Annotated in this window: 63 protein-coding genes and 1 pseudogene (1 of these 64 only partly in view); 19 read left to right on the top strand and 45 right to left on the bottom strand. The window is 70.5% G+C overall.

Annotated elements, in window-relative coordinates; genetic code table 11:
- A protein-coding gene (locus ACYVMZ_RS25320; protein ID WP_461083416.1) for an acetyl-CoA C-acetyltransferase crosses the window boundary here: on the bottom strand, positions 1-546 show its beginning. Its footprint begins 756 nt before the window's first position; 546 of the gene's 1302 nt are visible here — the first part of the coding sequence; the start codon lies at positions 544-546; the stop codon falls past the left edge of the window.
- A gap of 95 nt (positions 547-641) precedes the next feature.
- On the opposite strand from ACYVMZ_RS25320, the gene ACYVMZ_RS25315 reads away from it, so the two are divergent.
- Both ACYVMZ_RS25315 and ACYVMZ_RS25310 read left to right on the top strand, forming a co-directional pair.
- Positions 642-1943 carry a 3-oxoacyl-ACP reductase gene (locus ACYVMZ_RS25315; protein ID WP_461083611.1) on the top strand — a complete coding sequence of 434 codons (1302 nt, stop codon included), beginning with the start codon at positions 642-644 and terminating at the stop codon, positions 1941-1943.
- Positions 1916-2788, top strand: a complete 873-nt coding sequence (locus ACYVMZ_RS25310) for a MaoC/PaaZ C-terminal domain-containing protein (RefSeq protein ID WP_461083414.1) — start codon at positions 1916-1918, stop codon at positions 2786-2788. Before ACYVMZ_RS25315 ends, ACYVMZ_RS25310 begins: the two co-directional genes overlap by 28 nt.
- On the opposite strand, the gene ACYVMZ_RS25305 is transcribed toward ACYVMZ_RS25310, so the two are convergent.
- The 9 genes from ACYVMZ_RS25305 to ACYVMZ_RS25265 all read right to left on the bottom strand — a co-directional run bounded on the left by ACYVMZ_RS25305 (position 2776) and on the right by ACYVMZ_RS25265 (position 9273).
- Positions 2776-3441, bottom strand: a complete 666-nt coding sequence (locus tag ACYVMZ_RS25305) for a TetR/AcrR family transcriptional regulator (RefSeq protein WP_461083412.1) — start codon at positions 3439-3441, stop codon at positions 2776-2778. The two genes, ACYVMZ_RS25310 and ACYVMZ_RS25305, sit on opposite strands and share 13 nt — an antisense overlap.
- 106 nt (positions 3442-3547) lie before the next feature.
- On the bottom strand, positions 3548-4870 hold the full coding sequence (locus ACYVMZ_RS25300) for a dicarboxylate/amino acid:cation symporter (RefSeq protein ID WP_461083410.1): 1323 nt from the start codon (positions 4868-4870) through the stop codon (positions 3548-3550).
- Between the two features lie 49 nt (positions 4871-4919).
- A complete protein-coding gene (locus tag ACYVMZ_RS25295) occupies positions 4920-4997 on the bottom strand; it encodes a putative leader peptide (RefSeq protein WP_461083609.1) in 78 nt (25 codons plus the stop codon).
- Between the two features lie 118 nt (positions 4998-5115).
- Positions 5116-5415: a DUF4229 domain-containing protein gene (locus tag ACYVMZ_RS25290; protein ID WP_461083607.1), complete on the bottom strand. Its 300-nt coding sequence runs from the start codon at positions 5413-5415 to the stop codon at positions 5116-5118.
- Between the two features lie 147 nt (positions 5416-5562).
- Entirely contained in the window at positions 5563-6087 is a 525-nt protein-coding gene (locus ACYVMZ_RS25285) for a GNAT family N-acetyltransferase (RefSeq protein ID WP_461083408.1), read from the bottom strand.
- 16 nt (positions 6088-6103) lie between these two features.
- Positions 6104-6754: a UdgX family uracil-DNA binding protein gene (locus ACYVMZ_RS25280; RefSeq protein WP_461083406.1), complete on the bottom strand. Its 651-nt coding sequence runs from the start codon at positions 6752-6754 to the stop codon at positions 6104-6106.
- 53 nt (positions 6755-6807) lie between these two features.
- The gene (gene mqnE / locus ACYVMZ_RS25275) at positions 6808-7971 is read right to left on the bottom strand and encodes an aminofutalosine synthase MqnE (RefSeq protein ID WP_461083404.1); all 1164 of its coding nucleotides are present in this window, start codon (positions 7969-7971) and stop codon (positions 6808-6810) included.
- Positions 7972-8056: 85 nt separating this feature from the next.
- Positions 8057-8512, bottom strand: coding sequence for an Lrp/AsnC family transcriptional regulator (locus ACYVMZ_RS25270; protein ID WP_461083402.1), 456 nt, complete (start codon positions 8510-8512; stop codon positions 8057-8059).
- 77 nt (positions 8513-8589) lie between these two features.
- Positions 8590-9273 (bottom strand): UbiX family flavin prenyltransferase, encoded by a 684-nt coding sequence (locus tag ACYVMZ_RS25265; protein WP_461083400.1) that lies wholly within the window; start codon positions 9271-9273, stop codon positions 8590-8592.
- A 98-nt stretch (positions 9274-9371) separates the two neighbouring features.
- On the opposite strand from ACYVMZ_RS25265, the gene ACYVMZ_RS25260 reads away from it, so the two are divergent.
- A complete protein-coding gene (locus ACYVMZ_RS25260; RefSeq protein WP_461083398.1) occupies positions 9372-10013 on the top strand; it encodes a rhomboid family intramembrane serine protease in 642 nt (213 codons plus the stop codon).
- Here the strand turns inward: ACYVMZ_RS25260 and ACYVMZ_RS25255 are convergent.
- From ACYVMZ_RS25255 to ACYVMZ_RS25245, 3 genes are read right to left on the bottom strand one after another with little or no spacing between them, the layout of a single operon-like run.
- Complete coding sequence (locus ACYVMZ_RS25255; RefSeq protein WP_461083396.1) at positions 9958-10452, bottom strand: Uma2 family endonuclease; 495 nt, start codon at positions 10450-10452, stop codon at positions 9958-9960. The two genes, ACYVMZ_RS25260 and ACYVMZ_RS25255, sit on opposite strands and share 56 nt — an antisense overlap.
- A 44-nt stretch (positions 10453-10496) precedes the next feature.
- A complete protein-coding gene (gene mqnP, locus ACYVMZ_RS25250) occupies positions 10497-11399 on the bottom strand; it encodes a menaquinone biosynthesis prenyltransferase MqnP (RefSeq protein ID WP_461083394.1) in 903 nt (300 codons plus the stop codon).
- Positions 11396-12847, bottom strand: coding sequence for a menaquinone biosynthesis decarboxylase (locus ACYVMZ_RS25245; protein WP_461083392.1), 1452 nt, complete (start codon positions 12845-12847; stop codon positions 11396-11398). Before ACYVMZ_RS25245 ends, mqnP begins: the two co-directional genes overlap by 4 nt.
- 66 nt (positions 12848-12913) lie before the next feature.
- Here ACYVMZ_RS25245 and ACYVMZ_RS25240 point away from each other — a divergent pair, with 66 nt between their 5' ends.
- Positions 12914-13234: a PLD nuclease N-terminal domain-containing protein gene (locus ACYVMZ_RS25240; RefSeq protein WP_461083390.1), complete on the top strand. Its 321-nt coding sequence runs from the start codon at positions 12914-12916 to the stop codon at positions 13232-13234.
- Between the two features lie 29 nt (positions 13235-13263).
- Here ACYVMZ_RS25240 and ACYVMZ_RS25235 read toward each other — a convergent pair whose 3' ends face one another.
- The 3 genes from ACYVMZ_RS25235 to ACYVMZ_RS25225 form a co-directional block, all read right to left on the bottom strand.
- Positions 13264-13458, bottom strand: a complete 195-nt coding sequence (locus ACYVMZ_RS25235; protein ID WP_461083388.1) for a DUF397 domain-containing protein — start codon at positions 13456-13458, stop codon at positions 13264-13266.
- 199 nt (positions 13459-13657) lie between these two features.
- On the bottom strand, positions 13658-13852 hold the full coding sequence (locus tag ACYVMZ_RS25230; RefSeq protein WP_461083386.1) for a DUF397 domain-containing protein: 195 nt from the start codon (positions 13850-13852) through the stop codon (positions 13658-13660).
- Between the two features lie 30 nt (positions 13853-13882).
- Positions 13883-14680 (bottom strand): helix-turn-helix domain-containing protein, encoded by a 798-nt coding sequence (locus ACYVMZ_RS25225; protein WP_461083384.1) that lies wholly within the window; start codon positions 14678-14680, stop codon positions 13883-13885.
- 115 nt (positions 14681-14795) lie between these two features.
- Between ACYVMZ_RS25225 and ACYVMZ_RS25220 the strand changes: the two genes are divergently transcribed.
- Positions 14796-15440 carry a DUF7848 domain-containing protein gene (locus ACYVMZ_RS25220; RefSeq protein ID WP_461083382.1) on the top strand — a complete coding sequence of 215 codons (645 nt, stop codon included), beginning with the start codon at positions 14796-14798 and terminating at the stop codon, positions 15438-15440.
- A gap of 11 nt (positions 15441-15451) precedes the next feature.
- On the opposite strand, the gene ACYVMZ_RS25215 is transcribed toward ACYVMZ_RS25220, so the two are convergent.
- Together ACYVMZ_RS25215 and uvrA are read right to left on the bottom strand one after the other, a co-directional pair.
- The gene (locus ACYVMZ_RS25215) at positions 15452-15868 is read right to left on the bottom strand and encodes a DUF6281 family protein (RefSeq protein WP_461083380.1); all 417 of its coding nucleotides are present in this window, start codon (positions 15866-15868) and stop codon (positions 15452-15454) included.
- Positions 15869-15930: 62 nt separating this feature from the next.
- Positions 15931-18378 carry an excinuclease ABC subunit UvrA gene (gene uvrA / locus ACYVMZ_RS25210; RefSeq protein ID WP_461083378.1) on the bottom strand — a complete coding sequence of 816 codons (2448 nt, stop codon included), beginning with the start codon at positions 18376-18378 and terminating at the stop codon, positions 15931-15933.
- A gap of 82 nt (positions 18379-18460) precedes the next feature.
- Here uvrA and ACYVMZ_RS25205 point away from each other — a divergent pair, with 82 nt between their 5' ends.
- Positions 18461-19225: a MerR family transcriptional regulator gene (locus ACYVMZ_RS25205; protein WP_461083376.1), complete on the top strand. Its 765-nt coding sequence runs from the start codon at positions 18461-18463 to the stop codon at positions 19223-19225.
- Here the strand turns inward: ACYVMZ_RS25205 and ACYVMZ_RS25200 are convergent.
- From ACYVMZ_RS25200 to hemL, 11 genes are all read right to left on the bottom strand, one after another.
- Positions 19164-19931: a CDP-alcohol phosphatidyltransferase family protein gene (locus tag ACYVMZ_RS25200; protein WP_461083374.1), complete on the bottom strand. Its 768-nt coding sequence runs from the start codon at positions 19929-19931 to the stop codon at positions 19164-19166. The genes ACYVMZ_RS25205 and ACYVMZ_RS25200 overlap by 62 nt on opposite strands.
- A 140-nt stretch (positions 19932-20071) precedes the next feature.
- Positions 20072-20476: an SRPBCC family protein gene (locus tag ACYVMZ_RS25195; RefSeq protein ID WP_461083372.1), complete on the bottom strand. Its 405-nt coding sequence runs from the start codon at positions 20474-20476 to the stop codon at positions 20072-20074.
- 39 nt (positions 20477-20515) lie between these two features.
- Positions 20516-21424, bottom strand: coding sequence for a CU044_5270 family protein (locus ACYVMZ_RS25190; RefSeq protein ID WP_461083370.1), 909 nt, complete (start codon positions 21422-21424; stop codon positions 20516-20518).
- The gene (locus ACYVMZ_RS25185) at positions 21421-22035 is read right to left on the bottom strand and encodes an RNA polymerase sigma factor (protein ID WP_461083368.1); all 615 of its coding nucleotides are present in this window, start codon (positions 22033-22035) and stop codon (positions 21421-21423) included. The genes ACYVMZ_RS25190 and ACYVMZ_RS25185 overlap by 4 nt, the downstream gene beginning before the upstream one ends.
- Before the next feature lie 92 nt (positions 22036-22127).
- Positions 22128-23210: a c-type cytochrome biogenesis protein CcsB gene (gene ccsB, locus ACYVMZ_RS25180; RefSeq protein WP_461083366.1), complete on the bottom strand. Its 1083-nt coding sequence runs from the start codon at positions 23208-23210 to the stop codon at positions 22128-22130.
- Positions 23207-24943, bottom strand: a complete 1737-nt coding sequence (gene resB / locus ACYVMZ_RS25175) for a cytochrome c biogenesis protein ResB (protein WP_461083364.1) — start codon at positions 24941-24943, stop codon at positions 23207-23209. The genes ccsB and resB overlap by 4 nt, the downstream gene beginning before the upstream one ends.
- A 3-nt stretch (positions 24944-24946) precedes the next feature.
- Positions 24947-25720, bottom strand: a complete 774-nt coding sequence (locus tag ACYVMZ_RS25170; protein WP_461083362.1) for a cytochrome c biogenesis CcdA family protein — start codon at positions 25718-25720, stop codon at positions 24947-24949.
- A gap of 1 nt (position 25721) precedes the next feature.
- A complete protein-coding gene (locus ACYVMZ_RS25165) occupies positions 25722-26414 on the bottom strand; it encodes a TlpA family protein disulfide reductase (protein ID WP_461083360.1) in 693 nt (230 codons plus the stop codon).
- Positions 26415-26481: 67 nt separating this feature from the next.
- Positions 26482-27771 (bottom strand): polysaccharide deacetylase family protein, encoded by a 1290-nt coding sequence (locus ACYVMZ_RS25160; RefSeq protein ID WP_461083358.1) that lies wholly within the window; start codon positions 27769-27771, stop codon positions 26482-26484.
- A gap of 149 nt (positions 27772-27920) precedes the next feature.
- Positions 27921-28604, bottom strand: coding sequence for a histidine phosphatase family protein (locus ACYVMZ_RS25155; RefSeq protein WP_461083356.1), 684 nt, complete (start codon positions 28602-28604; stop codon positions 27921-27923).
- Positions 28601-29920, bottom strand: coding sequence for a glutamate-1-semialdehyde 2,1-aminomutase (gene hemL / locus ACYVMZ_RS25150; protein ID WP_461083354.1), 1320 nt, complete (start codon positions 29918-29920; stop codon positions 28601-28603). The genes ACYVMZ_RS25155 and hemL overlap by 4 nt, the downstream gene beginning before the upstream one ends.
- 608 nt (positions 29921-30528) lie before the next feature.
- Here hemL and ACYVMZ_RS25145 point away from each other — a divergent pair.
- The gene (locus ACYVMZ_RS25145) at positions 30529-30966 is read left to right on the top strand and encodes a hypothetical protein (RefSeq protein ID WP_003974483.1); all 438 of its coding nucleotides are present in this window, start codon (positions 30529-30531) and stop codon (positions 30964-30966) included.
- A 67-nt stretch (positions 30967-31033) separates the two neighbouring features.
- Here ACYVMZ_RS25145 and ACYVMZ_RS25140 read toward each other — a convergent pair.
- Positions 31034-31204, bottom strand: a pseudogene (locus ACYVMZ_RS25140) (site-specific integrase); the annotation flags it as partial.
- Between ACYVMZ_RS25140 and ACYVMZ_RS25135 the strand changes: the two are divergent.
- From ACYVMZ_RS25135 to ACYVMZ_RS25100, 8 genes are all read left to right on the top strand, one after another.
- The gene (locus ACYVMZ_RS25135; protein ID WP_461083623.1) at positions 31175-31519 is read left to right on the top strand and encodes a hypothetical protein; all 345 of its coding nucleotides are present in this window, start codon (positions 31175-31177) and stop codon (positions 31517-31519) included. The pseudogene ACYVMZ_RS25140 and the gene ACYVMZ_RS25135 sit on opposite strands and share 30 nt — an antisense overlap.
- A gap of 216 nt (positions 31520-31735) precedes the next feature.
- Positions 31736-32407, top strand: a complete 672-nt coding sequence (locus ACYVMZ_RS25130) for a hypothetical protein (RefSeq protein WP_461083352.1) — start codon at positions 31736-31738, stop codon at positions 32405-32407.
- The gene (locus tag ACYVMZ_RS25125) at positions 32404-33489 is read left to right on the top strand and encodes a hypothetical protein (RefSeq protein ID WP_461083350.1); all 1086 of its coding nucleotides are present in this window, start codon (positions 32404-32406) and stop codon (positions 33487-33489) included. The genes ACYVMZ_RS25130 and ACYVMZ_RS25125 overlap by 4 nt, the downstream gene beginning before the upstream one ends.
- Positions 33490-33529: 40 nt before the next feature.
- The gene (locus tag ACYVMZ_RS25120) at positions 33530-33829 is read left to right on the top strand and encodes a hypothetical protein (protein WP_461083348.1); all 300 of its coding nucleotides are present in this window, start codon (positions 33530-33532) and stop codon (positions 33827-33829) included.
- Positions 33826-35175 carry a hypothetical protein gene (locus ACYVMZ_RS25115; protein WP_461083346.1) on the top strand — a complete coding sequence of 450 codons (1350 nt, stop codon included), beginning with the start codon at positions 33826-33828 and terminating at the stop codon, positions 35173-35175. The genes ACYVMZ_RS25120 and ACYVMZ_RS25115 overlap by 4 nt, the downstream gene beginning before the upstream one ends.
- Before the next feature lie 9 nt (positions 35176-35184).
- Entirely contained in the window at positions 35185-35598 is a 414-nt protein-coding gene (locus tag ACYVMZ_RS25110) for a hypothetical protein (protein ID WP_461083344.1), read from the top strand.
- Positions 35585-36217 carry a hypothetical protein gene (locus ACYVMZ_RS25105; protein WP_461083342.1) on the top strand — a complete coding sequence of 211 codons (633 nt, stop codon included), beginning with the start codon at positions 35585-35587 and terminating at the stop codon, positions 36215-36217. Before ACYVMZ_RS25110 ends, ACYVMZ_RS25105 begins: the two co-directional genes overlap by 14 nt.
- Positions 36218-36258: 41 nt before the next feature.
- On the top strand, positions 36259-36900 hold the full coding sequence (locus ACYVMZ_RS25100) for a hypothetical protein (RefSeq protein WP_461083340.1): 642 nt from the start codon (positions 36259-36261) through the stop codon (positions 36898-36900).
- 328 nt (positions 36901-37228) lie between these two features.
- On the opposite strand, the gene ACYVMZ_RS25095 is transcribed toward ACYVMZ_RS25100, so the two are convergent.
- The 3 genes from ACYVMZ_RS25095 to ACYVMZ_RS25085 form a co-directional block, all read right to left on the bottom strand.
- Entirely contained in the window at positions 37229-37549 is a 321-nt protein-coding gene (locus ACYVMZ_RS25095; RefSeq protein ID WP_461083338.1) for an antibiotic biosynthesis monooxygenase family protein, read from the bottom strand.
- A gap of 208 nt (positions 37550-37757) precedes the next feature.
- Positions 37758-38426, bottom strand: coding sequence for an NAD(P)-dependent oxidoreductase (locus tag ACYVMZ_RS25090; RefSeq protein WP_461083605.1), 669 nt, complete (start codon positions 38424-38426; stop codon positions 37758-37760).
- A gap of 8 nt (positions 38427-38434) precedes the next feature.
- A complete protein-coding gene (locus tag ACYVMZ_RS25085) occupies positions 38435-39376 on the bottom strand; it encodes an EamA family transporter (RefSeq protein WP_461083336.1) in 942 nt (313 codons plus the stop codon).
- A 78-nt stretch (positions 39377-39454) separates the two neighbouring features.
- Here ACYVMZ_RS25085 and ACYVMZ_RS25080 point away from each other — a divergent pair, with 78 nt between their 5' ends.
- Positions 39455-40345 (top strand): LysR family transcriptional regulator, encoded by an 891-nt coding sequence (locus ACYVMZ_RS25080; RefSeq protein WP_461083603.1) that lies wholly within the window; start codon positions 39455-39457, stop codon positions 40343-40345.
- Between the two features lie 110 nt (positions 40346-40455).
- Here ACYVMZ_RS25080 and ACYVMZ_RS25075 read toward each other — a convergent pair whose 3' ends face one another.
- Positions 40456-41829 carry an FAD-dependent oxidoreductase gene (locus ACYVMZ_RS25075; protein WP_461083334.1) on the bottom strand — a complete coding sequence of 458 codons (1374 nt, stop codon included), beginning with the start codon at positions 41827-41829 and terminating at the stop codon, positions 40456-40458.
- A 160-nt stretch (positions 41830-41989) separates the two neighbouring features.
- Here ACYVMZ_RS25075 and ACYVMZ_RS25070 point away from each other — a divergent pair, with 160 nt between their 5' ends.
- On the top strand, positions 41990-42367 hold the full coding sequence (locus ACYVMZ_RS25070; protein ID WP_461083332.1) for an ArsR/SmtB family transcription factor: 378 nt from the start codon (positions 41990-41992) through the stop codon (positions 42365-42367).
- Between the two features lie 34 nt (positions 42368-42401).
- Here ACYVMZ_RS25070 and arsB read toward each other — a convergent pair whose 3' ends face one another.
- On the bottom strand, positions 42402-43529 hold the full coding sequence (gene arsB / locus ACYVMZ_RS25065; RefSeq protein WP_461083330.1) for an ACR3 family arsenite efflux transporter: 1128 nt from the start codon (positions 43527-43529) through the stop codon (positions 42402-42404).
- On the bottom strand, positions 43526-43834 hold the full coding sequence (locus ACYVMZ_RS25060) for an ArsR/SmtB family transcription factor (protein WP_461083328.1): 309 nt from the start codon (positions 43832-43834) through the stop codon (positions 43526-43528). Before ACYVMZ_RS25060 ends, arsB begins: the two co-directional genes overlap by 4 nt.
- A 132-nt stretch (positions 43835-43966) precedes the next feature.
- Here ACYVMZ_RS25060 and ACYVMZ_RS25055 point away from each other — a divergent pair, with 132 nt between their 5' ends.
- Positions 43967-44386 (top strand): arsenate reductase ArsC, encoded by a 420-nt coding sequence (locus ACYVMZ_RS25055; protein WP_461083326.1) that lies wholly within the window; start codon positions 43967-43969, stop codon positions 44384-44386.
- Between the two features lie 38 nt (positions 44387-44424).
- Here ACYVMZ_RS25055 and ACYVMZ_RS25050 read toward each other — a convergent pair whose 3' ends face one another.
- From ACYVMZ_RS25050 to ACYVMZ_RS25015, 8 genes are all read right to left on the bottom strand, one after another.
- A complete protein-coding gene (locus ACYVMZ_RS25050; protein ID WP_461083324.1) occupies positions 44425-45135 on the bottom strand; it encodes a cation transporter in 711 nt (236 codons plus the stop codon).
- Positions 45135-45485 carry an ArsR/SmtB family transcription factor gene (locus ACYVMZ_RS25045; RefSeq protein ID WP_461083322.1) on the bottom strand — a complete coding sequence of 117 codons (351 nt, stop codon included), beginning with the start codon at positions 45483-45485 and terminating at the stop codon, positions 45135-45137. Before ACYVMZ_RS25045 ends, ACYVMZ_RS25050 begins: the two co-directional genes overlap by 1 nt.
- A gap of 133 nt (positions 45486-45618) precedes the next feature.
- Positions 45619-46914, bottom strand: a complete 1296-nt coding sequence (locus ACYVMZ_RS25040; protein WP_461083320.1) for an ArgE/DapE family deacylase — start codon at positions 46912-46914, stop codon at positions 45619-45621.
- A 313-nt stretch (positions 46915-47227) separates the two neighbouring features.
- Positions 47228-48640 carry a HAMP domain-containing sensor histidine kinase gene (locus ACYVMZ_RS25035; RefSeq protein WP_461083601.1) on the bottom strand — a complete coding sequence of 471 codons (1413 nt, stop codon included), beginning with the start codon at positions 48638-48640 and terminating at the stop codon, positions 47228-47230.
- A 6-nt stretch (positions 48641-48646) separates the two neighbouring features.
- Positions 48647-49348 (bottom strand): response regulator transcription factor, encoded by a 702-nt coding sequence (locus ACYVMZ_RS25030; RefSeq protein ID WP_461083599.1) that lies wholly within the window; start codon positions 49346-49348, stop codon positions 48647-48649.
- A gap of 128 nt (positions 49349-49476) precedes the next feature.
- Positions 49477-50553 (bottom strand): LLM class flavin-dependent oxidoreductase, encoded by a 1077-nt coding sequence (locus ACYVMZ_RS25025; RefSeq protein WP_461083318.1) that lies wholly within the window; start codon positions 50551-50553, stop codon positions 49477-49479.
- 288 nt (positions 50554-50841) lie between these two features.
- A complete protein-coding gene (locus ACYVMZ_RS25020; RefSeq protein WP_461083316.1) occupies positions 50842-51315 on the bottom strand; it encodes a MarR family winged helix-turn-helix transcriptional regulator in 474 nt (157 codons plus the stop codon).
- Between the two features lie 138 nt (positions 51316-51453).
- The gene (locus tag ACYVMZ_RS25015; RefSeq protein WP_461083314.1) at positions 51454-51954 is read right to left on the bottom strand and encodes a hypothetical protein; all 501 of its coding nucleotides are present in this window, start codon (positions 51952-51954) and stop codon (positions 51454-51456) included.
- Positions 51955-52082: 128 nt separating this feature from the next.
- On the opposite strand from ACYVMZ_RS25015, the gene ACYVMZ_RS25010 reads away from it, so the two are divergent.
- Entirely contained in the window at positions 52083-52418 is a 336-nt protein-coding gene (locus tag ACYVMZ_RS25010; protein ID WP_461083312.1) for a YnfA family protein, read from the top strand.
- Between the two features lie 63 nt (positions 52419-52481).
- Here ACYVMZ_RS25010 and ACYVMZ_RS25005 read toward each other — a convergent pair whose 3' ends face one another.
- Positions 52482-52916, bottom strand: a complete 435-nt coding sequence (locus tag ACYVMZ_RS25005) for an ester cyclase (protein ID WP_461083310.1) — start codon at positions 52914-52916, stop codon at positions 52482-52484.
- Positions 52917-53160 lie beyond the last annotated feature (244 nt).

Genomic DNA, 53160 nt, shown 5'->3' with positions numbered 1-53160 from the left:
GCGCGGCTCGGCGTTGCGCGGGATGTCGGGGACCAGATGCGAGGGGCGCACCTTCGCCAGCGCCTTCAGCCGTCCGCCCAGGGACTTCGCCCGCCTGGCCTCCAGCAGAACGCGCCGCAGTCCGTCGTTCACCCCCAGGGGCGCGTCGCTCGCCGTGTCCGCGCCGCCCGCGACGGCCGACTCCGTCTGCCCGAGGGCGATCTTGTTGGCGGCGGCGATGACGGCCTGGAGGCCGGTGCCGCAGGCCTGCTGGATGTCGTAGGCCGGGGTGCGCGGGTCCAGCCGGGAGCCGAGGACCGTCTCGCGGGCGAGGTTGAAGTCGCGGCTGTGCTTGAGGACGGCCCCCGCGACGAACTCCCCCACGGCGCCCGGCTCCTGGAGCCCGTAGCGCTCGACGAGGCCGTTCACCGCCGCCGTGAGCATCTCCTGGTTCGAGGCGGTGGCGTACGGCCCGTCGGAGCGGGCGAACGGGATGCGGGTGCCGCCGACGATCGCGACGCGGCGTGCCTGCGGCGGCTGCGCGGGGCCTGACTTGCGGGGGCTCATCTCGACCTGCTCCTCACCCGTGACATACCCTTACCTCCGGTAACCTTACTCCAGAGTAAGCACGAGTGAGCCTCTTCGGCAGCTGGGAGACGCACATGGCCGACCGCTATCTGAGCTTCACCGGCACGGCGCCCGGCCGCTTCCTGACCCGCCGCCTGGGCCTTCCGCAGCCCGCGGTGCTGCGGCGCTGGTCGCCCGAGCGGCCCGTGCTGGACGGCGGCCTCCTCCACGTCACCGCCGGCAAGTCCGGCCTGGACCTCGCGCCCGTCCTCATCCGTACGGGACTCGGGGCCGACTCGGGCCGGCCCGCCGCCGTCGTCCTGGACGCCACCGGCGTACGGGACGCCGAAGGGCTGGGCGAGGTCCATGCGGTGCTGCACCCCGTCGTACGGTCGGTCGCGACCAGCGGCCGCGTGGTCGTCCTGGGCGCCCCGCTCGATGCCGCCGACCACCATCAGGCCGCCGCCCAGCAGGCCCTGGAGGGCCTCACCCGCTCCCTCGGCAAGGAGATCGGCCGGGGCAGGACCGTGAACCTGGTCCGCCTCACCGACGCGCCCGCCGCCGAGTCCACCCTGCGTTTCCTGCTCTCGCCCAAGTCGGCCTACGTCAGCGGCCAGGTGATCCACGTCGGCTCCGGCGAGGTGGAGGCGCCCGCCGACGGGGACCGCCCCCTCGCCGGCCGCACCGCCCTGGTCACCGGCGCCGCGCGCGGCATCGGCGAGGCCGTCGCCGAGACGCTGGCCAGGGACGGTGCCCGGGTCGTCGTCCTCGACGTGCCGCAGGCCGAGCGGGACGCCCGGCGCGTCGCCGACCGGCTCGGCGGCACCGCGCTCCCCCTCGACATCACGGCCGCCGACGCGGGCGAGCGGATCGCCGCGGCCCTCCCGGACGGCCTGGACATCCTGGTCCACAACGCGGGCATCACCCGCGACCGGCGGCTGGTCAACATGCCCGCCGAACGCTGGAGTCAGGTCCTCGACGTCAATCTCGCGAGTGTGCTGCGCACCACCGACGCGCTGCTCGCGACCGGCACGATCAAGCCCCGGGGTCGGATCGTGGCGACGGCGTCCATCGCGGGCCTGGCCGGGAACGCGGGCCAGACGAACTACGCGGCGAGCAAGGCCGGCATCGTCGGCCTGGTCCGCTCCCTGGCGCCGCGCGCCCTGGTAGAGCACGGGGTCACGGTCAACGCGGTCGCGCCGGGCTTCATCGAGACGAAGATGACCGCCGCCGTCCCCCTGCTCATCCGCGAGGCGGGCCGTCGTATGAACTCCCTCGCCCAGGGCGGACTGCCCGTGGACGTCGCCGAGACCACCGCCTGGCTGGCCCATCCGGGCTCGGGCGCGGTCAACGGGCAGGTCGTCCGCGTATGCGGCCAGAGCCTGCTGGGGGCGTAGTGACCATCACCCTGACCACGGCTCCCTCCCTGCCGCCGCTCCTCGCCCGCGGCGCCCTGCTGTCCCCCTTCAAACGGCCCGGCCCCGACGCCGAGTTCCCGCGCGGCGAACTCGTGCTGCCCGGCGTGCGCGTCGACCTGGCGCGGCTGGCCGCGTACGAGCGGGTGTGCGGGTTCCCGACCGGGGAGGACGCCCTGCCGGTGACCTATCCGCATGTGCTCGGCTTCCCGCTGGCCATGCGGCTGATGAGCGGCCGGGATTTCCCGCTGCCGCTGCTGGGCCTGGTCCACACCTCGGTCTCGATCACCCGCTACCGGAGGCTCGCGGCCACCGGGGAGTACGAACTCACCGTGTACGTCGAGGGGTTGGCGCCCCACCGGCGCGGCACGCAGGCGGCGGTGGTCACCGAGACGCGGGCCGGCGGCGAGCTGGTGTGGGAGTCGCGCAGCACCTACCTGGCCCGGCACCGCACGCGACACCGGGCCGCCGAGCCCGCCGAGCCCGCCGGGATGGAGCGCGAGCGGCTGCCGGTCGTCGCCGAGTGGCGGCTCGCCGGGGATGTCGGGCGGCGCTACGGTGCCGCGTCCGGGGACCGCAACCCGATCCACCTGCACCCGCTCGGCGCCCGGCTGTTCGGCTTCCCCCGGGCCATCGCGCACGGCATGTGGACCGTGGCCCGCTGCCTGGCCGCACACGGCACACCGGACGCGGCCGTCGTACGGGCGGATTTCCGGGCTCCGGTGCTGCTGCCGGGGACCGTGACGTACGCGGCGCAGGGCGGCCGCTTCGAACTGCGCGGCGGGAACGACCGGCTCCACCTGACCGGCGAGGTCTACCCCGCCTGACGGGGGTCCGGCTCGTCCGGCGGCGACCAAGGGCGCCCCGCCATGAGGTCGCCCAGGCCCGCCCACGCGAAGTTCATCAGGGTGGCCGCCGCCTGCTTGGCGGTGACACCGGGGGTGGCGTTCGCCCAGGCGGCGAGGGACTCGGCGGCGCCGACCAGGGCCTCGGCGAGGCCGGCGACCTCGCGCTCCGGCAGGTCCGGGTCGCGGTGGGCCTCGCGCGCGGCGGCGAGGATCAGCTGGGTCACGAACGCGACGATCTCCTCGCGCATCGCGGTGACTTCGGCGGCGAAGGGCTCGCCGTGGGTGCGGGCCTGGAGGTGCAGCACCGCCCAGCCGTCCGGGTTCTGCGCGGTGTGCGTGAAGAACGCCCGCAGCCCGTCCCAGAGTTGGCGGTCGGCGGGGAGGTCGGGGCGGACGCCCGCGCGGACCGCCGCCGTGAGCGCGGCGGCCTCGCGACGGATGCAGGCCGTGAAGAGGTCTTCCTTCGAGTTCAGGTACAGGTACACCAACGGCTTGGAGACGCCCGCGAGTTCGGCTATCTCGTCCATCGAGGCGGCCATGTACCCGCGTTGCCCGAAGGTCCGTACGGCGGCGTCCAGCATCTGCTGCTCACGGACCGCACGCGGCATCCGCTTGCTCTTCACGGCACCCATGCGGATCAGCGTACGGTCCGAGGCGTCCGGCCAGGTCTCCTTCAGGCCGCGCCGGGCCCCCGTCCGGGTCCCCGGCAGGGCCCCGCCGGAGACCGGTCAGGTCCCGTCAGGCCGTGGCCGGCACCTGCCGCGGCTCGTCCGCGGGCTCCGCCGGACCGGCCGGCTCGTCCACCGGGGAGGCGCCGACGCTGCCGTACGCGTCCCGGTCGAGCAGGCCCTCGCGGGCCGAGACGACCACCGGCACCAGGGCCTGCCCGGCGACGTTGGTCGCGGTGCGGATCATGTCGAGGATCGGGTCGATCGCGAGGAGCAGGCCCACACCCTCCATGGGGAGGCCGAGCGTGGACAGGGTCAGGGTCAGCATGACCGTCGCGCCGGTGAGCCCGGCCGTGGCGGCGGAGCCGACCACCGACACGAACGCGATCAGCAGGTAGTCGCCGATTCCGAGCTGGATGTCGAAGATCTGGGCGACGAAGATCGCGGCGATGGCCGGGTAGATGGCGGCGCAGCCGTCCATCTTCGTCGTGGCGCCGAAGGGCACCGCGAAGGAGGCGTACTCGCGCGGCACGCCGAGCCGCTCGGTGACCTTCTGGGTCAGCGGCATGGTGCCCACCGACGAGCGGGACACGAAGGCCAGCTGGATCGCGGGCCAGGCGCCCTTGAAGAACTGGATCGGGTTGGCCTTGGCGACGGTGGCGAGCAGCACCGGGTAGACCACGAACAGCACGATGAGGCAGCCGACGTAGATGTCGGCGGTGAAGGTGGCGTACTTGCCGATCAGGTCCCAGCCGTAGGTGGCGATGGCGTTGCCGATGAGGCCGACCGTGCCGAGCGGAGCGAGCCGGATGACCCACCACAGGGCCTTCTGCAGCAGTTCGAGGACGGACTCGCTCAGGGTGAGGATCGGCTGGGCCTTCTCGCCGAGCTGGAGGGCGGCGATACCGGCGACGGCGGCCATGAAGACGATCTGGAGCACGTTCAGCTCGGTGAACGGCGTGATCACGTCGGGCGGGATGATGCCGGTGAGGAAGTCGAGCCAGGAGCCGGTGGTCTCGGGCTTCGCCCCGTCCCTCGGGGTGAGGCCGGTACCGGCACCGGGGTTGGTGACCAGGCCGATGACGAGGCCGATGCTGACCGCGATCAGCGACGTGATCATGAACCAGAGGAGGGTGCGCGAGGCCAGGCGGGCCGCGTTGTTGACCTTCCGCAGGCTGGTGATCGAGACGAGGATCGCGAAGAAGACGAGCGGGGCGACGGCGAGCTTCAGCAGGCCGACGAAGGTGTCGCCGATCTTCTCCAGGGTCGTCACGAGCCAGGACAGGTCCTGGCTGCGGGCCAACCAGCCGAGCAGGACGCCCAGGACGAGGCCGGCGAGTATCTGGGCCCAGAAGGGCACCTTGAAGGACTTCGTGTGCGTGGACACGGACATGCTCCGTTGGGGACGCGTAGGGACTGACGTGGATGACGGTGGAGGAACGTCAGGGACGACAGGTCGCCGACGCGCACCGGCACAGGTCCACGTGCAGACGCGCCACGAGCGGAACGCTCCGGGGCATGGGGGACGCGGCTGCGGGCTTCATACGAAGACCTTAACACCTGAACTTTGAGAGCCTCAAAGCCTGGCTTTGAGAGGCGGGTAGCCGCAATCGCCCATAGAACGCAAAGGGAGATTTTTCAGGAAGTCTGGCCCTGGGTCCGGGCGGCGTCGTCGGCCACGTCCTCCTGGCTGCGGTTGGCCTCCAGGTTGGCCTTCACCCGGTCCACCTTCTGAACGATCTGCATGGAGGCGCGGTCCCGCTCCTTGCGCAGCACCACGAAGCTGATCGGGGCCGAGATCACCAGGGAGAGCAGGATGATCCACATGCCGTTCGACGAGCCGAGGCCACGCGGGAAGACCCCGGCGTAGACGAGGCCCCAGACGACCACGAGGCAGCCCACGAAGATCCCGAGGCGCATCAGCGTGTAGCGGAGCATCTCAATCCACTCTTCCGTTTCCGGCACAAACAGGCACCGTCCAGTGAAGCACGCCGGGGTGCGGATCTCGCAGGGGGGTACGAGCAGCAGATACGAGCAGCAGGTACCGCGGGGGGACAGGCAGGGGACGGGCAGGACGTACGAGGCTCAGGTCAGCGGCAGGAGCATGATGATGTCCTCGCGGTCGTCGCCCGGGGCGACGCGGATCGCGCCGGGGATCCGGCCGACCTCCTTGTAGCCGCAGGACGCGTAGAAGCGCTCCAGGCCGAGGCCGCCCCGGCAGGTGAGCCGGATCGCCTCGATGCCGTCGAAGGTGCGGGCCGCGTCGGTGGCCGCCGCCAGCAGGTCACGGCCGTAACCCCTGCCCTGGTGCCGGGGGTGCACCATCACCGTGTACAGCCACACCCAGTGCGTCTGCAGCCGGTGGGTGTTGTGGTGGAAGAAGGCGGTGGCGGCCACCCGGCCCTCCTCGTCGTGTCCCACGAGCAGCCGGGCCCGTCCCTCCGCCATGGCCACGAAGTGCTTCACCAGCTCGGGCCGGATCGCCTCCCGTTCCACCGGCGGCACGAAGCCGACGGCTCCGCCCGCGTTGGAGACGTCGGCCCACAGGTCGAGGATGCCGTCGCGCAACTCGGGGGTGACGGCGGGATCGAGCGTGAAGGTAAGGGGCATGCGGGGATCGTAGCCGTTACGAAAGTACGCGCGCCGCCACCTTCAGATCTTCCAGCAGCCCTCGGTACGCCGCCTCCCGGTCGTCCGCCCGCAGCACCGAGGACGGGTGCACCGTCGGCACGAGCAGCTCGCGCCGCCCGTGGATCTCCTCCTCCAGCACCGTCCCGCGCACCTGCGTGACCCGGAACGACGAGCCGAGCAGGGCCTTGCCGGCGGTGGCGCCCAGGACCACGATCAGCTCGGGCTCGACGATCGCCAGCTCGGCGGCCAGCCACGGCCCGCACGCGGTCATCTCGCGCAGCGTCGGCGCCTTGTGGATGCGCCGCTTGCGGGGCTCGGCCTGGGTGAACTTGAAGTGCTTGACCGCGTTGGTCACGTACGTCTCGCCGGGGTCGATGCCGGCTTCTGCGAGGGCTCGGTCGAGGAGTTTTCCGGCGGGGCCCACGAACGGTGTGCCCTGGCGGTCCTCCTGGTCGCCGGGCTGCTCGCCGACGAGCATGACGCGGGCGTGGGTGTTTCCGGTGCCGAAGACCGTCTGGGTGGCGTCCCTGTGCAGGGGGCAGCCCCGGCAGCCGGCGGCTGCCTGACGCAGCTCGTCGAGTCCTGCCCCTTCGGGGACGAAGGGCTCGGCTGTGTAGGCGTCCTCGGGAGCCTTCGTGGTGGGCATGCCGGACGGGTACCCCTTGGTGCGGGCGCCGAACGAAGGGGCCCCCGTCGGCCTCACACCCGCATCGGCTGCGGCGACTCCCTGCGCGCCGGGTCGGGACCGTCGTACTCCCGGATGATCTCGTAGCGCGTGTTGCGCTCCACCGGGCGGAAGCCCGCGTCGCGGATCAGGTCCAGCAGGTCGTCGCGGGTGAGCTTGTTCGGCGTGCCGAAGTTGTCCGCGTCGTGCGTGATCTTGTACTCGACGACCGAGCCGTCCATGTCGTCCGCGCCGAACTGCAGGGCGAGCTGGGCGGTGTTGACGCCGTGCATCACCCAGAAGACCTTGACGTGCGGCACGTTGTCGAAGAGCAGCCGGGAGACGGCGAAGGTCTTCAGGGCTTCCGCGCCGGTCGCCATCTGCGTCCGGGCCTGGAGGCGGTTGCGTACCTTGCCGTCCTTCATGTCGACGAAGTCGTGCTGGTAGCGCAGCGGGATGAAGACCTGGAACCCGCCGGTCTCGTCCTGGAGTTCACGCAGCCGCAGCACGTGGTCGACGCGGTGGTGGGGCTCCTCGATGTGGCCGTACAGCATGGTGCACGGGGTCTTCAGCCCCTTCTCGTGCGCCAGCCGGTGGATGCGCGACCAGTCCTCCCAGTGGGTGCGGTGATCGACGATGTGCTGCCGGACCTCCCAGTCGAAGATCTCCGCGCCGCCGCCGGTGAGGGACTCCAGCCCGGCGTCGATGAGTTCGTCGAGGATCTCGGAGGCGGTGAGCCCGGAGATGGTCTCGAAGTGGTGGATCTCGGTGGCGGTGAAGGCCTTCAGGGAGACGTTCGGGAGGGCCTTCTTCAGCTCCCGCAGCGAGCGCGGGTAGTAGCGCCACGGCAGGTTCGGATGCAGCCCGTTGACGATGTGCAGCTCGGTGAGGTTCTCCGACTCCATCGCCTTGGCGAGCTTGACGGCCTCCTCGATGCGCATCGTGTACGCGTCCTTCTCCCCCGGCTTGCGCTGGAAGGAGCAGTACGCGCAGGAGGCCGTGCACACGTTGGTCATGTTGAGGTGCCGGTTGACGTTGAAGTGGACCACGTCACCGTTCTTGCGGGTGCGCACCTCGTGGGCGAGCCCGCCGAGCCAGGCCAGGTCGTCCGACTCGTACAGCGCGATGCCGTCCTCGCGGGTCAGCCGCTCACCGGAGCGGACCTTCTCCTCCAGCTCGCGCTTGAGCCCGACGTCCATGCCGTTACCTCCACCTAGAGACAGACTTCGTCAACCGTACTCCCCCGCCCTTCGGGCGGCGGGACCCCCGAACGACGCTCCGCGCCTACGCCGGTTCGGGCAGCTCACCCACCCGGTTCTCCCACTTCGTGGACAGCACGATGGTGGTACGGGTCCGGGAGACGCCCTTCGTCCCCGACAGCCGCCGGATGATCTTCTCCAGGCCGTCCACATCCGTGGCCCGCACCTTGAGCATGAACGAGTCGTCGCCCGCGATGAACCAGCAGTCCTCGATCTCGGGCAGGTCCTTCAGCCGGCGTGCCACGTCCTCGTGGTCGGCGGCGTCCGAGAGCGAGATGCCGATCAGGGCGGTGACGCCGAGGCCGAGCGAGGCGGAGTCCACGGTGGCGCGGTAGCCGGTGATGACACCGGCCGCCTCCAGCCGGTTGATGCGGTCGGTGACGCTGGGTCCCGACAGGCCGACGAGGCGTCCCAGCTCCGCGTAGGAGGCCCGGCCGTTCTCCCTCAGGGCCTGGATGAGCTGCCTGTCCACCGCGTCCATGCGATCGAAGCCTTCCGCTGAAGAGGTCTGAGAGGTCTGAGAGGTCTGAAGAGTTCTGGAGAGTGAGGGTGAGGTGCTCAGGTGGTACGGGACCCGCCGCCGAGCTCACCCTCCCAACGGCGATAGAGCCGATGCGGCACGCCCGCCGCGTCGAGTACGCGTCCGGCGACGAAGTCCACCAGGTCCTGGATGTGCGTCGCGCCCGCGTAGAAGGCCGGTGAGGCGGGCACCACGGTCGCGCCCGCGTCGTCGAGGGCCACGAGGTGCCGCAGCGTCTGCCCGTTGAGGGGGGTCTCCCGTACGGCCACGACGAGCTTGCGCCCCTCCTTCAGGGTCACGCTCGCGGCCCGCTGCAACAGGTCCTTCGACAGACCGAGCGCCACCCCGGCCACGCAGGCCGTCGAGGCGGGCACGATCAGCATGCCCCGGGCGGGATACGAGCCGGAGGACGGCCCGGCGGCGAGGTCACCGGCGTTCCAGTACCGCACGCCGTCGAGGTCGACTGCGAAGGTGCCGGGCTTCCCGTCGGCCCCGCGGGACAGCCATTCCCGCAGGTCGTCCTGCCAGTGGGCGTCCCGGAACGAGATCCCGGTCTCATCCAGCAGGGTGAGCCGTGAGGCGCGGCTGACGACCAGGTCGACGCTCTCCCCGGCGGCGAGAAGCGCGCGCAGCACGGAGGCGGCATACGGTGTGCCGGAGGCGCCGGACACCCCTACGATCCAAGGCGTACGCGCCGTCTCTCCTGGCTTGACTGGGTTCACGACACCGAGCCTATCCGGCGTCGCAGGGTGGGAACCGGCCAAGGGGGCCCGGTCGTTCCCCGGAGGGGACGAGCGAGCTGGGGGTTGCCATGCCGGTGATGACGGCGCCGGGGTGGTCGCGGGGCGACCGCGCCAAGACCGCGGCCAAGATCATGCTGGGCTGGGTCGCGCTGCTGTGGCTGCTCGAAGTGGCCGATGTGGTCAGCGGCCATGCGCTGGACGGCCTCGGCATCGTCCCGCGCATACCGTCCGAGCTGGTGGACGTCGTGCCCGCCGCCTTCGTCCACTTCGGATTCGCCCATGTGGCCGCCAACAGCGTGCCGCTGCTGGTCCTCGGTTTCCTCGCGGCGCTCGGCGGCCTGCGCCGGTTCGCCGCCGCCTGCGCCCTGATCATCGTCGCCGACGGCCTGGGCGTCTGGCTCATATCCCCGCCCGGCACCAACACGGCCGGCGCCTCGGGCCTGATCTTCGGCCTCTTCGGTTTCCTCCTGGTGACCGGCTTCGTCGACCGCCGCCCCCTGGGCATCCTGGCCGGCCTGCTGGTCGCTGCGGTCTGGGGCGGCTCGATCCTGGCCGGCATCGCCCCGACCCAGTCGGGCGTCAGCTGGCAGGGCCATCTGATCGGGCTGGTGGCGGGTGTGGCGGCGGCGTTCCTGCTGCGGCGCCAGGCGACCGGGGCCGTGCTCAGGACGCGCCGGGCGACTCGGGGTCGACAGGAAGACGGCTGGTATCGACCGTGAGGCGTCCGACCTCGGTCTCCACGGTGTCCTTGCCACCGTACGGAAAGGTGTCCCGTCCGCGGTAGCCGTCGGGGCCGGGGTTCCAGAGGGTGACGAGATGCGCCTTCTGCGGATCGAAGATCAGGTAGTTCGGGATGCCCCGAGACGCGTAGTGCTTGTCCTTGACGTCGTAGTCGTTGCGGACGCTGCTGGGGGAAACGACCTCGACGGCGAGTTCGATGAGGTCAGGCGCGTAGGAGGTCAGGTTTCGGTTCTTCTCGGCCGCTGGAATGCGCGCAAGACCGGGGCAGAACTCGAATTCGTCGCTGAACGGGATGGCAAACGGCCTCAGCGGACTCATCACGATGTTGCCCTCGACAATCTCCGTCCGGTAACCGCGGAACATGTCCTCGTACCGGGCGAGCTGCGAGTGCGGGCGGTCGCTGTCCGAGATGGTCACATCGGCCTCCCTCTCTCTGCACTCGATGGCAGGCCGCACCGTATTCACACGGTCAGACCCCGAACCAGAAGATCGAGCAGCGCGCACCCGAACAGGGCAATCCCGATGAACCCGTTGACGCTGAAGAACGCCCTGTTCACGCGGGACAGGTCGTGCGGCCGCACGATGGTGTGCTCGTAGACGAACGCCCCCGCCACTATCAGCAGGCCCAGCCAGAAGAAGGCGCCCGCGTCGGTGGCCAGGGCGTACCAGACGAACAACCCCGTGGTCACGGCGTGACAGACCCGCGCGCCCCAGATCGCCGCCGGGACGCCGAAGCGGGCCGGGACCGACATGACGCCGATCTCGCGGTCGGCCTCGACGTCCTGGCAGGCGTAGATGAGGTCGAAGCCGCCGATCCAGATGCCGACCGCCAGGCCGAGGACGACGGCCTCCCAGGACCACTCGCCGGTGATCGCGAGCCAGCCGCCCACCGGGCCCATGGCCTGGGCGAGGCCGAGGATGGCCTGCGGGAAGTTCGTGAAGCGTTTGCCGTACGGGTAGACCACCATCGGGATCACCGCGATGGGGGCCAGGGCCAGGCAGAGGGGGTTGAGCAGGGCCGCCGCGGCCAGGAAGACGACCAGGGCGATGAGGGCGCCGGTCCACGCGTGCTTGACCGACATCGCCCCGGTGACCAGCTCCCGGTGCGCGGTGCGGGGGTTACGGGCGTCGATCTCGCGGTCGATGATCCGGTTGACGGCCATCGCGAAGGTGCGCAGGCCGACCATCGCCAGGGTGACCAGCAGCAGCCTGCCCCAGTGGATGTTCCGGTCCCACTGGAACATCGCGGTGAGGGAGGCGATGTACGCGAAGGGCAGCGCGAACACCGAGTGCTCGATCATCACCAGGCGCAGGAACGCCTTGGTGCGGCCCGGCTGCGGGATCGCGGCGGAGGCGCTGCTCACAGGCCGTACTCCTTCCAGCGGCGGTCCACCAGGGCCGCCGTCTTCGGGTCGGACTCCACCATGTCGGGCCACCCGCCGTCACGGGTGTAGCCCTCCTCGGGCCACTTCTTCGTGGCGTCGATGCCCGCCTTGCCACCCCAGAACTGCTGGTAGGAGGCATGGTCGAGGTGGTCGACGGGGCCTTCGACGACCGTGAGGTCGCGGGCGTAGTCCGTGTTGCCGAGGGCCCGCCAGGCGACCTCGTGCAGGTCGTGCACATCGCAGTCCGAGTCGACGACCACGATCAGTTTGGTGAGGGACATCATGTGCGCGCCCCAGATCGCGTGCATCACCTTCTGCGCGTGCTTGGGGTACTTCTTGTCGATCGAGACGATCGCGCAGTTGTGGAAGCCCCCGGCCTCCGGCAGGTGGTAGTCCACGATGTCCGGGACGATGATCTTCAGCAGCGGGAGGAAGAAACGCTCCGTCGCCCGCCCCAGGGGTCCGTCCTCCGTCGGTGGCCGGCCCACCACGATCGACTGGAGCAGAGGCCGCTTCCGCATCGTCACGCAGTCGATCTTCAGCGCCGGGAAGGGCTCCTGCGGGGTGTAGAAGCCGGTGTGGTCGCCGAACGGGCCCTCCGGCAGCATCTCGCCGGGCTCCAGCCAGCCCTCCAGGACCACCTCCGCCTGCGCGGGCACCTGCAACGGCACCGTCTTGCAGTCGACCATCTCGATCCGCTTGCCCGCGACGAACCCGGCGAAGAGGTACTCGTCGATGTCGCCGGGCAGCGGGGCCGTGGAGGCGTACGTCACGGCGGGCGGGCAGCCGAAGGCGATCGCGACCGGGAGGCGCTCCCCGCGCCTGGCCGCCACCTGGTAGTGGTTCCGGCTGTCCTTGTGGATCTGCCAGTGCATGCCGATGGTGCGCCGGTCGTGCCGCTGGAGGCGGTACAGGCCCAGGTTGCGGATGCCCGTCTCCGGGTCCTTGGTGTGCGTCAGGCCGAGGTTGAAGAAGGAGCCGCCGTCCTTGGGCCAGGTGAACAGGGCGGGCAACTGCTCCAGGTCGACGTCCTCGCCGTGCAGCACGACCTCCTGGACAGGGGCGTCCTTGACCTTCTTCGGCGGGACGTGCGTCATCGCCCCGAGCTTCCCGAAGGCCTCACGCACCCCGACGAACCCGTGCGGCAGCTCGGGCCTGAGCAGCCCGCCGATCTTCTCGGAGATCTCGCCGTACGACTTCAAGCCGAGCGCCTTCAGCAGGCGGCGGTCCGTGCCGTACACGTTCATCGCCAGCGGCATGCTCGACCCGCGCACGTTCTCGAAGAGCAGCGCGGGACCGCCGGACTTCTGGACCCGGTCGACGATCTCACCGACCTCCAGATACGGGTCGACCTCGGCCTTGATGCGCTTGAGGTCACCCTCGCGCTCCAGCGCCCTGAGCAGGGAGCGAAGATCGTCGTAAGCCATGGGGTCAAGTATCCCCGAGCGGCTACCCTGGCCCTGTACCGCCCACCGCTTTCGCTGAGAGGCCGCATGCTCCGGGTACTGATGTTCCTCGTGCCGCTGGCGTTGAGCGTCTACGCGTTCATCGACTGCATCAGCACGAAGGACGAGGACATCCGCCACATGCCCAAGCCGCTGTGGGCGATCCTCGTGCTGCTGTTCCCGCTGGTCGGTTCGATCTCCTGGATCATCGCCGGCAAGAAGCGCCGCCCTGCCGCCGAGGGCTGGTCCGGCGTGCGCGGCGGCGGCCGGTCGCGGCAGTGGGTCGCGCCCGACGACAACCCCGACTTCCTCAAGTCCCTCGACGAGGACAAGAAGGACGGCGAGGACAACAAGCGGGACGAGCCCTGAGGCCGGGCCAGGTTCCTCCCGGAACGGGCTCAGCCCTTGAGGGCCGTGATGAAGGCGGACCAGGTCCTACGGCGGAGGAGCAGGACCGGGCCGTCAGGGGTTTTGCTGTCGCGGACGGGGACGGTGCCGGGGAAATCGGGGGCTACTTCTATGCAGTTGCCGCCGTTGCCGTCGCTGTAGCTGCTCTTGATCCAGGTCGCCGCACTGAGCTCGTGCCTGTCCATGCTCCTCGTACCCCTCCATCACGTCGCTGATCAGAGCGGCGGACTCGCGGGCTGACGGAGCGTCGGCCCTGAGCAAAGCATAGGTCCGGCTGTGGCGCGCGTAGAGGGCCGGATCGTGATCCGTTGGGCAGCGTGATCAGCGACATGGAGCCGCTGGGGCGCATCAGGTTGGGTAGGCCAGGTTCCTCCCGGAACGGGCTCAGCTCTTGAGGGCCGTGATGAAGGCGGACCAGGTCGACCGGCGGAGGAGCAGCACCGGGCCGTCAGGGGTTTTGCTGTCGCGGACGGGGACGGTGCCGGGGAAATCGGGGGCTATTTCGATGCAGTTGCCGCCGTTGTCGTCGCTGTAGCTGCTCTTGATCCAGGTCGCCGCACTGAGCTCGTGCCTGTCCATGCTCCTCGTACCTCTCCATCGCGTCGCTGATCAGAGCGGCGGACTCGCGGGCTGACGGAATGTCCGCCCTGAGCACATCATAGGCGTGGAAATGGCGCTGTAGAGGGCCGGATCGTTGTTGAAGTGGCCACGGTCCAGCGATTCCGAGTACACCCATCGCTCGTCAGCCAGTTCGATCAGCGACATCGAGCCCCTAGGACGCACGAGCCCGAAGAGGTCCGACGGGGCGACTTGGATACGGATGTTGGGGCGCTGTCCGACGCTCAGCAGATGCGCGCACTGGTCCCGCATGATCTCCGGGCTCCCCACTGCGTTGCGCAGACAGCTTTCGTCCAGGATGGCGACGTACAGCGGGCCGTCATCGGCCAGAAAGCGCTGCTGTCGGCTCATACGCGCGCGGACGCGCGATTCGATCTCATCGGCGTCCGCGCGACGGCGACTGAACAGCGTGTGCGCGTATTCGGGCGTCTGCAACAAGCCCGGGATCACCCGCTCCTGGTACTCCCGCAACGCGACTGCCTCCGCATCCATCTCGGCCCTCCGCCGAAACCAGTCCGGATGCTCCACCTGCGGATACCAGTCGATCTTCCCCCACAGCCGCAGCAACACCCCACCCGTATCGAGGAGTTCGTCGCACTTTTTCGCGAACGACTCCTGCGGCACCCGCGTCCCCGCCTCCACCCGGGCGACATGGGAACGGTCGCACGGGATCCGGGAGGCGAGGGCCTCCTGCGTGAGCAGGGCGGCCTCCCGGTAGTGACGAAGCAGCTCGCCGAACACGGCGGCCGTACTCGCACCCGTCCCTGACTCGGCGTTGCGTCGGCTCACGGCTTCGTCCCCCTCCGTGACAGTGATCCTGTGGCACGCGTGCGGTATTGATACGGACGGTTCCCTTGGGCGACGCTCGATACACCCAGAGTGACCAAGTGGGTGCGGAGAGAACATGGTTGAGCGGATCGCAAAGGAAATCGACAGGGGAACGCTCGTCTATGACCCCAAGTCGGACAAGGTCGGCGAGTACCGGGGGAAGGCGGGCCCGTACGCGATGTTGCGTCCGGTCGGCGGGGGCCGGGAGTGGGAGGCCGACCGGGACCTGATCCGCCCGGCGACACCCGAGGAGCGGCTGAGCGCGGGCGTGCAGGCGGCCAACGCGCGCTCCCAGATCGGGCGTTACGGGGTGGAGGACCTGAGTCGGCCCCCCGTGCCGGTGCCCGACTGTCCGACCTGCGCGGAACTCGCCGTACGGCGGGACGAGGCCCGGGCCCGTGCCGACGGCACCGCCGAGACCGACGCGAACGTGCTGCTGCGCCGGCATCAGCGGCGGGACCATGTCGAAGGAACCACGGACGTCCGTGTCCGCCGGTTCTTCCGCTACGTGCCGTACACGATCGTGCAGGACCCGTCGGCGGAGCCGGAGTACGAGGCCCGTTGCGTCTCGGGCGAGGAGGCCGACTGCGGGGCCTCCTCCGGGCCGTGCCGGGGTCCGGCGGAGGTCGAGGAGTGGCAGCGCAGGCACACGCAGGAGACCCGGCACACCCGCTACCGGCGCAGTTTCGCGGACTACGCGGTGCTGGAACGGCAGGGCTGAGGGCCGGCCGGTCAGGACTTCTCGATCAGCTTCTTCAGCTCGGGCGGGAGTTCCTCGACGTGGTCGACGACGGCGAGACGGTACTCCCCGGGGTTTTCCGCCACCGCGATGGCGACGCTCGGGTCCACCCCCCGCACGGCGAACGCGGTCGTCAGGGTCGGGCCCTCCCCGTCGTCGCCGTCGCCGGGTGTGTCGTCGCACGCCGGACGGGTGGCGCCGCCGAGCGACTCCCCTACGGGGAGGTCGGTCTCCCCCCGGCCCAGGTATCTGCGGCTGTCGTACTCGACGACGTACGCGCAGGACGGCGCGGTCCGTACGTCGCCCTCGTCGTCCGACACCGACGTACAGGCCGCGCAGAGCGAGGCTGCGGTGGCTGCCAGCAGCGCCCATGCCGGGCCGTGTCTGCCGTGCCGGGGTGACGCCTTCATCGGTTAGGCCTCCTTGTGGTCGGCTGGATCCCGTACGAAGACGTGCGAGGCCGTGCGAACGTTCAGTGCGCCGGTGGTCCTTCCGCCACCAGCCGGCCCCCGGCCGCGCCGCCCTGCGGGCCGAGGTCGATCAGCCAGTCGGAGGCTCGGATGACGTCCAGGTTGTGTTCGATCGTCACCACGGAGTGGCCCGCGTCGACGAGGCGCTGGAGGACGTCGAGGAGGCGGGCGGTGTCGGCGGCGTGCAGGCCGGTCGTCGGTTCGTCCAGGAGGTACAGGGCGCGGCCGGTCGTGCGGCGGCCCAGCTCCTTGGCCAGTTTGAGGCGTTGGGCCTCGCCTCCGGAGAGGGTGGTGGCGGGCTGGCCGAGCGGGAGGTAGCCCAGTCCGACATCGGCCATGCGCTGGAGCCGGGAGGCCACCTGCGGGACGTCCTTGAACACCGTCAGTGCCTCGTCCACCGTCGCCTCGAGGATCTCGGCGATGTCGTGATCCTCGTGACGGACCGACAGGACCTCGGGGCGGAAGCGTCGGCCCCGGCAGGCCGGGCAGCGCACCTCCACCGCCGGGAGGAAGTGCATCCGGACGGTGAGGACGCCCGCGCCCTCGCAGCGCTCGCAGCGTCCGCCCGGCGTGTTGAAGGAGAAGTGGCCGGCGGTGAGGCGGCCCTGGCTGCGGGCGGCGAAGACCTCCCGGATCGGGGTGAAGACGTCCGAGTACGTCGCCGCGTTGGAGCGGGGGACGCGGCTGATGGGCTCCTGGTCGATCAGGACGGCCTTGGACAGGTGCCGCCAGCCGTCGATGTCGTCGTGCTCGCCGGGCAGCTCCCCGGCGCCGTGGAAGTGGCGGCGGGCGGCCCGGCCGACGATGTCCAGCAGCAGCGTCGACTTGCCGGAGCCCGACGGGCCCGTGAGCGTCACCAGGCGGCCCAGCGGGATGCGTACCGTCAGGTCCTTGAGGTTGTGGGCCCGTGCGCCGCGGATCACCAGTGCCGCATCGCTGTTCCCACGCCCCCGCGACCCCGGCGCGGGCAGCCGGCCCGACAGGTACGCGCCGGTCACCGAGGCCTCGGTCCGGGCCACCTCCTGCGGGGTGCCCGCGGCGACGATCCGGCCGCCGTCGCGGCCCGCGCCCGGGCCGACGTCGACCACGTGGTCGGCCGCGCGCAGGACGTCCAGGTCGTGCTCGATGACCAGCACGGTGTTGCCCAGGTCGCGCAGGCGGCGCAGGACGGCGATCAGGCGGGCGGTGTCCGAGGGGTGCAGGCCGATGGTCGGCTCGTCGAGGACGTACAGCACGCCGGTCAGTCCCGAACCGAGCAGGGCGGCCAGCCGCAGCCGCTGCGTCTCCCCGGCGGACAGGCTCGGGGTGGACTGCTCCAGAGTGAGGTAGCCGACGCCGACGTCCACCAGGCGCCGTACCCGCTCCTCCAGGTCGGCGACGACCGGCTCCGCGAACAGCCACTCCTGCCCGGCCGACTGCTCACGCAGGCCGGTCAGCCAGGCGGCCAGCTCGGTCAGTGGCAGCCGGGCCGCCTCGACGATGGTCAGCCCGTGCACGGTGACCGCCCGGCTCTCCGCCCGCAGCCGGGCGCCCCCGCATTCCGTGCAGACCTGCTTGGTGAGGCCCTGCTTCTCGGCGCGCTCGCGGTACTCGGGGTCGTCGGCGCGGTCGGTGTAGCGGCGCAGCAGCGCGGTCGCGACTCCTTCGAAACGGCCCGCGGTGACGGTGGCCGGAGGGTCCGTCGCGGGGAAGTGCCGCCGGAACTGCGGGCTTTCGACGCCGTGCAGCAGCAAGTCGCGCTGGATATCGCCCAGTTCGGCGACCGGTGTGTCCGGGTCGAAGGGGAAGCCGTAGTGGCGGGCGGCGGCGCGCAGGACGGGGATGTTCCACTCGGTGAACTTCGGGTTCCAGCCCCGCACCGCGCCCTCGGCGACCGAGCGGCGGCCGTCGACCAGTCGCCGCACGTCGGGCCGGATGACCTCACCGAGGCCGGTGCAGGCCGGGCAGGCGCCGGCGGGCTTGTTGAAGGAGAAGGAGCCCATCACCGGCTCGGGTACGAGGGTGCCGCAGTGCGGGCAGGGCGTCTGCCCGCCCTCGGCGTCCTCGTCGGGCTCGGCGTCGCAGGCGTACGACGGCGGGACGCTCCCGCCGCAGCCCGGGCAGGGGCGGCTGCCGATCCGCGACCACAGCAGGCGGAGGTAGGTGAAGACGTCGGTGACCGTGCCGACCGTGGAGCGCGGGCTGCGATTGGTGAGGTGCTGGTCGACGCTGATGGACGGGGACAGGCCGGTGATCGAGTCCACGGCGGGCTTGCTGACCAGGCCGGTGACCATGCCCAGCGACTCCATGTACTGCCGCTGGCCCTCCCGGTGGAGGGTGTCGAAGGCGAGCGTGGACTTGCCCGAGCCGGACAGGCCGGTCATGACGACCAGCTTGTTCTTGGGGATGTCGAGGGAGACGTTCTTGAGGTTGTGGAGGCGGGCGCCGATGACGCGGATGCGGTCGTCCATGCCTTCAACTGTCTCATTGAAGTAGCGAGTTGAGACTTGAGCACGGTGGCTGCGGAAGCAGCAGCGCGTAACCTTCAAACCCGTGAGGAACGAACGCCGTCTCCGTCCCGTGGACCTGGCCCGGCTGGCCGGTGTTTCCACGCAGCAGATCCGCAACTACGAGGAGGCCGGTGTGCTGCCCCCGGCGGCCCGGACGGACTCGGGCTACCGGGTCTTCACGGGCGTACACCGCCGCGCTCTGCTGGCGTACCGGGTGCTCATGCGTACGTACGGCCCGGTGACGGCGACCCGGATCATGCGGACCGTGCACGACGGGGACGTCCCGGGCGCCCTCGCGGTGTTCGACGCGGCACACGCCGCGCTGCACCAGGAACGGGTGGCTCTGCGGGCGACGAGCGAGGCCCTGGAGTCACTGGCCCGCGAGCAACCGCCCCCGCTCCCCCGCTCCGGCGGCCTGCGCATCGGAGAGGTGGCGGCCCTGCTCGGCGTACGCACCTCCGCCCTGCGCGTCTGGGAAGCGGCGGGACTGCTCTCCCCGGAGCGGGAACGCGGCACCCGCTACCGCGTCTACACCCCCACCGACGTCCGGGACGCCCGGCTCGTCCACACCCTGCGCCGCAGCCACTACCTCTTCGACCAGATCCGCCCGGTGCTGGAGGGCCTGCGGCGCGAGGGCAGCAGCGAGGCCCTGCGCGCGGCGATCATGGCGCGCGGGGAGGCCCTCACGGCTCGTACGCGGGCGATGCTGGAGGGCGCGGGCGCCCTCCACGACTATCTGGGCTGCCTCAGCGCAGACGGGACGACGACAGGATCGACAGCAGGTGGGCCGGGACCATCAGCCACGTGATCACGGCCAGCGCGACGAGCACCCAGCGGGTCGGGTCGACGCCGCCGGTCACCGCGTCCGCGACCGCGGCGGCCAGCAGGACGAGGGACGCCTCGATGCCGTTCGTCACGCGGTGGATCTTGAAGGCGGCGGCGAGCCGGCGGACCGTGGCCACGCCCTGCGAGCGCGGCCGGGTCGCCTCGTCGTCGGCGACGCCCAGCCCGCGCCGGGCCCGGGCCACGTCCACCAGGTCGGTGGAGGCCTTCAGCAGGACGACCCCGAGGGCGGTCGCGAGCCCGAGGGACACCCAGCCGTCGAAGCCCGACCCGGCCGCCCGGAACCCGGCCCCGATCATCAGCGCCGCGTCCGCCAGATACGCGCCGAGCCGGTCGACGTAGATGCCGGTCGCGCTGTTCTGCCCCTTCCAGCGGGCGACCTCGCCGTCCACACAGTCGAAGAGCAGGAAGAGCTGCATCAGGACGACCGCGAGGACCGCGCCCGTCAGCCCCGGGATCATCAGCGCGGCACCGGAGGCCACCCCGCACACGACCATCGTCCAGGTCAGCTGGTCCGGGGTGACGGGGGTGCGCACCAGCTGCCGGGTCACCCGCAGCGAGATCCTCCGCATGTACAGCCGGCCCGCCCAGTGCTCACCGTTGCGGCTCGCCAGCTTGGCCTGCGGCTGACAGACCTCCCGCAGCTCCTCCAGTACCGGCGCAGCACCCATGACCGTCCCTCCACACCCGGGCCCGACTGCCGCGAACGCGGCGATGATCGGCCCAGGTTACCGAGGGGTCGTACGGCGCCCCACGGCACGGGTCACCTGGTACGGGGTCACCGCGGCCGCCGCCGGGCAGAGCGACCTGATCAAGGGCTGTTCCCGAGCAGGCTGACCAGCCGCTCGAACCGCGCCCGCCAGCGCTGCTCGGACTCCTGCCCGCCCTGGGACTCGTGGGTGAAGCGGAGGACGCAGGCCTCGTCGCCGTCACGCTCCAGATGGAAGCGGATGCGGCCGGTGCCCTCCACGGTGTACTCGGCGACCCGGTCCACGTCCCAGGCGGTGATCTGCCCGGCGCCCAGCCCGCTCAGCGCGACGAGGCCGCCGAGCCGCGGCTGGAGTACATCGGCCTCGGTGAACCAGCCCGCGAGCCCCTCGGGGGTGGCGAACGCCGGCCAGACCGCCTCCATGGGCCGGGGAAGCCGTACCAGGAAGTGCAGGACGCGCGTGTTCCCGTGGGTCTGGCTGGTGCCCTGTTCGATGGAACCGGTCATGACACCAGCCTGACCCCTGGCCGGGGAGCGCGCACGCGGTTACGGGCGCTCGCCCCGCTTGTCCACCACGGCACGCTCCAGGACGGCGAAGCGGCCGGTCACCTCCCCCTTCTCGAAGCCCCAGGGCAGGTCCTCGACGGCCACCTCGCGCTCGCCGAGGAACTCCTTGGTCTTCTTGTCGAAGATCAGCTCGACGCGCTCCCCGTCGTCGACCCGGGCGACCGCCACCCCGTGCCGGCCGGCCGCGTCGACCGCGTCGTCGACGACGAAGACACCGGAGATCTTCGCGGCGGCCCGGTAGAGCGCGGCGGCCTGGGCGGGCGGCATCAGGGACTCACGGGCGAGGTCGCCGACGAGGACGAAGTTGGCCTCGTCCTTGCTGCTGCTGCCTTCGCTGACGCTGTTCAGCCACTCGTACATCTTGTCGGGGTCGGTGGGGAGGGTCTGGAGGTGGCGGTAGTTCGTGTTGGACGGGATGCCGGGGGTCGGCTTCTCCAGCAGTTCGTGGTCGGACCTGGCATCGGGGTCGTGCAGCATGCCCGCCTGCGAGCCGTCCACCGACAGCCAGACCTCGCGCTGACGGATGGGTTCGAGCTTCGCGGGCCCGTCGCCCGTCTGCGAGGTCCAGCCGCCCTTGCTCTTGATGTACACGAACTGGTCGTCGCGGATGTTCTTCGGCACGTCCGCGTGCTCGGCCGCCAGCGCGATGTCCTCCAGCAGGGCCGCGGCCTCCTTAGAAGCGGCCGGTGCGGGCTCGTCGGACGGCAGGGCGAGGGTGAGGGTGGCGGCCACGGCCGCGACGGCACCCGCCACCAGGGCGGGACGCAGCCACCTGGACGGCTTGCGGGCGGGAGCGGGGTGGTCGGTGCGCCGGATCTCGGTCATCAGATGCTCCTTGAGGAGTCGGTGACGGCCCGGCGGAAGGTCTCTCTCGGGAAGCTGGTTCATCGGTTTCCCTCCCCTATGGGCCTGACCGCGGTGGTGCGGTCACCTCTCATCTGTCCGAGCCCGGAAGGCAGTTCCGCGCTTTTCAGGTGTTTCGCGAGTTTTGTCCGCGCCCGGGAGAGCCGCGACCGTACGGTGCCCACGGGCACGCCCAGCGCCTCGGCGGCCGCCGCGTAGTCCAGTCCGGACCACACGCACAGCGCCAGCACCTCGCGCTCGGCGCGGCGCAGCTTCGCCAACGCCGTCTGCACGAGGGCCAGCTGGGCCGCGTCGTCCACGCGGCCCGCGACCTCGTCGGCGAAGTCCCGTACGGCCTCGTCGCGCGGTAGGCGGGCCACCGCGGCCGCGTGTCTTCGCGCGGCGCGGCGGGTGTTGCGCGTGACGTTGGTGGCGATGCCGAGCAGCCAGGGCCTGAGCGATCCGCCCTCCTCGTCGAGCCTCTCCCGCAACCGCCAGGCGTCCAAGAAGGTCAGCGAGACGACGTCCTCGGCGCTCACCCAGTCGCCGGTGAGCCGGAAGGCGTGGTTGTAGACGGAGCGTGCGTACGCGTCGAAGAGATCGCCGAAGGCGTCGTGGTCCCCCGCGCGGATGCGCTTCCGCAGATTCGTATCCACGCTCTCCTACCTGTCCGCACGACGAAGGCCGGTTCCTGTGACCTGGGTCACGGGAACCGGCCTTCGCCGTAGGGGCTTACCCGCCCGCGTGCTTATACGCCCGCGTACGAGTGCTTGCCGGAGACGAAGATGTTCACGCCGTAGTAGTTGAACAGCCAGCAGCCGAAGGCGATGAGCGCGAGATAGGCGGCCTTGCGGCCCTTCCAGCCGGCGGTGGCCCGGGCGTGCAGGTAGCAGGCGTAGGCGATCCAGGTGATGAAGGACCAGGTCTCCTTGGGGTCCCAGCCCCAGTAGCGGCCCCAGGCGTCGCCGGCCCAGATGGCGCCCGCGATGATCGTGAACGTCCACAGCGGGAAGACGGCCGCGTTGACGCGGTAGGAGAACTTGTCGAGGGAGGACGCGGCGGGCAGCCGCTCCAGGACCGAGGTCGCGAAGGTGCCGGGCGTGCCGCCGCTCGCCAGCTTGTTCTCGTAGGAGTCCTTGAACAGGTACAGGACCGTGGAGACCGCGCCGACGTAGAACACCGCGCCGCAGAAGATCGCCGTGGAGACGTGGATGTACAGCCAGTACGAGTGGAGGGCGGGAACCAACTGGTCGCTGGCGGTGTACAAGACAGTGACGGCGAGACCGAGGTCGAGGAGGACCGTGGTGATCAGGGGCAGGCCGAGCCAGCGGACGTTCTTCTTCAGGGCGAGCAGCGTGAGGTACACGCCGACGGCGACCGTGGAGAAGGTGATGTTGAACTCGTACATGTTGCCCCACGGCGCCCGCTGCACCGACAGGGCCCGCGCAAGCACCCCGGCGAACTCGACGAGAAAGGCGAGCACGGTGAGGGAGATGGCGATACGCCCGTAGAGGTCGCCCTGCTCGTCCCCGCCGTGCGCCCCGGGCCCGTCGGGCACGTCCCGCTGACCGGCCGCGGCCCGCACGACGACCTTCGGCCGCTCCAGTACGGCGGTGCCGCCGGCCTTCTTCACGGTGACCGCCGGACCGGCCTTTTGCTCCTCCGCCTGCGCGGTGAGGGCGGCTGCCGTGCGGGCGACCTTGCTGCGGCTGCCGAAGAGCCATTCGGCGATGTACGCGAAGAAGGCCAGGGTGTAGACGGCCATCGCGGAGTAGATCAGCACGTTGCTGATGCTCGCGAGGTTTTCGTTGGTGGCGGCGGCGAGAGTCACTGCTGCTCAGCCCCTTCGGCAGGTACGACTTGGGGGTCGGGGGTGGTGGAGGACGCTGCGGGGTCGTCGTCCGGGTCGGGGGCGCCGGGCGCCTGGTCGTACAGGATCCCGGCGAGGTCGCCGAGTTCCTCGGGCACCTTGGCGGACTCGCTGCGGCCGAGGCCGGCCATCTCGACGACGGTGACGCCGTCGGCGCCCTGCACGGCCCGCACCCAGACGCGGCGGCGCTGGATGAACAGGGAGGCGGCCAGTCCGCCGATGGCGGCGAGGGCACCGGCGAGGGCCCAGCCGCCGCCGGGCTCCTGGACGACCTGGAAGCCGGCCCACTCCTTGATGTCCTTCTCGAAGGTGACCGAGCCGGCGCCGCCCGGGAGCTTCATGGTCTCGCCGGGCAGCAGCAGCTTCTTCAGCAGCTGGCCCTTGGAGTCCTTGAACTCCTTCATGTTGCTCTTGTCCATCTGGTACACGCTCTGCGGGATGCCGGAGTCGGCACCCAGGTCGCCGTGGTAGGCGGACAGCGCGAGGACCGGATGGTCGAGCGCGGGGAACTGGGAGAGCATCGTGCCGCTGGCCGAGCCGCCGAAGGTGGGCACGAAGAAGGCGTTGAAACCGAGCTGTTCCTTCTTGCCCTCGGGGGTGCGGTAGCCGTCGAGGACCTTGACGACACCGGAGGAGGTGACGTTGGCGTCGAGCGGCAGCAGCGGTACGGCGTCGCGGAAGACGACCCGGCCCTTGCCGTCGCGGACCGTGACGACGGGAGCGTAGCCGTGGCTGACCAGGTAGACCTTGGCGTCGCCGATCTGCAGCGGCTCGTTGACCTTGACGGTGGTCTTCTTCTGCTGGCCGTAGGCGCCCGCGCTGTAGGTGAGCTCGGCCTGGTAGGTGCGCGGGGTGCCCTTGTTGGGGCCGGTGCGCTCGTAGGTGCCGGTGAAGTTCTTCAGGTCGAAGCTGAAGGGGACCAGGTCGTCGGCGGAGAAGAGGTTGCCGGACTTGAAGTCGTCGTACTGGGTGAGGGTGTTGGAGAAGCCGTCGCCCTCGACGACCAGCTTGTTGCCCTCGGACTTGAACAGCTGGCCCCAGGCGAAGGCGACCAGCATCACGATGAGGGCGATGTGGAAGACCAGGTTGCCCAGTTCGCGCAGGTAGCCCTTCTCGGCGGCGACGGCGTCACCGGCGAGGTCGGCACGGAAGCGGCGCTTCTTCAGCAGGGCGAGCGCGGCCTCGCGGACCTGCTCGGGTGGGGCCTCGGTGCGCCAGGTGGTGTAGGCGGGCAGCCGGGTCAGGCGCCGGGGCGCGCCGGGCGGGCGGCCGCGCAGCTGGCCGACGAACTGCCAGGTGCGCGGGACGATGCAGCCGATGAGGGAGATGAACAGCAGGATGTAGATCGCGGAGAACCACACCGAGCTGTAGACGTGGAACAGGCCGAGCTTGTCGTAGAGGTCACCGAGGGCGGGGTGGTCCTTGCGGAAGTCGGCGACCTTCGTCTCGTCCACGCCGGACTGCGGGATCAGCGAGCCGGGGATCGCGCCGAGCGACAGCAGCAGGAGCAGCAGCAGCGCGACCCGCATGGAGGTCAGCTGCCGCCAGAACCAGCGGGCCCAGCCGAGGACGCCCAGAGCGGGCAGGTTGGGCAGTTCCTCCTTGGGCGCGGTGGTGAGCTGGGAGCCGGCGGCGCCCAGCTCCCGGTCGTCGGCGGCGGCCTGGTTCGCGTCGGTGGTCGTGGTCTTGCTCATCGATCAGATCCCCACAGTGAAGCCGTCGGACCAGACCTGCATCTCCTGCACGATGCGGTCCCAGGCACCGGTCAGCAGCAGCAGACCGGTCACGATCATCATGGTGCCGCCGATGCGCATCACCCAGACGTAGTGCCGCTTGACCCAGCCGAAGGCGCCGAGCGCCTTGCGGAAGGCGACCGCGGCGAGCACGAACGGCACGCCCAGCCCCAGACAGTACGCGACCGTCAGTATGGCGCCGCGTCCCGCGCTGCCCTGGTCCAGGGCGAGGGTCTGCACGGCGGCCAGGGTCGGGCCGATGCAGGGCGTCCAGCCGATGCCGAACAGCGCGCCCAGCACGGGCGCGCCGACCAGTCCGGTCGCCGGCTTCTTGTGGAAACGGAACTCGCGCTGGGTGAGCCAGGGCATCAGGCCCATGAAGAAGACGCCCATGAGGATCATGAACACGCCCAGCACCTTGGACAGCACGCCCCGCTGATCCTGGAGCGTCTGCCCGAAGTAGCCGAAGAAGGCCCCGCCGGAGACGAACACGGCCGTGAAGCCGAGCACGAACAGCGAGGCACCGGCGACCATCCGCCCCCGCCGGGCCTCGGCCAGGTCCGTGCCGCTGACTCCGGTGACGTACGACAGATAGCCGGGCACGAGTGGCAGGACGCACGGCGAGAAGAAGGAGACGAGCCCGCCGATCAGGGCGATGGGCAGGGCCACCAGCAGGGCGCCGTTGAGCACCGTGCCGTTGGGGTCCGTGGCCGCGGCGAGGGTGGTGACTGCGGTCACGTCACTGCTCCGCGACGACCGGCTTGAGCATCTTCAGCAGCCGCTCCTCGCTGAGCGCCGACAGCGAGCGGGCCGCGATCTTCCCGTCCCGGTCGAGGATCAGCGTGGAGGGGATCGCCTGCGGGTTGAGGGTGCCCTTCTTGAAGCGCAGCAGCAGCTTGCCGGTCGGGTCGTACAGGCTGGGATAGGTGATGCCCCAGTCCTTCTCGAAGGCGACGGCGGCGTCGGTCGAGGTGTCCCGGGTGTTGATGCCGACGAACTGCACGCCCTTGCCGGCGTACTCCTTGGACACCTTCGCGAAGTACTTGGCCTCGGCGCGGCAGGGGTTGCACCAGGAACCCCAGACGTTGATGACGACGACCTTGCCCTTGTAGTCGGCGACGTCGAGCGTCTTGCCGTCGATGGTCTTGCCGGACAGGTCGGGTGCCGCGGTCCGCTCGCCCTTCGCGACGGTGGCGATGCCGTCGGTGCCGGTGACGAAGTTGGTGTTGCCGCCCCCGCCGGACGTTCCGCCGGAGCCGCACGCGGACAGGAGCAGTGCGGCCGCGGCGACGCCGGCGGTCAGGGCGGCGCGGCGGCGGACCCGGGGGGTGCGGGTCCTGCGGGCCGAGTGGCCCGAGCGGTCCGAGCGGGCCGAGTGGTCCGTGTCGTTCGAGCGGTTCGAGCGCAGGGGGGCGCGGCTGGCGGCACTCATGTGAAAAGTTTCGCATGTCCGTTCTGGGGATCTCGCCCACCCCCCCTTGCGGGCGGAAACCCGCATTTCAGGCGGCCTGTCCGGCCCCCGCAGAGGTCTTCTCGGCCCCCTCGGCGTCCTGGAGGAACTCCTTCCAGCCACCGGCCGGCTCCTGCCCGACCTCCAGGGTCCCCAGCTTCGCGAGCACCTCGGGCTTCTGCGCGTCCAGCCAGTCGGCGAACTGCCGGAAGGAGACCAGCCGCACGTCGGCGCCCTTCTCCTTCTCCCGCGCGATGTGCTTGAAGGCCTCTTCCACGGCGTCCATGTAGATGCCGCCGTTCCACTGCTCGAAGTGGTTGCCGATGAAGAGGGGTGCCCGGTTTGTCTCGTATGCCCGCTTGAATCCCTGGATGTACGCCTGAGCCGACTGCTCCCGCCATGCCGGGTAGTTGTGGGCGGGGGCGTTTGTGGAGTTTATGGACTGATTTGCCAGCAGGTTGTAATCCATCGAGAGGACCTCGAAGGAACGCCCGGGGAACGGTATCTGCTGCAACGGCAGATCCCACAGGCCCTGCCTCTTCCGCGGCCAGACCTGACGGCCGCCGGGCGAGGAGGCGTCGTAGCGCCAGCCGAGCTCGCGGGCGGTGGGCAGCAGGTTGTCCTGGCCGAGCAGACAGGGCGTACGGCCGCCGACGAGCTCCTTGTCGTAGTCGAAGGGCAGCGACGGCAGGTCGGTCCACCCGGTGTTCGTCCGCCACTCATTCACGAAGGACTTGGCCTGCTCGATCTCGCTGCGCCACTGCCGGGGCGTCCAGTGCGCGACCGAGCCGTGGCTCTCTCCGCAGAAGTGCCCGTTGAAGTGCGTGCCGATCTCGTGGCCCTCCAGCCAGGCGCGGCGGACGTTCTTCAGCGTGTCCTTGATGTGCTCGTCGGTGAGGTAACCGATGTCGGAGGCGCCGCGCGGGTTGTTCGGCGGGTTGTAGAGCCGCTTCTTCGACTCGGGCAGCAGATACAGCCCCGAGAGGAAGAAGGTCATGCTCGCGCCGTGCTCCTTGGCGAGGTCCAGGAAGCGCGGGAAGAGCCCGTTGCCCACCTCCCCGGCCCCGTCCCAGGAGAAGACGACGAACTGCGGCGGGGTCTGACCCGGCTCCAGCGGTACGGGCTGGTCCGGCTGGTGGGGCTGCTTGCCGGTGTAGGAGGTGGAGCCGTCGCCGAGGGGGCGGGCGGTGGGCGTCGGCCTGCCGGAACGGTTCTTCCCGGAACCTCCGGCATGGCTCGGACCATCTGACTCGGTGAGACCGCCGCAGCCCGCCAGCGAGACGGCGGCCGCGGCGCCCGCGCCGAGCCCGAGCATTCCCCTACGGGTGAGAGTGCGCATCGCATCCCCGTTCGTCACGTTCTCTGGTGGTCACCCAGTCAGAGGACGTGACGAAGGGGGAGGTTCCTTGCGATCGCGAACATTTCGCAACAAATGTCACGAAGGTGTCATAGGGGGACTGCGCCGGGCGCCCATTCTGTTCGGAGCTCTTACGCTCCGAAGGCCTTGTCCTTCCCCTTCACCGGCCTGGCGCCGGCGAGGAGGTGGGCCGGGACGAGGTCGCGGGCCGGCTCCGTGTAGCCGACGGAAACGATCCTGTCCCCCTGGAACGTGAAGGTCGTCAGCGACGCCAGCGTGCACTGCCGCCTGCGCGGGTCGTGCCACAGCCGCCGCCGCTCCACGTACGACCGCACGATCCAGATCGGCAGCTGATGACTGACCAGCACCGCCTCGTGCCCGCGCGCCCGGTCCTTCGCCGAGTTCAGCGCGTTCATCATCCGGACGACCTGGTCGACGTACGGCTCGCCCCACGACGGCCGGAACGGGTTGAACAGGTGCTTCCAGTTCCCGGGCCTGCGCAGCGCGCCGTCCCCGACCCCGAACGTCTTCCCCTGGAAGACGTTGCCGGCCTCGATGAGCCGCTCGTCGGTGTCGACGTCGAGCCCGTGCGCCTTGGCGATCGGCGTGGCCGTCTCCTGCGCCCGCTCCAGCGGCGAGGCGACGACGTAGGTGATGTCACGGGAGGCGAGGTGCTCGGCGACCCGGTCGGCCATCCGCCGGCCCAGCTCGGACAGGTGGTAGCCGGGCAGCCGCCCGTACAGGATCCCGTCCGGGTTGGCGACCTCGCCGTGCCGCATCAGGTGGATAACGGTGATGTCACTGCTGGTGGTCATGGTGCCGTGGCCTCCGCCGCCGCTCGGGCCGCCGCCGGAAGGGCGTCGGCGATCCGCTGAAGGGCCCGCTCGTCGTGCGCGGTGGACACGAACCAGGACTCGAAGGACGACGGCGGCAGGTAGACGCCGTTCGCCAGCATCGCGTGGAAGAAGGCGGTGAAGCGGAAGGAATCCTGCGCCTTGGCGTCCTCGTAGGTGCGCACGGGCCGGTCGGTGAAGAAGACGGAGAACATGTTGGAGGCGCTCTGGACGGTGTGCGTCACACCCTCCTTGGTGAGGGCCTCGGAGACCAGCGACTGGATCTGCGCGGAGACGGCGTTGATCTTCCCGTACGCGGCGTCGTCGAGCAGGCGCAGCTGGGCGAGCCCGGCGGCGGTGGCGACGGGGTTCCCGGAGAGCGTGCCGGCCTGGTAGACGGGCCCGGCCGGGGCGAGGTGCGCCATGACGTCCGCCCGTCCGCCGAAGGCGGCGGCGGGGAAGCCACCGCCCATGACCTTGCCGAAGGTCATGAGGTCGGGCGTGACCCCGTCGACGCCGTACCAGCCCGCCTTGCTGGTGCGGAACCCGGTCATCACCTCGTCGGAGATGTAGAGGGCGCCGTGCTCGGCGCAGACGTCCTTGAGGCCCTGGTTGAACCCGGGCATCGGCGGCACGACGCCCATGTTGCCGGGCGCGGCCTCCGTGATCACACAGGCGATCTCGCCGGGATGGGCGGCGAAGGCGGCGCGCACGGCGTCGAGGTCGTTGTACGGCAGGACGATCGTGTCGCCCGCCTGGGCGCCGGTGACGCCCGGGGTGTCGGGCAGCGCGAAGGTCGCCACGCCGCTGCCGGCGGAGGCGAGCAGCGAGTCGACGTGCCCGTGGTAGCACCCGGCGAACTTGATCACCTTGCTGCGCTGCGTGAACCCGCGGGCCAGCCGAATGGCCGACATGGTGGCCTCGGTCCCGCTGGACACCAGCCGCACCTGCTCCAGCGGCGCGACCGTGGCGACCATCTCCTCGGCGAGCGCGACCTCGCCCTCACCGGGCGTACCGAAGGACGTACCGCGGGCCACGGCCTCCTGCACGGCGGCGATGACCTCCGGGTGCGCGTGCCCGAGGATCATCGGCCCCCAGGAACAGACCAGGTCGACGTACTCCCGCCCGTCGGCGTCGGTCAGATACGGCCCGCTGCCGGACACCATGAACCGGGGCGTGCCGCCCACGGCACGGAAGGCCCGCACCGGGGAGTTCACGCCGCCGGGCGTGACGGCCGCCGCACGGTCGAAAAGAGCCTGCGAGGCTGGGGCTTCGTACGGATATGCCTGTTCGCTCATGACCTGCGACTTCTCCGACCTTCTCCGACTTCTCGGACTCCGGTTGCCAGTGACCTGTTCAGGGTAGGCCAGGGGGGCACGGTGGCAGGGGGGCACGGTGGCAGGGGGCGCTGTGCGGGTGCGGAGGGAAGCGGTGCGGGAGCGGTGGACAGGGCGGGGGCGAGGGCCGCTGCTGACCGGCGGGCCAGGGCCCTGACCGTGAACGAGCCCTCGATCCCCGGTCATCTGCGAAACTGGTACCTGATACACACAGCTCAAACGGCCCAGGGCGGTCAGAGGCTGAAAAGATCCTGCGGACAGATGTTTCAGCGCACGTTTCGGCGGGCGGCCGTGGGGGAGGTCACTGACACGATGATCGGGTTGCGCGGCGGGGGACACGCGTCCTAGAAAAGCAGTCGGGTGGAGATATGCATCGCGGTGGCGGACTGGGCGAGGGGACTGACGACCTGGGTCCTCGACGTGCCCGGCGGGGAAGGCACCGGCGCGACGCGGAGGACACGAACGAAGCACGTCAGGCACAGGGTCTACCGAGTGAACCCGAGCGGGTCGAGCGACGTATTGACCGACGGGTCGACGGTCTTCGGACGGGGAGCGGGAATGGTGGTCGGGTGGGGGTGACGTACAAGTACTTCGGCGCGCCCGACGGCGCGACCGCGGCCCGCGTCCCGATCTCGATGCGCCCCGAAGAACTCGGCGGCGACGAGCTCGGCATGAACGGCATGTTCACCAAGATCAAGCCGGAGACGATGGCGGCCATGGTGCTGACGGGCATCGAGGGCGTGCCCCTGCACAAGGTGCCACCGCTGGAGCTGGTCGTCCTGCACCCGGACTACGCGGTGGTCAAACTCCCGATGACCGTCGTCGATCCCCTGCGGGGCATCGGCGAGGAGGCGGTGGGCGCGGCGGCCTTCATCTGGTCGACGGTGCCGGACCGGGGCGGGCCGCGGGATGCGTTCAACGTGTACCAGTTGCTGCACGAGTGGCAGGACTTCTCGCATCGGTTGCATGAGGCGGGGCATCAGCCTTATTGCCTTGTGTGGCCCTGAGCTGGGGTTTCACTGGATTCGGGCGGGGTTTTCGGACCCCGCCTTCGTCATGTGCGGAGGAGGGCCTTCAGGCCGCCAGGGCACATTGAGGGCACATTGGTTTCTCTGGGGGCACGGATATGCCCTGGGCTCCGGGCCGGCCGCCCTCATCTTCCGTGAAGGCGTCGTCGATCGCCTTGCGGGTGCGGGTCTCGCTGGACGGCAGCAGGTGCGTGTACGTCCGCAGCGTGAAGCCCGGGCCCGCTGCCGGCGCAACACGGACGAACCAGTTCTGGTCCACCAGGTCCACGCGCCCACAGGCCCCGGCTTCAACGTGTACGCCTGCCCGGACTGCGCCACCCATGCCCCGCCCCCGACCGACCCCCTCGAAACCCCGAACGCGACCCACCGCCGCTCCCGCCTCACCCTCCGCGTCTACAAGATCGACGCAGCAGGCACGGTGACCGAAGACTGCGGCAAGGTCGAAATCCCGGCCGACGAACACAGCACCCCGGTCCCCTTCATGTCGGCGTATCCGCCGTGCGCTTGCTCCAGGTGCAGGACACCGCACTAGCGAATCGAGACACATCAGCACTACGGCCCCGGACGCCGCACACTGCGGCATCCGGGGCCACCCCGTTCGGGCACGATCAGGACACAACCAGCCTTCCGAGAGCCCCATACACTCCGAATTGCCCCTGTCCTAGCAGAAGTTCGCTCTGGTGAAATCGGGAACCTCACCGATACCGTCAGTGCTCTTGACTGAACTTCTGTCTCACGGGGAGTCACTGTGAAGCGCCGCCCAATGCCCGTTGCTGCCGCACTGGCGGCGACGGCAGCACTACTGTTGACGGCCTGCGGTAGCGGGGACGACAAGTCCAGCGACAACGACAAAATCGTCGGCGCCGACCAGGGAGCGGAGACGCCGAAGGAGTCGGAATCGCCGTCGGGGGCACCGGCGGAGGACAAGCCGGACGGCGTGGATGTGTCCCTACCGAAGGACATGAACCTGGTCTTCGACTGGGACAGGCCGAAGGACAAGAACGAGGCGGCTGCGATGGACGACGCCGCGAACTACCTCCGCGCCATCTATCGGGGCGTCGCCAAGCGCACGACCAAGGACGCGGCCGTGACCGCCTACTCCACCGGCGAGGGGCTCCACTACGCGCAGGTTCAGATCAACGAATGGATCAAGGGCGGCTGGACCGCCACAGGCACCCGCCGTCACTACGATGCAACCACACGGTCCGCCCCGAACGGCAAGTCCGTAGAGGTCGCGTTCTGCGCGGATACCGGGAAGTTCTACGGCAAAGAGGTCAAGACGGGGAAGGTCCTGAAGAGCGAGCCAAGCCTCAAGGACTTCGGTTACTACAAGGTTGTCATGGTCAAGTTCCCTACGGGCGACGGCCTGTGGCAGGCATCAAAGGTGTTCGTCGAGACGGGGGCGGAGAAGTGCCGGTGAACAGGTCACCGCGTAGAGCCATCGGCACCAGCACTGCTGCCCTGACCCTTGCCGTCGGCACTCTTGTCCTCACGGCGCCCAACGCCGCGGCGGAACCGGTGGACTACGGCAAGGGCGGAGGCACGGCACAGCAGGGCGGCGGAGACAAGACTGGCATCTACGCCGCAGCCCGCATCCAGTACTCCGGATCCGTCGCCAAGGACGGCGGCACCGGAAACGTAACGTCCTCGGACGTCAACTGGACACCCCCTCCCTGCTGGTACGCCCCCTACCTCGGCGCCAAGGACTTCAAGGAGAAGATGTCCAAGGACATCGAGCGCCAGCTGAACACACCCGGGATGGGCGGGACCGCTGGTTCGGCGATCGGCCAGACGAAGCGCCACTACGAGGACGGGTACGGCTGGACCGACACTCCCGGCTACAAGGACTACAACGTCGAGAACGACGGCAAGGGAATGTTCTGGGCCGGCGTCGAGAACCCCAACGAGCCGGACTACCTCAAGCGGACCTCGTGCACCGACCTCCCCTTCTGGGTCGAGAACGGCGAGGCTCCGCCGCCCCAGTACGAAGAGGCCATCAGCCCGGAAATACTCGCCGCCCTCGCCTACCAGCACATGGAGCTCCCCGACACCAAGGTCGCCCTCGCCCCCGAGGCCAACACGAAAGTGAACCTGCCGACCTGGGCCTGGCTCGACAAGGCTGTCTTCGACGAGGTCCAAGCTACGGCAGCCCTCAACGTCCCCGGTTTCAACATCCAGGCCACCACCACCGCCAAGCCGGTGTCCCTCAAGCTGGAGCCGGGCACAGAGGACGCCGAGACCTACCCGGCCTCCGGCGAGTGCGTCATCAACGCCGACGACTCCATCGGCGAGCCCTACGCCAAGGGCAAGTCCGACGAGACACCGCCGTGCGGGCTCAAGTACCTTCGCTCCTCCGGCGACGGCGCTTTCAAGCTCCAGGCCACCATCACTTGGGACATCGCCTGGACCGGCAGCGGCGGCGCGGGCGGCGACCTGCCCGACGGGACGTTCGGCAACGACCAGGCGGTGACCGTCCAGGAGATCCAGGCCGTCAACCGGTGAACCGACAGCAGCGAGCACACGCACGGGGGGAGGGGCATCCATGGGCGATTCGGACCTGACGGTCGACTACGAGTTCCTTGCGGACTGCGAACGCAAGCTCGGGCAGCTCAAGAAGACCTTCGAGGACATCGAGAACCGTCGCGACGACATGGGCAAGCACTGGGGCTCCGGTGCCATAGCCGACGTCATGGAGGACTTCGTCGACAACTGGGACGACTACCGCACCCGGCTCGTCGAGTCACTCAAGTCGGTGGGCGAGATGGTGGCCGGAACCAAGAAGGCGTTCGAGGACCTGGACGAGCAGTTGGCCAAGCAGGGCAAGAAGAAGCAGAAGAAGTGACACCTACATCCAAGCGCCGTCCGGTCGACTGGCAGCCGCTGTGCGACTCCGACCCGGTGCCCGGTGATCCGGAGGAGATCCGCGCCGAGGTCAAACACATGATCTCGGTCGCCAAAAAACTCCGGGAGCAGGCCAAGAACCTCAAGGCAATCAGCGACGAGGACACCCTCAAGGGCAAGTACGTCAAACGCCTGCGCGAAGAGTCCGGCACGCTGGAGAAGCACATGCGGGAGGTGGCCGGCCGTTACGAGCGTGTACACGGCCATCTGACCACGTGGTCGAACGAGCTGGAGGACTTCCAGTCGGACGCCGACAAGGTCCTGCAGCAGGCGAAGGAAAAGCAGGGCGAGATCGAGGCCGAGAAGAAGAAGGAAGCCGACTCCGCCGACAAGAACACCCCCCGGCCCTCCGTCAGCGGCACCGACCACGACCCCCTCCAGTCGTACCGGAACCGGCTGAACGCCATCACCGGAAACCGGGACACCCGCGCCAATCACCATGCCGGGAAGATCCGCGACGAGATCGAGGACGTGATCGAGGACTCGTGGTGGGACGACGTTAAGGGCTGGGTCCATGACCATGCGGACGGGATCAAGGCTTTCATCGATGTTCTCGGCTGGGTCGCGACGGCGGCAGGCTTCCTGGCGCTCGCCATTCCCGGCTTGAACCTGCTCGTCCTCGGCATCGCGGCGCTCACGATCGGGCTCAGACTCCTACTGGTGGCGTCCGGCGACGCCAGCTGGACGGATGTCATCTTCGACGTCGTGGGCGGACTGCTCGTCGTCGGTGGCCTCGGGGCTGCCGCGAAGCTCGCCAGTGGCGCCAAGGCCACCGTGGGCGCCGCTCAGGCCGCCCGGACCGCCGGCCTGAGCCGAGGGCTCAGGGGCGTCAAGGGCATCCTGGACGACACGGGGCGGCTGATGACCAAATTGCCTGAAGGGCCGGGGCGGCAGGCCCTCGGAGCGGCCCGTAACGCGATGCGCAAGTCCATCTCCCAGAACGTCGGCCTGGTTGCCAAGGGGCCGCTGAGGGTCAGCCCGTTGTCGACGCTGGTGCACCTCGGCGACAAGGAGATGGCCGGCATGGCGAAGATGCTGCAGGCGAACAAGGCTGCCTTCCCGGAGGCCGCAGGGGCCGCGGCGGACAAGGCGTACAAGTCCTATCAGGTGGGCCTCGGCATCGCCTGGACCGGCATGGGGATGGACGTCATGGACAAGTCGCTGGGAAAGAGCGACCTGACAAGCTGGACCAAGGAGGAGTTCGGTACCGGCGAGAAGCCGTACAACGCGGCGTACTCGGACTGGAAGGACAACACCCTGAAGCCCGCCCCCGACACCCACTGGTGAGGAATGACCATGGACCTGAACTCGGCGCATCGCATTGCCGAGGCCGAAGCCGCCCGCACCGGAATCGGCACCGGCCCCAACCGGCGGCTCCGGCTGACGCTGATCATCGGGATGCCGCTGTTCCTGCCGGTATTGGGAATCATGATCCTGGTGCCGAAGTCCCTGATGAATGACGTGCTCTACGTCTATGAGGCCGGGATAGTCGGCTGCCTCCTGCACTACGTCTGGGTGTTCGTGAAGTACCCCCGGTACGCGGGCCGTCCGCCCTACCTCACCCGGGATCTCGCCATGGGCGGCGGCTTCTTCCTGCCCTCGCTGTTTTTCGGCTTCTGGCCGGGCATGATCGCCGCCCCGGCGTGGGCGCTCTTCGTAGGCGTTGCCTACGCCGTGGAAGTGACGCGGGGGCGCAATGACCACCGCTGAGCACCGCCGGCCCCCGAACGGCTTCAACCTGGTGCCGCCGCCCGGCTGGGACGTGATTCCGCTACGCACGGGCACCAAGGAAGCGATGGACCGCATCGTCCGCAAGGCCGTCGCACAACTGCCCGTCGGCTTTCCCAAGGACGACATTCCGAAGGCCCGGCTGAAGCTCACCCAGGAGATGAAGAAGGTCGTCCGCCGGGCCAGTGCCAAGGGAGGTATGACCCTCTACCTCCCCACCGAACGCCTCCACGGCATCGCGCTGCCCGTCTCGATCGTGGCCTCCGAGCCGATCGAGATTCCGCGGGTCCGGCCCAACAGCGGCCCGGAAGCGGTCCTGGCGGTGCTCGCCTCCGTGACTCCCGGTGCCGAGACGCGGGAGCTCGACGCCATCGCGGCCCTGCGCTCGGAGCGAGACGTACCCGCCGACGCGGCCAAGGGCGTCGACGTCGCTCACCGCCGGGTCGAGTACTTCGTTCCCGTCCCGGACAGCGCCCCCGACCAGTACCTCACCTTCTCCTTCAGCGCCCTGATCGCGCCCGGCTCGGATCCCGCCTTCTACGACACCCTCGTGGAGTTGTTCGATGCCGTGATGGGCACCTTCCGCTGGAGCTACGCCTGAAGGCTCCCTTCCGCCGTGCCCCCCGAAGAAAGAGACCACTCATGTCCGAAGGCACCCTGTGGAGCACTGACCTCGGCGCCCCGCTCCACATCGACACGGATGCCAACCCAGACCTCTGGGGCTATCTTCACCTCCAGATCGACAAGAAGACCTTCAAGGAATGGCTGGACCTCCACCTGACCGGCCTGGCCGCCGTCCACGACATCGAACTCACGCGCAAAATTCGCCGGTTCCACAAGAGCTTCTACGAGCAGACGATCGTCACGCTTCGGGACAAGCTGCAGGCCGACGAGGCGTTCATCTACCACCCCGTTCCGCTGACCTACATGCCGCTGGTGATGCACGCCACCCGCCTCCACTGCGAGGCCCGTGACGCTGCCTCCTGCGAGGGAGTCACCGCGCTCACGGTGCCGCACCCGGAAATCCCCGAGTGGCAGCAGCGAACCGGCAGCGTGCCGTTCGCCTCTCCGCACCTGGGCGCGGACGGGGTCCGGGTCACCCGCTCCTACCCTGCGGACAGCACCATCATGATGACCTCGGTGACGTACCACTGGCACACCCCGCCCGGCCTCCCCGACGTCCTGCTCCGCGGCCACCACGACGATCCGGAAGTGATCGCCGCGGCAATGGAGGCACTGGACGACTTCGCGCGGACGCTCCGACTTCCCGGGACGGCCCATTGACCGGCGCCGCCTGGGGCGGATTCAAGTGGTGAGCATTGTTTAGCGGCTTTCCGCAGGTGGCCGACCCGTATGACATCGACCAGTGAAAACTACCGAGAGTAGTTTCGGTAGTCAGCGCACAAATCGCCAGCAAACCCCAGGTCAACGCCCCGCCCCTCCCAATCGCTGCACGAGTGGCAGGACGCCAGCCATCGGCTGCATGAGGCGGGGCATCAGCCGTACTGCTTGGTGTGGCCCTGACCTGGTGCCTCTTGCGGAGACGCGCTCGTAAGCGGCACACACAAACGGCAGCCTGAACACAAACTGGCAAAGCTTCCCGGCCACAGACCTACGGCCGGTGTACGGACACGACCTCGTACGGTACGAGGTCGAGCGTCGCGATCTTCAGTACTTGCTCCATGCACGCCCGCACCTCGGCGTTCTCGCGCGCGGCCGCCAGATCCGCTTGCGAGCGCCACTGGTTGTAGTTGGCCACTCGAGTGCCCTCAAGACCCCGGTGGATATTGGCCTGTACATAGCCAGGCTGCTTCGGCATGACCTCCCGCGCCATGTACTGGAGCAGCTCGATGAGACGTTGCTGATTCTCGGGAGCGACGGTGAAGACATTGATGTAGGTGACCACGTCGCCGTCCGTGCTGATCTCGGTCATGCTCGATATCTCCTCGCAGGCCCTGTGCATCACGGTGTCTGTCACAGGCGGCAACACGGATCGGCACCGCGTTTCTTCCAGGCCACTGCGCAACGCACCTGCCTCACAAGGAAGTTCGGGACCCAGGACCTTCCGCACACCAAGCTTGGGGAGCTTCGGGCCGAGCCCTGTGCGGCCGATTTCATCCGAGCGCTCCGAGCGCCCTTTTTCACTGGTCGCCGGCGAGGTCGCCGTGGACGACCGTGATGTGCCGCTCCGGACCAGGGGCCTCCAGTTCGTCGACCACCGCGACGGCCAGGTCCTCCGCGCTGATCCATGACCGGCCGTCGGCGCCGGTGAGCAGGGTGTCGGTGCCGCGCCGGTAGCGGCCGGTTCGTTCGCCGGGTTCCAGCAGGGCCGGCGGGCTCAGGTAGACCCAGTCGGCACCGGCATGGGCCTGGCAGGTCCGCAGCTGAGCGACCCCGGCGGCGGCGACGGCCTGCACCTCGGCGGGGACGTAGGCGGGGTCGTCGGCGACCAGCAGATCCTGCTCGCCGGGGCTGCGCAGCGCGCCGGCGCCGCCGACCACGAGCACGCGCATCCCCAGCCGGGCGGCGATGTCCAGCACCGTGCGGGTGGTGCCGACCAGGAACTCCTGGTCGACCGGCATGGTCCGCAGGGTCAGTACCACGGCGTCCGCCGTGCCCTTCGCGGCGGAGCCTGCGAGTGCCTCGCCTACGGCGTGCGAGTCGTTCGCGTCGACCGCGATCGGCGTGACGTTCGGGTGCTCGCTCGCAGGCTTCCGGGACAGGGCGAGCACGTGGTGTCCGCGTGCGCCGGCTTCGGTGATCACTCGGCTGCCGACCATCCCGGTGGCACCCAGCACGGCGATCGTCATGCTCTTCCTCATCGAACCTGTCCTTCTTGGATCCGGGCTTCTTGAACGTGATCTCCCGCGGGCCGGCCGCGCGCGATGCGGCCGGACAGGTCCGGGGGATCGAGCTGCGCGGCGAGCAAGGCGGCCAGGGCGAGGACGAAGCCGAAGATCTGCGGCAGGCTCAGGGACTCGCCCAGCGCGATGCCGATGACGGTCGCGACCAGCGGGGACAGCAGCACCAGCGGTGCGGACGCGCCGACCGGCAGCTTGCCGATGCCGCGGAACCACAGCGTGTACGCGATCAGCCCGCCCATGCTGCCGAGCCACAGGTAGCCGCCGACCGCTCCCGCGTCGATCCGCTCCGGGGCCCCCTCGATCGCCAGGGTGACCGGGAGCAGCAGCAGGCCGCCGGCCGTCAGTTGCCAGCCGGCCAGGGTCATGGGGCCGGCCTCCGCCGGACGGCCCCAGCGTTTGGTGAGGACGACCCCACCGGCCATGGCGGCCGTTCCACCGAGGCCGGCGAGCACCCCGGCGGCGTCCAGCCGGGCCTGAGGTCCGAGTACGACGAGTCCGACCCCGACCACGCCGATCACACCCCAGGTCCATCGCCAGGCCGTCGGCCGGTCGTGGAGCACCGCGATGGCCAACCCGGCGACCAGCAGCGGCTGGGTGGCGCTGAGGGTGGCGGCGACACCGCCGGGGAGTCGTTCGGCCGCCAGGAACAACAGCGGGAACAGGGCGCCGATGTTGAGCGCGCCGAGGACGGCGGCTTTCCACCACCAGTCCCCGCGTGGGAGCACGCGGGTGATCGCCAGCGCGAGCAGCCCGGCAGGCAGGGCGCGCATCAGCCCGGCGAACAGGGGATGCCCGGGCGGTAGGAGTTCCGTGGTGACGACGTACGTGGTGCCCCAGGACGCGGGAGCGAGTGCGGTCAGGGCGACGGTCGCCGCCCGCGGTGCGGACGTATGCATGGCAGGAAGTCTCAGTGCCGCAGGACATGATTCCAACGCATGGTTGTCATGCCAACCATGAACGACAACGATGGCCGGGTGGATCTCCAGCAGATGCGATACGTCGTCGCCGTCGCCGAAACCCGCAACTTCACCCGCGCCGCGGAGCACTGCTCCGTGGTGCAGTCGTCACTCAGCCACCGGATCGCCGGCCTGGAACGGGAGCTCGGGGTCAAGCTTTTCGCCCGGTCCAGCCGCCGCGTCGAACTGACCAGCGCCGGGGCGGCGTTCGTCGCCAGGGCGCGCGAGTGCCTGGCCGCCGCCGACCGCGCGGTCGCCGACGCCGCCGCCGCGACCGGCGTGGTACGCGGCCGGCTCGCCGTCGGTGTGATCGTGACCACGGCTGCCGTCGACGTACCCGAACTGCTGCAGCGGTACCGCGCCCAGCACCCGGAGGTCCGCGTCGTCCTCCGCTCCGGGCGCAGCGACGAACTGGCGGCGGCGATCCGCGGCGGCGACCTGGACATCGCCTTCCTCGGCCTGCCGGAGGGCGAACGGCCGTCCGGCGTGGAGACCGTTGTCCTCGATCACGACGAACACGTGCTGGTGGTGCCGGCCGGACACCGGCTGGCGGGCGCCTCCCGGGTCACACTGCCGGAGATCGCCGAGGAGACGTTCGTGGACTTCATGGCCGGGACACCCGCCCGGGCCCAGTCCGATCAGGCCTTCGCCGCCGCGGGCCTGGTGCGCGACGTCGCGTACGAGGCGGGCGTCGTCGAGCTGATCACCCGGCTGGTCGTGCGCGGGCTGGGCATCGCCCTGCTGCCGTCGGCGTTCATCCGGCCGCTGGCCGCCGACTTCCCCGAACTGGCCCTGGTCCCGGTGGTCGACGGGCCGCACCGCATCGAGTATCTGGCGTGGAGCCGCTTCAACCCCAGCCCGGCCACCCGGGCGATGCTCGACGTCCTCGGGGTCCGGTCGCAGACGTAGCCTTACGGGCCCTTGATCCGCAGTCGGTTGTCCTGGAGGGCGTAGCAGCAGGTGGTGTCGGTCTCCTCCGCCGTGGCCAGGCCGGCCTCGTCATGGCCGCCTCCTGGGGTTCAGCAGCCGTTGGAGGAGGCCGGGGCGCCGGTGCCGATCTGCAGGGTCGTCGGGGTGCCGCAGCAGCCGCCGTTCGTGTCGGCCTCGGCGGCGTCCGGGGTGTCGTACAGGCCCGCGCCGCCGCACACGCCGGTCTCCGGCAGGGTCAGTTCGACGCGTTCGGCGGCCTCGCGGTCTCCGGCGAGGGCTGCGGCGATGGAGCGGACCTGCTCGTAGCCGGTCATCGCGAGGAAGGTGGGGGCGCGGCCGTAGGACTTCATGCCGACCAGGTAGACGTCCTTCTCCGGGTGGGAGAGCTCGTTCACGCCGTGCGGATAGACCGTGCCGCAGGAGTGCACGTTCGGGTCGATGAGGGGGGCCAGCGCGATGGGGGCCTGGAGGCGTTCATCGAGGCCGAGGCGGAGTTCGGAGAGGAAGGAGAGGTCGGGGCGCAGGCCGGTGAGCACGATGACCTCGTCGACCGGGTCCGTACGGCGGCCGTCCTCGGCGACCAGGACGAGCCGGTCGCCGTCACGTTCCACAGCCTGTGTACGGAAGCCGGTGACCGCGCTCGCGTGGCCGTCCTCCACCGCGGCCTTGGCGCGCAGGCCGAGCGCGCCGCGGGCGGGCAGCTGGTCGGCCTCGCCGCCGCCGAAGGTGGTCGCGCCGATGCCGCGGCGCAGGATCCACACCGCGTGTGTGCCCGGCTCCTGCCCGGCCAGGTCGGCGAGTTGGGCCAGCGCGGTGAAGGCTGAGGCGCCGGAGCCGACGACAGCGGTGCGCCGGCCCGCGTAACGGGCGCGCACGGCCGGGTCGTCGAGGTCGGGGACGCGGTAGGAGATGTGGGCACCGGCCGCCTTCTCGCCGAGGGCGGGCAGGCCGTCGGCGCCCAGCGGGCTGGGGGTGGCCCAGGTGCCGGAGGCGTCGACGACGGCGCGGGCGGTGAGCCGGTCCTCGCGGCCGTCCGCCGTCCGGATGTGCACGGTGAAGGGCTGCTCGTCGCGGTCGGCGTCGACGACGCGGTCGCGGCCCGCACGGGCGACGCCGGTGACCGTCGTGCCGAAGCGGATCCTGTCGCCGAGCGCGTCGGCGAGCGGCTGGAGGTACCGCTCGGCCCAGTCGCCGCCGGTGGGGTACGTGGCACCGTCGGGGCGGGTCCAGCCGGTCGGGGCGAGCAGCTTTTCGGCGGCCGGGTCGGTGAGCTCGGCCCACGGCGAGAACAGTCGTACGTGCGCCCAGTCGCGTACGGCGGTGCCCGCCGACGGTCCGGCTTCCAGGACCAGCGGTTCCAGGCCGCGCTCTACGAGGTGGGCGGCGGCTGCCAGGCCGATCGGTCCTGCTCCGACGACTACGACCGGCAGCTGGTCGGTGGTGGGCACGCTGTTGATGGACACGGCCACGAGGTTCCCCTTTGTTTCGACGTTCGTCGATGGCTTGCAGGGCCAGCATGGCACTTGATTCGATGAGGGTCAACATAGACGATCATCGAATTGATGACCTCTTTTCGGACGCGTGGGTGCGTGCGCCCAGTTCGACGTATGTCAACATAGATGCATGTCGAACATGAAGGTGCTGCCGCTGCTCGAAGCCGACACCCCCGAGGCCGTGGCGCCGTGCTGCCCGCCGCTCACCGAGCGCCCGTTCACCGCGGAGGAGGCCGAGACGGCCGCGCGGATGTTCAAGGCGCTCGGCGATCCGGTGCGGCTGCGGCTGTTCTCCGCCGTGGCCTCGCACGAGGGCGGTGAGGCGTGCGTGTGCGACATCTCCGACGTCGGCGTCTCGCAGCCGACCGTCTCCCACCACCTGAAGAAGCTCAAGGAGGCCGGGCTGCTGACCTCGGAGCGGCGCGGCACCTGGGTGTACTACCGCGTCGAGCCGTCCGTGCTGGCCGCGATGGGCAAGCTGCTGACCACCGCGCCGGCCGCGATCTGACCCACCCCGCTCATCCCGTTCTCCAGGCGGTGTGTCAGCCCTCCCGCGGTGCCGCCGTCAACTGCCGGGCAGGAGCGAACTTCCGCCGCCAGGCCAGGGAGACGTACACGAGCGCGACCAGGACCGGGACCTCGATCAGCGGGCCGACCACGCCGGAGAGCGCCTGGCCGGAGGTGACGCCGAAGGTCGCGATGGCGACCGCGATGGCCAGCTCGAAGTTGTTGCCCGCCGCTGTGAAGGCGAGCGTGGCGGTGCGGTCGTAGGCCAGGCCGATCGCCTTGCCGAGGGCGAAGGTGCCGAACCACATCACGGCGAAGTAGACCAGCAGCGGAACCGCGATACGGGCCACGTCCAGCGGCTGCGAGGTGATCGTCTTTCCCTGCAGGGCGAAGAGGATGACGATCGTGAAGAGCAGGCCGTACAGGGCCCACGGGCCGATCTTGGGAAGGAAGCCCGTCTCGTACTTCTCCCGGCCCAGCTTCCGCTCGCCGATGCGGCGGGTGAGGAACCCGGCCAGCAGGGGGATGCCGAGGAAGATGACGACGTTCAGGGCGATCTTCCACATGGAGATGTCCAGGTGCTCGCCGTCGCCGAGGTTCAGCCAGCCGGGCAGCAGGTCGAGGTAGAACCAGCCGAGCAGGCCGAACGCCAGCACCTGGAAGACCGAGTTCAGGGCCACCAGGACGGCGGCGGCCTCGCGGTCGCCGCACGCCAGGTCGTTCCAGATGATGACCATGGCGATGCAGCGGGCGAGGCCGACGATGATCAGGCCGGTGCGGTACTCCGGCAGGTCGGGCAGGAAGATCCACGCCAGGGCGAACATCACCGCCGGGCCGAGGATCCAGTTGATGACCAGCGACGAGGCCATGAGCTTGCGGTCGCCGGTGACGGCGTCGAGCCTGTCGTAGCGGACCTTGGCCAGCACCGGATACATCATGATCAGCAGGCCGATGGCGATCGGGAGCGAGATGCCGCCGATCTCGACCTTGGCCAAAGCGTCGTTCAGGCCGGGGATCACGCGGCCCAGGCCCAGGCCGAGGGCCATGGCGAGCAGGATCCAGACGGCGAGGAAACGGTCGAGCGTCGACAGCTTCGCGACGACCGAGGACTCCTCGGCTGTCGCGGATGCTTCGGCGGTCGTGGATGCTTCGGTGCGGGTCACGGGCAGGCCCTCTTGTTGTCGGCGGCGTTGCGAGCGGACTCGGCCAGGTCGGCGAACTGGCCGGCGAGAGTGGCGATGACGTCCGGGCGCAGCCTGTAGTACGTGTACCGGCCGCACGGCTCCGTCTCGACGACCCCGGCCTCGCGCAGCACTCTCAGGTGGTTGGAGAGGTTGGTCTGCTTCGCACCGGTCTCCTCCACCAGGTGGGTGGTGCACAGCGTCTCTTCGGCGAGCAGGGTCACGATGCGGAGCCTGAGCGGGTCAGCCAGCACCCGGATCAGATCAGTGTCGACTGACGTCATCATGGACTGATACTGTCACATCACTCCAGGCTGATGCATACGAGCGTCTCGCCGCCCTGATCGCGCACCAGGCCGCAGGGCGCGTGGCCGTCTCCTCGGCGGGCACGCTCGACCCACATCGTGAAGGAAGAACCCATGTCCTCCAGCCCGCTCGCCTCCGTGCTGTTCGTCTGCGTCCACAACGCCGGGCGCTCGCAGATGGCCGCCGGATTCCTCAGCCATCTCGCGGGGGACCGGATCGAGGTCCGCTCCGCCGGCTCCGTCCCGGGTGACCAGGTCAATCCGGCCGCGGTCGAGGCCATGAAGGAGGTCGGCATCGACATCTCCGGGGCCAGGCCGAAGATCCTGACCACCGAGGCCGTCCAGGCGTCCGACTACGTCATCACCATGGGCTGCGGCGACGCCTGCCCGGTCTTCCCGGGCAAGAAGTACCTCGACTGGGCCCTGGAGGACCCGGCGGGCAAGGGCGTCGAGGCCGTCCGGCCGATCCGCGACGAGATCAGGACCCGTATCGAGGCACTGATCGCGGAGATCGACGCCAAGCAGGAGGCCTGAGCCCTGAGCGTCGCCGACCGGCCCGGGAGCGGCGGACTTCAGCAGCAGGCGCAGCCCTGACGGCAACCGCACCCGTCCGTCCCGGCACCGGCCGAGGGCGCCAGGGCGGCGGCGGGTGCGGCGCAGCACCCCTCGCCCTGCCAGGCGGCCCGGCCTTCCTTGACCGCGATGACGGCGATGACCAGGGCGGCCACGGGGTCGGCCCAGGACCAGCCGAGGGTGGCGTTGAGCACCAGGCCCGCCAGGAGGACGGCGGACAGGTAGGTGCACAGCAGGGTCTGCCGGGAGTCCGCGACCGCGGACAGCGAGCCGAGTTCCCGTCCGGCGCGGCGCTGCGCGGCGGACAGGAACGGCATGACCAGCAGGGAGAGCGCGGCGAGCACGATGCCGGGGAGAGAACGGCCGGCCTCGCCGGTGCCGGCCAGGGCGCGTACGGCGTCGACGGTGACGTAGGCGGCCAGCGCGAAGAACGAGACCGCGATGATCCGCAGCGTGGTCTTCTCCCGTGCCTCACGCACCGTGTGGTCCGCGGCGGAGAACTGCCACGCCACCGCCGCCGCCGAGGAGACCTCGATGACGGAGTCGAGGCCGAAGCCGATCAGCGCGGTGGAGGACGCGAGTGTGCCCGCGGTGATCGCCACGATCGCCTCGACCACGTTGTACGTGATCGTCGCCGCGACGAGGAAGCGTATGCGGCGGGCGAGCAGATCGCGCCGGGCCGGCGGCGGGCCGAGGGAGAGCGTGGTCATCAGCAGCACCCCTTCTCGGCCGCCTCGGGGCAACCGCGGTCCGTCTCCACGGCGACGACGGCGGTGCGCAGGTCGTCGAGCGCGTGCCCGAGGCGGGGGTCGGCGAGTTCGTAGCGGGTGCGCCGCCCGACGGGGACGGCGACGACGAGGCCGCAGTCACGCAGGCACGCCAGGTGGTTGGAGAGCCGGGTACGCGAGACACCGAGCCGTTCGGCCAGGTCGGAGGGGTGCGCCGGGGCCTCGCGCAGGGCGAGCAGCAGTCGGCAGCGGATCGGGTCGGCGAGGGCGCGGCCGAAGCGCGCGAGCACCTCGACCTCGGGGGCGACGGTCAGCACGTGCCGACGATACATGAATTCGTGAATTCAGGAAACTGTGTATCCACGCCGGGCCCGGCGAGGTCGGTGTCGGGGTCGGGTCGGGCCGGGCCGGGTCGGGCCGGGCCGGGCCGTGGGTGATCGCCTGTACTCGTGCTGTCCCAGTGGTTCACTTGGTGCCTACCGTCCGCAGCACGGTCAGTGCGAGCGTCCGCGTCACCGCCACGACCTCCCGCAGCGACACGTGCTCCCGCTCGCTGTGCGCCACCCCGATGTCCCCCGGCCCGAACTGCAGTGTCGGGATCCCGGCCGCGGTGTACAGCCGCAGGTCACTGCCGTACGTCGCCCCGCGCTCGCGCAGGACGGGGGCGGGGGCGGGGGCCGGGCCGGGGCCGGGGTCGCCGGTGAGGTCGCTCCACGCGCCTCGGATCACGTCCGGCAGCGGGTGCCCCTGCGGCAGCCGTCCGGCGGCGAACTGCCCGCCGGGCCAGGTCACGGTCGCCGGATGCTCCCGCAGCCAGGGGTCGGCGGCGCACGCCTCGGCCACGCACTGCTCGAGGGCGGCGCGGGCGTCGGCCGGGTCCTCGCCGAGCCGGACCCCGAGCCGGCCCTCGGCGACCAGCAGGTCCGGCACGCTGCTGGCCCAGTCGCCGGAACGCAGGGTGCCGACGGACAGGGCGTACGGGATCGGATACTCGGCCAGCAGCGGGTCGGGGTCGGTGTTGCGGGCGGCCTCCAGCTCGGCCAGCGCGCGGTGCACGGGTAGGTACGCGTCGATGGCGCTCACGCCCTGCTCCCGGGAGCTGGCGTGGGCCGCCTTGCCGGGGACGGTGATACGGAAGGTCAGGGCGCCCGCGTTGGCGGTGATGAGCGTCCCGTCGGTCGGCTCGGCGATGACGCAGGCGTCGCCGCCGTACCCGCGCCGGAGTGTGCCGAAGGCACCGAGCCCGCCGTCCTCCTCCCCGACGACGAAGTGCACGGCGACCCGGCCGCGCAGGCGTGTCCCCGCCGCCCGTATCGCCGCCAGCGCGGCGAGGTGCGCGGCCAGCCCCGCCTTCATGTCGCAGGCACCGCGCCCGTGGATGAGGTCGCCCGCCACGCGCGGCACGAACGGGTCGCCGTCCCAGGCGGCGAGGTCGCCGGGCGGGACGACGTCGACGTGCCCCTGGAGGATGAGCGTCGGCCCGTCACCGCCGTCCGGCGTGGTCCCCACCAGCCCCCACGCCTCCTCGCGGGGTGCCTCCGCGCCGGGAAAGCCGGGGTCGGCGTACAGCGCGGGCAGGTCCATGGACCACAGGTCGACGTCCAGACCGAGCCGCTCCAGCCGCCCGGCCAGCTGGTGCTGGAGCTCCGACTCGGCGGCGCTCCCGGTCACGCTCGGCACCGCGATCAGCTCCAGCAGCGTCCGCCCCAGGGCCACCTCGTCGATCGCCGCCAGAACGGCGGCCTCCTCATCCGGCAACACGCTGCCGGCCTCCCCTCGATCGGGCCGCGACGATCGCGCCCCCGCACGGATGCCTGCTCATCCCGGCCCACAGGTATCCGCCCTCGGCCTGCCGAACTGGCCCGTCGCCCGGGCCACCCGGCGTCTCCGCCGGCCGTGGCGGCACGTCCCCTTCCGTGCGTGGGCGACTGCGGGCCCGTATGCCCGCGGGCAGCACACCCGGCTCGGCCGACCGCACCCCGCAGCGCCGCGAAGGTGCGCCCCCAGCCCCAGTCGCAACGCCGGGCATCCGGCACAGCGCACGGCACTCAGCCCCCGGCCCGGCCGACGGCAGTCAGCCCCCGCCCACCGTGAACCCGATCACCACCCCGCCCCCGTCCCGCCGCACCGCGAACGGTGCTCCCCCATGGGCGAGGGCCACCTCGCGGACGATCGACAGGCCCAGCCCCGATCCCGGCAGGGAGCGTGCGTCGGCGGCGCGGTAGAAGCGGTCGAAGACGCGGACGAGGTCGTCGTCGGCGATGCCCGGGCCGCGGTCGAGGACCTCGACGCGGATCGTGCCGGGCCGGGCCGGTCCGGCGACGACGATCTCGATCGGTGCCGTGCCGCCCTGGTCGAACTTCACCGCGTTCTCCACCAGATTCGACACCGCCCGCGTCAGCATCCCCGGCCGGCCGTCCGTCGTCGTGTCGCCGCTCGCGCGGACCACGATCCGCCGCCCGCTGCGGCGCCGGGCCAGACCCGCCACGTCCTCGGCGAGGTCCGCGAGGTCGACCCGCTGCGGCGGCTCGGTGTCGGACTGCCCGGCCGCGAGGTCGACGAGCTCGTTGACGAGGTCGGTGAGCTCGCGGGCCTCCTGCCCCAGGTCGGCGACCAGTTCCTCGCGCGTCTCGGGCGGGAGTTCGTCGATGCGGCGCAGCAGCGAGATGTTCGTACGGAGAGACGTCAGCGGCGTACGCAGCTCGTGGCCCGCGTCCTGGACGAGGCGGCGCTGGTCCTCCTCGGACTGGGCGAGACGGCCGAGCATGCGGTCGAAGGCGCGGCCGAGGCGGCCCACCTCGTCGTGGCCGGCGACGGGCACCTGGATGCCGAGCCGGCGGGTGCGGGCGACGTCCTCGGCGGCGGAGGTGAGGACGATCAGGCGGCGGGTGATGCGCCGGGCCAGCCACCAGCCGAACAGGCCGGCGGCGGTCACCACGGCGGCCATGAGGAGCAGCGTGCGGCGCTGGAGGGCACGCAGCAGGTCCTCGGTGTCGCTGAACTCCTGCGCGACCTGCACGGCGCCCCGGCCGCCGCCGAGCGCGACGGTCGCGACGCGGTAGACGTCGTCACCGACGTCGACGTCCTGGTGCTGGGCGACGCGTCCGGCGGTGGTGGCGGCCGCGACCCGACGGTCGGCGTCCGTGACCGGCAGGCCCGGGCTGCCCGGGTCGACGACGCGGCCGTCCGGGCCGAGGACCTGCACGTCGGTGCGGGCGGGCCGGACCAGGTCGTGGCCGGGGGCGGAGGAGGAGAAGTCGCCGGGTGACATGCGGTTCTGCCGGACCTCGTTGCGCAGGTCCTGCACCACCTCGTTGAACACCGACTGCTGGTCCACCCGCACCAGCCGGGCCGCCGCGCTGTAGGACAGGATGCCGACGAGGACGGTGACGACCGCCGTGACGGCGGCGAACGACACCGCGAACGTGGTCCGCAGCGACACCAGGTGGGGCCGCCGCCGCGCCAGCAGCCGCCCGAGGCGGCCCAGGGCCACTCAGTCCTCCCGCAGCACGTAACCCACGCCGCGCACCGTGTGGATCAGCTGCGGCGCGTCCGGCTCGTCGAGCTTGCGGCGCAGGTAGCCGACGTAGACGGCGAGGTTCTTGGAGCCGGGGCCGAAGTCGTAGCCCCAGATGCGGTCGTAGATGGTGGAGTGGTCCAGGACGATGCCCGCGTTGCGGACCAGCAGTTCCAGGAGCTCGAACTCGGTGCGGGTCAGCTCGAGCTCGCGTGCGCCGCGCCAGGCGCGGCGGGCCTGCGGGTCCATGCGGATCCCGGCGGCCTCGATGAACCGCTCGGGGGCCTTCGGTGCCTCGGCCGGCGCGGCGCCCACGGGCACCGGGCTGGTGCGGCGCAGCAGGGCGCGCAGCCGGGCGAAGACCTCCTCGACGTCGAAGGGTTTGACGACGTAGTCGTCGGCGCCCGCGTCCAGGCCGGCGATCCGGTCCGCGGTCTCCACGAGCGCGGTCAGCATCAGGATGGGCGTGCGGTCGCCCTCGGCGCGCAGCACGCGGCACACCTGGAGGCCGTCGATGCCGGGCATCATCACGTCCAGGACGAGGACGTCCGGGCGGGTGCGGTGGGCCTGCGCCAGCGCCTCGACACCGTCGGCGACCGCCGTGACCTGGTAGCCCTCCAGGGTCAGGGCGCGTTCCAGGGCGTGGCGGATGGCGCGGTCGTCTTCGGCGAGCAGCACAGTTTGGGGCACGGGTCCATAGTGCCAAGATCCCCGGGCCGTACGACCTGATGAGCTGCGCCCGGGCTGCCTTCTTACTGCCCTCTCACCTGCCGCGACGCAACCGGGAGCGAGGCCCTACCGTGCTCTCACCCTCGGGCCCGGGCCAGCAGCGACGCGTGGGTCGGCGCGTCCGGGACCCGCTCCGGGCGGCCGACGGCGAACTCCTTGCGCAGCACGGGGACGACCTCCTCGCCGAGCAGGTCGATCTGCTCCAGCACGGTCTTCAGCGGCAGCCCGGCGTGGTCGACCAGGAACAGCTGCCGCTGGTAGTCGCCGGCGTACTCGCGGAACGTCAGCGTCTTCTCGATGACCTGCTGCGGGGAGCCGACGGTCAGCGGCGTCTGCGCCATGAAGTCCTCCAGGGAGGGTCCGTGGCCGTAGACGGGGGCGACGTCGAAGTACGGGCGGAACTCGCGGACCGCGTCCTGGGAGTTCCGCCGCATGAAGACGTGTCCGCCGAGGCCGACGATCGCCTGCTCGGGCGTGCCGTGGCCGTGGTGGGCGTAGCGGGTCCGGTACAGCTCGACCATGCGCCGGGTGTGCTCGGCGGGCCAGAAGATGTTGTTGTGGAAGAAGCCGTCGCCGTAGTACGCGGCCTGCTCGGCGATCTCCGGGGAGCGGATCGAGCCGTGCCAGACGAACGGCGGTACGCCGTCCAGCGGGCGGGGCGTGGCCGTGAACCCCCGCAGCGGCGTACGGAACTTCCCCTCCCAGTCGACGACGTCCTCGCGCCACAGGCGGTGCAGGAGGGCGTAGTTCTCGATGGCGAGCGGGATGCCCTGGCGGATGTCCTGCCCGAACCAGGGGTAGACCGGGGCGGTGTTGCCGCGGCCCAGCATGAGGTCGACCCGGCCGTCCGCGAGGTGCTGGAGCATCGCGTAGTCCTCGGCGATCTTCACCGGGTCGTTGGTGGTGATCAGGGTGGTCGCGGTGGAGAGGATCAGCCGTTCCGTGCGCGCCGCGATGTGGCCGAGCATGGTGGTCGGGGACGACGGCACGAACGGCGGGTTGTGGTGCTCGCCGGTCGCGAAGACGTCCAGGCCCACCTCCTCGGCCTTCAGCGCGATGGCGACCATGGCCTTGATGCGCTCGCGCTCCGTCGGCGTCCGGCCGGTCGTCGGGTCGGGCGTCACATCGCCGACGCTGAAGATCCCGAACTGCATGGTCGCTCCCACCCTCCATCTTGTTGACCGTTAAACCATACTCGCACCCCTCCTTCAATCCAGTAATCCAGTAATCCAGCCGACCCGACGACCCGCCCTTCGGCAGGTCCAGGGCCTGCGCGGCGTTCAGCGCGTTCAGCGCGTTCAGCGCGTTCAGCGCGTTCAGCGCGTTCAGCGGCAGCGTCGCCGCGTGCACCGGGTCGGCCGTCGCCGGCGCCTCGGCCACCGCGTCCGTGTCCGTGTCCACGACGAGGCGCACCGGCCGCAGGAACAGTACGAAGCCGGGCTTCAGACCTGACCCGACCTCAGCCGGGCCACCTGCTCCCCGCTGAATTCCGTCGTACGCCTCATGTGCTCGATGAGAACGGCCAGTTGGGACTCGTCCAGGTCGTCGAAGAGCGCGGACCAGCCGCCGCCCAGCCGCTCCCACACCCGCCCGAACTCGGCGGCCTTCTCCGGCACCGTCGCCACCAGCACCCGCCGCCGGTCGGCCGCGTCCCGCTCCCTGACCACGTACCCCGCCCTCTCCAGCCGGTCCACCAGCCGCGTCGCCGACCCGGTCGTCAAACCGGTCAGCTCGGCGATCCGGCCCGTGGTCACCGGCCCGCCCTCCAGCGTCAGCAGGTTCAGACACTGCAGATCGGTCGGATGCAGCCCCAGATGATCGGCGACGGCCTGGTTGAACAGGGCGTAGGACGCCATGTAGCGCCGGGAGACGGTGGACAGTTCCTCCAGCAGCCGCTCGCGTGCCGTGCCCGCCATACCGCTCACCCTTCGTCTGCGCCGTGCAGAGATCGTACGACGCAGCGGACGCGCGCCGCGCACGGCCGAGCGGCGAGCGTGGTCGGAAGCAAGTGGTCAGGAGCAGGTCGTCAGGAGCAGGCGGTCAGAAGCAGGCGGTCAGAAGTAGTACGCGTCCCCGGTGGACAGCACGAGCACCCGCTGCCGGTCGTTGTCCCGGTTACGGTCCACCGCCCCGCCACCCCACACCGTGTCCAGCTCCAGCAGCACCTCCGGCGGCGCGCCCCGCAGCCACACCCGCAGCTCGATCCGCTCCCCCACCCCGTCCGCGGCCAGCGCCCCCGTCCGGCACAGCACCACCTGCCGGCCCGAGCGCGCACACCCGGCCGGCAGTTCCTGCCGGTCCGCCAGCGGCACCGACCAGCGCAGCCCCACCGTCGCGTCCGACACGGCCGACGGCCCGTGATTGCGCGGAGTCAGCCGCACCTCCACCCGGCTCCCGGCCATCGCCGCCGACCCGTGGTACGCCAGATCGGCCTCCGGACCGCCGACCGCCCCCGTACCCGTACCCGCCCCCGCCCCCGCGGCGGCTCCACCGGTCAGCAGCGCGGCCGCAGCCGCAGCCGCAGCCCCCACCGCGAGCACTCGCGTCCTTCGCATACCGCCCACTCCTCACTTCACCGAGGTCGTAGGCATGTATCCCCCGCCCGGCGAGCCCCAGGCGCCGTCCATCAGGTGACGCGGAAGGTGACACCGAAGGCCGTACGGCGCCGTGCGAAGCTGCCCGCATGCTGATCCTCCGCTCCGCCGCCCTGTTCGTCGTCGCCGCGCTCCTCGAGATCGGCGGGGCCTGGCTGGTCTGGCAGGGCGTACGCGAACACCGCGGCTGGCTGTGGGCCGTCGGCGGTGTCCTCGCCCTCGGCGCGTACGGATTCGTCGCCACCTTCCAGCCCGATGCCCACTTCGGTCGCGTCCTCGCCGCGTACGGCGGGATCTTCGTCGCCGGTTCGATCCTGTGGGGCGTGGTCGCGGACGGCTACCGCCCCGACCGCTGGGACGTGGCCGGGGCGCTGGTCTGCCTCGCCGGAATGGCGGTGATCATGTGGACACCGCGAAACGGCTGACGTACGACCTGACGTACGTGACGTACGACCTGACGTCCGGCCTGACGTCCGACCGCCCTCGTCTCAGGACGGCACGTCCGGCAGCACGCCGAGCTGCCCGAGGAAGTCCATCTGGTCGAAGTAGAGCCGGTAGCTGACGATCCGGCCGTCCACCACGGTGGCGAAGTCCGCCCCGCGGACCTTGATCTCCTTCTGCGTCGGAGGCAGCGTCTCACCGGAGGGGAACTGCAGCGGCCCGGTGTTCCGGCCGGTGAAGAAACCCTCGTCGATGGCGGTGTCGCCGACCTCGAACTGGTGCAGCGGCTGGAACGTCGCCTCCGGAATCGCCTCCGCCGTCTGCCGCCACCACTCGACGATGTGGTCACGCCCGTGGATCTCCCCGCCGTCGGGCGTCACGGCGACCGCGTCCTCGGCGAACAGCTCGGCGACGGCCTTGAGGTCCGGTTGAGAGGTGACCGCCTCGGTCAGCCGGTCCATGACCTCACGCGCCTGTCCCATGGTCCACCTCCTGAACAGGGAGGATCACCCACCCCGATTGTCCCACGGCGAACCCCGGCACACCGCCCCGGAACCGGGGTCACGGACCACCCGGGCACCCGTTCCCCGTCACCTACGCTGGACGGCAGCCCACCGACCGGACCACCCCAGGAGTCTCAATGACCAAGTCAAGCCGCTTGCGTGACCGGCGGGGCGGAGGTGAATGCCCGGTTATCACGCAGGAGTGCCCACAGGACGCTGGCTC

Source organism: Streptomyces deserti (assembly GCF_054782695.1).
Note: the sequence above shows the minus strand (reverse complement) of the source record. Positions and strands in the feature narration are given on the sequence as shown.

What these genes read in the sequence shown, in the direction of transcription:
- ACYVMZ_RS25285 (WP_461083408.1), bottom strand. Translation starts at nt 6,087, where the DNA reads ATGCCCCTTACCTTCACGCTCGATCCCGCCGTCACCCCCGAGTTGCGC.
- ACYVMZ_RS25060 (WP_461083328.1), bottom strand. Translation starts at nt 43,834, where the DNA reads ATGATGACGTCAGTCGACACTGATCTGATCCGGGTGCTGGCTGACCCG.
- ACYVMZ_RS25235 (WP_461083388.1), bottom strand. Translation starts at nt 13,458, where the DNA reads ATGGACAGGCACGAGCTCAGTGCGGCGACCTGGATCAAGAGCAGCTAC.
- ACYVMZ_RS25310 (WP_461083414.1), top strand. Translation starts at nt 1,916, where the DNA reads ATGCGGCCAGAGCCTGCTGGGGGCGTAGTGACCATCACCCTGACCACG.
- ACYVMZ_RS25295 (WP_461083609.1), bottom strand. Translation starts at nt 4,997, where the DNA reads ATGCCCCGGAGCGTTCCGCTCGTGGCGCGTCTGCACGTGGACCTGTGC.
- ACYVMZ_RS25085 (WP_461083336.1), bottom strand. Translation starts at nt 39,376, where the DNA reads ATGCATACGTCCGCACCGCGGGCGGCGACCGTCGCCCTGACCGCACTC.
- ACYVMZ_RS25070 (WP_461083332.1), top strand. Translation starts at nt 41,990, where the DNA reads ATGTCGAACATGAAGGTGCTGCCGCTGCTCGAAGCCGACACCCCCGAG.
- uvrA (WP_461083378.1), bottom strand. Translation starts at nt 18,378, where the DNA reads ATGGACGACCGCATCCGCGTCATCGGCGCCCGCCTCCACAACCTCAAG.
- hemL (WP_461083354.1), bottom strand. Translation starts at nt 29,920, where the DNA reads ATGAGCGAACAGGCATATCCGTACGAAGCCCCAGCCTCGCAGGCTCTT.
- ACYVMZ_RS25165 (WP_461083360.1), bottom strand. Translation starts at nt 26,414, where the DNA reads ATGAGTGCCGCCAGCCGCGCCCCCCTGCGCTCGAACCGCTCGAACGAC.
- ACYVMZ_RS25190 (WP_461083370.1), bottom strand. Translation starts at nt 21,424, where the DNA reads ATGAACCAGCTTCCCGAGAGAGACCTTCCGCCGGGCCGTCACCGACTC.
- ACYVMZ_RS25245 (WP_461083392.1), bottom strand. Translation starts at nt 12,847, where the DNA reads ATGGCTTACGACGATCTTCGCTCCCTGCTCAGGGCGCTGGAGCGCGAG.
- ACYVMZ_RS25230 (WP_461083386.1), bottom strand. Translation starts at nt 13,852, where the DNA reads ATGGACAGGCACGAGCTCAGTGCGGCGACCTGGATCAAGAGCAGCTAC.
- ACYVMZ_RS25200 (WP_461083374.1), bottom strand. Translation starts at nt 19,931, where the DNA reads ATGGGTGCTGCGCCGGTACTGGAGGAGCTGCGGGAGGTCTGTCAGCCG.
- ACYVMZ_RS25105 (WP_461083342.1), top strand. Translation starts at nt 35,585, where the DNA reads ATGACCACCGCTGAGCACCGCCGGCCCCCGAACGGCTTCAACCTGGTG.
- ACYVMZ_RS25290 (WP_461083607.1), bottom strand. Translation starts at nt 5,415, where the DNA reads ATGCTCCGCTACACGCTGATGCGCCTCGGGATCTTCGTGGGCTGCCTC.
- ACYVMZ_RS25155 (WP_461083356.1), bottom strand. Translation starts at nt 28,604, where the DNA reads ATGACCACCAGCAGTGACATCACCGTTATCCACCTGATGCGGCACGGC.
- ACYVMZ_RS25090 (WP_461083605.1), bottom strand. Translation starts at nt 38,426, where the DNA reads ATGACGATCGCCGTGCTGGGTGCCACCGGGATGGTCGGCAGCCGAGTG.
- ACYVMZ_RS25020 (WP_461083316.1), bottom strand. Translation starts at nt 51,315, where the DNA reads ATGGCGGGCACGGCACGCGAGCGGCTGCTGGAGGAACTGTCCACCGTC.
- ACYVMZ_RS25025 (WP_461083318.1), bottom strand. Translation starts at nt 50,553, where the DNA reads ATGCAGTTCGGGATCTTCAGCGTCGGCGATGTGACGCCCGACCCGACG.
- ACYVMZ_RS25015 (WP_461083314.1), bottom strand. Translation starts at nt 51,954, where the DNA reads ATGCGAAGGACGCGAGTGCTCGCGGTGGGGGCTGCGGCTGCGGCTGCG.
- ACYVMZ_RS25050 (WP_461083324.1), bottom strand. Translation starts at nt 45,135, where the DNA reads ATGACCACGCTCTCCCTCGGCCCGCCGCCGGCCCGGCGCGATCTGCTC.
- ACYVMZ_RS25240 (WP_461083390.1), top strand. Translation starts at nt 12,914, where the DNA reads ATGCTCCGGGTACTGATGTTCCTCGTGCCGCTGGCGTTGAGCGTCTAC.
- ACYVMZ_RS25095 (WP_461083338.1), bottom strand. Translation starts at nt 37,549, where the DNA reads ATGACCGAGATCAGCACGGACGGCGACGTGGTCACCTACATCAATGTC.
- ACYVMZ_RS25005 (WP_461083310.1), bottom strand. Translation starts at nt 52,916, where the DNA reads ATGGGACAGGCGCGTGAGGTCATGGACCGGCTGACCGAGGCGGTCACC.
- ACYVMZ_RS25305 (WP_461083412.1), bottom strand. Translation starts at nt 3,441, where the DNA reads ATGGGTGCCGTGAAGAGCAAGCGGATGCCGCGTGCGGTCCGTGAGCAG.
- ACYVMZ_RS25280 (WP_461083406.1), bottom strand. Translation starts at nt 6,754, where the DNA reads ATGCCCACCACGAAGGCTCCCGAGGACGCCTACACAGCCGAGCCCTTC.
- ACYVMZ_RS25300 (WP_461083410.1), bottom strand. Translation starts at nt 4,870, where the DNA reads ATGTCCGTGTCCACGCACACGAAGTCCTTCAAGGTGCCCTTCTGGGCC.
- ACYVMZ_RS25215 (WP_461083380.1), bottom strand. Translation starts at nt 15,868, where the DNA reads ATGAAGGCGTCACCCCGGCACGGCAGACACGGCCCGGCATGGGCGCTG.
- ACYVMZ_RS25315 (WP_461083611.1), top strand. Translation starts at nt 642, where the DNA reads ATGGCCGACCGCTATCTGAGCTTCACCGGCACGGCGCCCGGCCGCTTC.
- ACYVMZ_RS25270 (WP_461083402.1), bottom strand. Translation starts at nt 8,512, where the DNA reads ATGGACGCGGTGGACAGGCAGCTCATCCAGGCCCTGAGGGAGAACGGC.
- ACYVMZ_RS25055 (WP_461083326.1), top strand. Translation starts at nt 43,967, where the DNA reads ATGTCCTCCAGCCCGCTCGCCTCCGTGCTGTTCGTCTGCGTCCACAAC.
- resB (WP_461083364.1), bottom strand. Translation starts at nt 24,943, where the DNA reads ATGAGCAAGACCACGACCACCGACGCGAACCAGGCCGCCGCCGACGAC.
- ACYVMZ_RS25045 (WP_461083322.1), bottom strand. Translation starts at nt 45,485, where the DNA reads ATGTATCGTCGGCACGTGCTGACCGTCGCCCCCGAGGTCGAGGTGCTC.
- ACYVMZ_RS25120 (WP_461083348.1), top strand. Translation starts at nt 33,530, where the DNA reads ATGGGCGATTCGGACCTGACGGTCGACTACGAGTTCCTTGCGGACTGC.
- ACYVMZ_RS25100 (WP_461083340.1), top strand. Translation starts at nt 36,259, where the DNA reads ATGTCCGAAGGCACCCTGTGGAGCACTGACCTCGGCGCCCCGCTCCAC.
- ACYVMZ_RS25160 (WP_461083358.1), bottom strand. Translation starts at nt 27,771, where the DNA reads ATGCGCACTCTCACCCGTAGGGGAATGCTCGGGCTCGGCGCGGGCGCC.
- ACYVMZ_RS25110 (WP_461083344.1), top strand. Translation starts at nt 35,185, where the DNA reads ATGGACCTGAACTCGGCGCATCGCATTGCCGAGGCCGAAGCCGCCCGC.
- ACYVMZ_RS25260 (WP_461083398.1), top strand. Translation starts at nt 9,372, where the DNA reads ATGACGGCGCCGGGGTGGTCGCGGGGCGACCGCGCCAAGACCGCGGCC.
- mqnE (WP_461083404.1), bottom strand. Translation starts at nt 7,971, where the DNA reads ATGGACGTCGGGCTCAAGCGCGAGCTGGAGGAGAAGGTCCGCTCCGGT.
- ACYVMZ_RS25220 (WP_461083382.1), top strand. Translation starts at nt 14,796, where the DNA reads ATGGTTGAGCGGATCGCAAAGGAAATCGACAGGGGAACGCTCGTCTAT.
- ACYVMZ_RS25195 (WP_461083372.1), bottom strand. Translation starts at nt 20,476, where the DNA reads ATGACCGGTTCCATCGAACAGGGCACCAGCCAGACCCACGGGAACACG.
- ACYVMZ_RS25010 (WP_461083312.1), top strand. Translation starts at nt 52,083, where the DNA reads ATGCTGATCCTCCGCTCCGCCGCCCTGTTCGTCGTCGCCGCGCTCCTC.